The sequence below is a fragment of the Nocardia blacklockiae genome (assembly GCF_015477355.1).
Lineage (GTDB): Bacteria > Actinomycetota > Actinomycetes > Mycobacteriales > Mycobacteriaceae > Nocardia > Nocardia blacklockiae.
In genome coordinates this window covers 457,305-514,975 of sequence record NZ_JADLRJ010000003.1, presented here as the reverse complement: position 1 = coordinate 514,975, position 57,671 = coordinate 457,305, and the positions used below count along the sequence as shown (strand labels likewise).

General features: G+C 70.7%; 47 protein-coding genes and 1 pseudogene (2 of these 48 cut by a window edge). 24 read left to right on the top strand and 24 right to left on the bottom strand.

Annotation, left to right across the window (positions count from 1 at the left end):
- The 3 genes from IU476_RS11860 to IU476_RS11850 form a co-directional block, all read left to right on the top strand.
- Nucleotides 1-159, top strand: the end of a protein-coding gene (locus IU476_RS11860) for a hypothetical protein (RefSeq protein ID WP_195099489.1). It extends 216 nt beyond the left edge of the window; the window shows 159 of its 375 coding nt (coding positions 217-375); its start codon lies beyond the left edge, outside the window; the stop codon is at nt 157-159.
- Nucleotides 156-1,343, top strand: coding sequence for a hypothetical protein (locus IU476_RS11855; RefSeq protein ID WP_195099487.1), 1,188 nt, complete (start codon nt 156-158; stop codon nt 1,341-1,343). Before IU476_RS11860 ends, IU476_RS11855 begins: the two co-directional genes overlap by 4 nt.
- 70 nt (nt 1,344-1,413) lie before the next feature.
- The gene (locus IU476_RS11850) at nt 1,414-1,551 is read left to right on the top strand and encodes a hypothetical protein (RefSeq protein WP_195099485.1); all 138 of its coding nucleotides are present in this window, start codon (nt 1,414-1,416) and stop codon (nt 1,549-1,551) included.
- A 48-nt stretch (nt 1,552-1,599) separates the two neighbouring features.
- Here the strand turns inward: IU476_RS11850 and proB are convergent, their stop codons facing one another.
- The 9 genes from proB to IU476_RS11805 all read right to left on the bottom strand — a co-directional run bounded on the left by proB (nt 1,600) and on the right by IU476_RS11805 (nt 14,517).
- Nucleotides 1,600-2,727, bottom strand: coding sequence for a glutamate 5-kinase (proB, locus tag IU476_RS11845; protein WP_228823480.1), 1,128 nt, complete (start codon nt 2,725-2,727; stop codon nt 1,600-1,602).
- Nucleotides 2,728-2,784: 57 nt separating this feature from the next.
- A complete protein-coding gene (gene obgE / locus IU476_RS11840) occupies nt 2,785-4,245 on the bottom strand; it encodes a GTPase ObgE (RefSeq protein ID WP_195099483.1) in 1,461 nt (486 codons plus the stop codon).
- A 106-nt stretch (nt 4,246-4,351) separates the two neighbouring features.
- Nucleotides 4,352-4,618 (bottom strand): 50S ribosomal protein L27, encoded by a 267-nt coding sequence (gene rpmA / locus IU476_RS11835; protein WP_187684557.1) that lies wholly within the window; start codon nt 4,616-4,618, stop codon nt 4,352-4,354.
- A 42-nt stretch (nt 4,619-4,660) separates the two neighbouring features.
- Entirely contained in the window at nt 4,661-4,972 is a 312-nt protein-coding gene (gene rplU / locus IU476_RS11830; protein ID WP_040747090.1) for a 50S ribosomal protein L21, read from the bottom strand.
- Between the two features lie 307 nt (nt 4,973-5,279).
- Nucleotides 5,280-8,900 (bottom strand): translation initiation factor IF-2 N-terminal domain-containing protein, encoded by a 3,621-nt coding sequence (locus IU476_RS11825; protein WP_324194017.1) that lies wholly within the window; start codon nt 8,898-8,900, stop codon nt 5,280-5,282.
- Between the two features lie 461 nt (nt 8,901-9,361).
- A complete protein-coding gene (ndk, locus tag IU476_RS11820; protein ID WP_195099479.1) occupies nt 9,362-9,778 on the bottom strand; it encodes a nucleoside-diphosphate kinase in 417 nt (138 codons plus the stop codon).
- 183 nt (nt 9,779-9,961) lie between these two features.
- On the bottom strand, nt 9,962-10,351 hold the full coding sequence (locus IU476_RS11815; RefSeq protein WP_195099476.1) for a DUF4233 domain-containing protein: 390 nt from the start codon (nt 10,349-10,351) through the stop codon (nt 9,962-9,964).
- Nucleotides 10,352-10,364: 13 nt separating this feature from the next.
- Nucleotides 10,365-11,816: a bifunctional tetrahydrofolate synthase/dihydrofolate synthase gene (gene folC, locus IU476_RS11810; RefSeq protein ID WP_438944000.1), complete on the bottom strand. Its 1,452-nt coding sequence runs from the start codon at nt 11,814-11,816 to the stop codon at nt 10,365-10,367.
- Between the two features lie 16 nt (nt 11,817-11,832).
- Entirely contained in the window at nt 11,833-14,517 is a 2,685-nt protein-coding gene (locus IU476_RS11805; RefSeq protein ID WP_195099474.1) for a valine--tRNA ligase, read from the bottom strand.
- A 324-nt stretch (nt 14,518-14,841) separates the two neighbouring features.
- Between IU476_RS11805 and IU476_RS11800 the strand changes: the two genes are divergently transcribed.
- Both IU476_RS11800 and IU476_RS11795 read left to right on the top strand, forming a co-directional pair.
- Complete coding sequence (locus IU476_RS11800; RefSeq protein WP_324194016.1) at nt 14,842-15,426, top strand: helix-turn-helix domain-containing protein; 585 nt, start codon at nt 14,842-14,844, stop codon at nt 15,424-15,426.
- Between the two features lie 87 nt (nt 15,427-15,513).
- Entirely contained in the window at nt 15,514-16,179 is a 666-nt protein-coding gene (locus IU476_RS11795) for an AAA family ATPase (RefSeq protein ID WP_228823479.1), read from the top strand.
- A 31-nt stretch (nt 16,180-16,210) separates the two neighbouring features.
- On the opposite strand, the gene IU476_RS11790 is transcribed toward IU476_RS11795, so the two are convergent.
- Together IU476_RS11790 and IU476_RS11785 are read right to left on the bottom strand one after the other, a co-directional pair.
- Nucleotides 16,211-17,143, bottom strand: a complete 933-nt coding sequence (locus tag IU476_RS11790) for a YegS/Rv2252/BmrU family lipid kinase (RefSeq protein WP_195099468.1) — start codon at nt 17,141-17,143, stop codon at nt 16,211-16,213.
- Nucleotides 17,144-17,243: 100 nt separating this feature from the next.
- Complete coding sequence (locus IU476_RS11785; RefSeq protein WP_195099466.1) at nt 17,244-18,884, bottom strand: FAD-binding oxidoreductase; 1,641 nt, start codon at nt 18,882-18,884, stop codon at nt 17,244-17,246.
- A gap of 103 nt (nt 18,885-18,987) precedes the next feature.
- On the opposite strand from IU476_RS11785, the gene IU476_RS11780 reads away from it, so the two are divergent.
- Both IU476_RS11780 and IU476_RS11775 read left to right on the top strand, forming a co-directional pair.
- Nucleotides 18,988-19,596, top strand: a complete 609-nt coding sequence (locus IU476_RS11780) for a TetR/AcrR family transcriptional regulator (RefSeq protein WP_438943999.1) — start codon at nt 18,988-18,990, stop codon at nt 19,594-19,596.
- A 124-nt stretch (nt 19,597-19,720) separates the two neighbouring features.
- Nucleotides 19,721-21,271 (top strand): glycerol-3-phosphate dehydrogenase/oxidase, encoded by a 1,551-nt coding sequence (locus IU476_RS11775; RefSeq protein WP_195099461.1) that lies wholly within the window; start codon nt 19,721-19,723, stop codon nt 21,269-21,271.
- Between the two features lie 118 nt (nt 21,272-21,389).
- Here IU476_RS11775 and IU476_RS11770 read toward each other — a convergent pair whose 3' ends face one another.
- Nucleotides 21,390-22,187: a VOC family protein gene (locus IU476_RS11770; protein WP_195099459.1), complete on the bottom strand. Its 798-nt coding sequence runs from the start codon at nt 22,185-22,187 to the stop codon at nt 21,390-21,392.
- A 130-nt stretch (nt 22,188-22,317) separates the two neighbouring features.
- Between IU476_RS11770 and IU476_RS11765 the strand changes: the two genes are divergently transcribed.
- The 4 genes and pseudogenes from IU476_RS11765 to IU476_RS11750 all read left to right on the top strand — a co-directional run bounded on the left by IU476_RS11765 (nt 22,318) and on the right by IU476_RS11750 (nt 26,869).
- Nucleotides 22,318-23,007: an SDR family NAD(P)-dependent oxidoreductase gene (locus IU476_RS11765; RefSeq protein ID WP_195099457.1), complete on the top strand. Its 690-nt coding sequence runs from the start codon at nt 22,318-22,320 to the stop codon at nt 23,005-23,007.
- Between the two features lie 37 nt (nt 23,008-23,044).
- A pseudogene (locus IU476_RS11760) lies at nt 23,045-24,073 on the top strand (S-adenosylmethionine:tRNA ribosyltransferase-isomerase).
- A gap of 55 nt (nt 24,074-24,128) precedes the next feature.
- Nucleotides 24,129-26,375, top strand: a complete 2,247-nt coding sequence (locus tag IU476_RS11755; protein WP_195099455.1) for a molybdopterin-dependent oxidoreductase — start codon at nt 24,129-24,131, stop codon at nt 26,373-26,375.
- A complete protein-coding gene (locus IU476_RS11750) occupies nt 26,372-26,869 on the top strand; it encodes a winged helix-turn-helix transcriptional regulator (RefSeq protein ID WP_195099453.1) in 498 nt (165 codons plus the stop codon). Before IU476_RS11755 ends, IU476_RS11750 begins: the two co-directional genes overlap by 4 nt.
- Nucleotides 26,870-26,878: 9 nt before the next feature.
- Here the strand turns inward: IU476_RS11750 and IU476_RS11745 are convergent, their stop codons facing one another.
- Nucleotides 26,879-27,319 carry a MarR family winged helix-turn-helix transcriptional regulator gene (locus tag IU476_RS11745; RefSeq protein ID WP_195099451.1) on the bottom strand — a complete coding sequence of 147 codons (441 nt, stop codon included), beginning with the start codon at nt 27,317-27,319 and terminating at the stop codon, nt 26,879-26,881.
- Between the two features lie 98 nt (nt 27,320-27,417).
- On the opposite strand from IU476_RS11745, the gene IU476_RS11740 reads away from it, so the two are divergent.
- On the top strand, nt 27,418-28,932 hold the full coding sequence (locus IU476_RS11740) for an MFS transporter (protein ID WP_324194015.1): 1,515 nt from the start codon (nt 27,418-27,420) through the stop codon (nt 28,930-28,932).
- Between the two features lie 4 nt (nt 28,933-28,936).
- Here the strand turns inward: IU476_RS11740 and IU476_RS11735 are convergent, their stop codons facing one another.
- Both IU476_RS11735 and IU476_RS11730 read right to left on the bottom strand, forming a co-directional pair.
- Nucleotides 28,937-29,359 (bottom strand): tautomerase family protein, encoded by a 423-nt coding sequence (locus tag IU476_RS11735; RefSeq protein ID WP_195099448.1) that lies wholly within the window; start codon nt 29,357-29,359, stop codon nt 28,937-28,939.
- Nucleotides 29,360-29,395: 36 nt separating this feature from the next.
- Nucleotides 29,396-30,097 (bottom strand): SDR family oxidoreductase, encoded by a 702-nt coding sequence (locus tag IU476_RS11730; RefSeq protein WP_195099447.1) that lies wholly within the window; start codon nt 30,095-30,097, stop codon nt 29,396-29,398.
- A gap of 133 nt (nt 30,098-30,230) precedes the next feature.
- Between IU476_RS11730 and IU476_RS11725 the strand changes: the two genes are divergently transcribed.
- Entirely contained in the window at nt 30,231-30,806 is a 576-nt protein-coding gene (locus IU476_RS11725) for a TetR/AcrR family transcriptional regulator (RefSeq protein WP_195099446.1), read from the top strand.
- 87 nt (nt 30,807-30,893) lie between these two features.
- Here the strand turns inward: IU476_RS11725 and IU476_RS11720 are convergent, their stop codons facing one another.
- Nucleotides 30,894-31,325, bottom strand: coding sequence for a hypothetical protein (locus IU476_RS11720; protein ID WP_195099445.1), 432 nt, complete (start codon nt 31,323-31,325; stop codon nt 30,894-30,896).
- Between the two features lie 148 nt (nt 31,326-31,473).
- Here IU476_RS11720 and IU476_RS11715 point away from each other — a divergent pair, with 148 nt between their 5' ends.
- The 5 genes from IU476_RS11715 (at nt 31,474) to IU476_RS11695 (ending at nt 36,952) form a co-directional block, all read left to right on the top strand.
- Nucleotides 31,474-33,780, top strand: a complete 2,307-nt coding sequence (locus IU476_RS11715; protein ID WP_195099444.1) for an FdhF/YdeP family oxidoreductase — start codon at nt 31,474-31,476, stop codon at nt 33,778-33,780.
- Between the two features lie 13 nt (nt 33,781-33,793).
- A complete protein-coding gene (gene fdhD, locus IU476_RS11710; RefSeq protein ID WP_195099443.1) occupies nt 33,794-34,645 on the top strand; it encodes a formate dehydrogenase accessory sulfurtransferase FdhD in 852 nt (283 codons plus the stop codon).
- 28 nt (nt 34,646-34,673) lie between these two features.
- Nucleotides 34,674-35,054, top strand: a complete 381-nt coding sequence (locus IU476_RS11705; RefSeq protein ID WP_195099441.1) for a nuclear transport factor 2 family protein — start codon at nt 34,674-34,676, stop codon at nt 35,052-35,054.
- 127 nt (nt 35,055-35,181) lie between these two features.
- A complete protein-coding gene (locus IU476_RS11700; RefSeq protein WP_195099439.1) occupies nt 35,182-36,330 on the top strand; it encodes a class II histone deacetylase in 1,149 nt (382 codons plus the stop codon).
- 91 nt (nt 36,331-36,421) lie between these two features.
- A complete protein-coding gene (locus IU476_RS11695) occupies nt 36,422-36,952 on the top strand; it encodes a hypothetical protein (RefSeq protein WP_195099437.1) in 531 nt (176 codons plus the stop codon).
- A 200-nt stretch (nt 36,953-37,152) separates the two neighbouring features.
- Here the strand turns inward: IU476_RS11695 and IU476_RS11690 are convergent, their stop codons facing one another.
- Entirely contained in the window at nt 37,153-37,611 is a 459-nt protein-coding gene (locus IU476_RS11690) for a MarR family winged helix-turn-helix transcriptional regulator (protein ID WP_195099435.1), read from the bottom strand.
- A 69-nt stretch (nt 37,612-37,680) separates the two neighbouring features.
- Between IU476_RS11690 and IU476_RS11685 the strand changes: the two genes are divergently transcribed.
- A complete protein-coding gene (locus IU476_RS11685) occupies nt 37,681-38,274 on the top strand; it encodes a TIGR03086 family metal-binding protein (RefSeq protein WP_195099432.1) in 594 nt (197 codons plus the stop codon).
- Nucleotides 38,275-38,399: 125 nt separating this feature from the next.
- Nucleotides 38,400-38,972 (top strand): carboxymuconolactone decarboxylase family protein, encoded by a 573-nt coding sequence (locus IU476_RS11680; RefSeq protein WP_195099430.1) that lies wholly within the window; start codon nt 38,400-38,402, stop codon nt 38,970-38,972.
- 66 nt (nt 38,973-39,038) lie between these two features.
- Here IU476_RS11680 and clpX read toward each other — a convergent pair whose 3' ends face one another.
- The 7 genes from clpX to IU476_RS11645 all read right to left on the bottom strand — a co-directional run bounded on the left by clpX (nt 39,039) and on the right by IU476_RS11645 (nt 46,646).
- Nucleotides 39,039-40,319, bottom strand: a complete 1,281-nt coding sequence (clpX, locus tag IU476_RS11675) for an ATP-dependent Clp protease ATP-binding subunit ClpX (RefSeq protein ID WP_195099428.1) — start codon at nt 40,317-40,319, stop codon at nt 39,039-39,041.
- 319 nt (nt 40,320-40,638) lie between these two features.
- On the bottom strand, nt 40,639-41,307 hold the full coding sequence (locus IU476_RS11670) for an ATP-dependent Clp protease proteolytic subunit (protein ID WP_195099426.1): 669 nt from the start codon (nt 41,305-41,307) through the stop codon (nt 40,639-40,641).
- A 31-nt stretch (nt 41,308-41,338) separates the two neighbouring features.
- Nucleotides 41,339-41,926, bottom strand: coding sequence for an ATP-dependent Clp protease proteolytic subunit (locus tag IU476_RS11665; protein ID WP_195099424.1), 588 nt, complete (start codon nt 41,924-41,926; stop codon nt 41,339-41,341).
- A 214-nt stretch (nt 41,927-42,140) separates the two neighbouring features.
- Nucleotides 42,141-43,532, bottom strand: coding sequence for a trigger factor (gene tig, locus IU476_RS11660; protein WP_369123134.1), 1,392 nt, complete (start codon nt 43,530-43,532; stop codon nt 42,141-42,143).
- A gap of 392 nt (nt 43,533-43,924) precedes the next feature.
- Nucleotides 43,925-44,485, bottom strand: a complete 561-nt coding sequence (locus tag IU476_RS11655) for an FKBP-type peptidyl-prolyl cis-trans isomerase (RefSeq protein ID WP_438943998.1) — start codon at nt 44,483-44,485, stop codon at nt 43,925-43,927.
- A gap of 67 nt (nt 44,486-44,552) precedes the next feature.
- Nucleotides 44,553-46,040 carry a sensor histidine kinase gene (locus IU476_RS11650; RefSeq protein WP_438943997.1) on the bottom strand — a complete coding sequence of 496 codons (1,488 nt, stop codon included), beginning with the start codon at nt 46,038-46,040 and terminating at the stop codon, nt 44,553-44,555.
- 132 nt (nt 46,041-46,172) lie between these two features.
- On the bottom strand, nt 46,173-46,646 hold the full coding sequence (locus IU476_RS11645) for an NUDIX hydrolase (RefSeq protein ID WP_228823478.1): 474 nt from the start codon (nt 46,644-46,646) through the stop codon (nt 46,173-46,175).
- Between the two features lie 114 nt (nt 46,647-46,760).
- Between IU476_RS11645 and IU476_RS11640 the strand changes: the two genes are divergently transcribed.
- The 4 genes from IU476_RS11640 to IU476_RS11625 form a co-directional block, all read left to right on the top strand.
- The gene (locus IU476_RS11640; protein WP_195099419.1) at nt 46,761-48,143 is read left to right on the top strand and encodes a hypothetical protein; all 1,383 of its coding nucleotides are present in this window, start codon (nt 46,761-46,763) and stop codon (nt 48,141-48,143) included.
- Between the two features lie 28 nt (nt 48,144-48,171).
- Nucleotides 48,172-48,579 carry a YbaB/EbfC family nucleoid-associated protein gene (locus IU476_RS11635; protein ID WP_195099418.1) on the top strand — a complete coding sequence of 136 codons (408 nt, stop codon included), beginning with the start codon at nt 48,172-48,174 and terminating at the stop codon, nt 48,577-48,579.
- Nucleotides 48,580-48,726: 147 nt separating this feature from the next.
- Complete coding sequence (locus IU476_RS11630) at nt 48,727-50,400, top strand: hypothetical protein (RefSeq protein WP_195099417.1); 1,674 nt, start codon at nt 48,727-48,729, stop codon at nt 50,398-50,400.
- A protein-coding gene (locus IU476_RS11625; RefSeq protein WP_195099416.1) for an MFS transporter crosses the window boundary here: on the top strand, nt 50,397-57,671 show its 5' portion. It continues 14,142 nt past the right edge of the window; only the first 7,275 of its 21,417 coding nucleotides appear in the window; it begins with the start codon at nt 50,397-50,399; the stop codon falls past the right edge of the window. The genes IU476_RS11630 and IU476_RS11625 overlap by 4 nt, the downstream gene beginning before the upstream one ends.

The following is a 57,671-nucleotide window of genomic DNA, read 5'->3' as shown; positions in this document are numbered from 1 at the left end:
TCGCGCAAGGCCCGCGACACCTCCGCGCTGCTCGATCGGTACATCGCCGCCTCCTATCGGATCAAAGAGGGGTTCCTGGTCAGCGCCGGTCTGTACGAAGAGGCCGATGCCGCGCACGCCGCCGCGCTCCGGGCGGTCGCGCCGAGGCCGTCGCGATGACCGCCGAATTCCGGTACGGACCGCAGCCGCGCAGCACCGACCCGGAGTACATCAGCGCGATGGAACACTTCGAGTCGCTGCCGCACGAGCAGATCCACGAGGGCACCCAGCAGATCGATGCCGCGGAGATCCTGCAGGCCTCGGCGGTGTGGCTGGAGGCGGCGGCCACCCTGACCACCGCGATGCCGCTCACTCGCAACGACGTCGACCGCATGATGAGCGGCGCGGGCTGGGAGGGCGCTGCCGCCGAAGCCGCCGCCGACTGCACCCGCGGCCTCGCGCAGTCCGTCGAGGAGCTGGCCGCGATCCTGGGCGAGGTGGGCGCGCGCCTGGGCGCGCTGTCCGCGGCGGCCGAAGCGGTGAAACTGGCCGTCGTGCCGCCGGGAAACTCGGGGCCGATCGGCGCGATCGCCCGGGCACTGGAAGCCGCGCACGTCCTCGACGCCCGCCTGGCGCAGGAGGCGCTGCGCCAAGAAGCGCTGCTGGCTATGAACATGATCTACAAACCCGCCTACACCATGGCGGGCACCGGAGTCCCGGCCCTCCCCACACCTCCCGACCTACCCGGGGGCAGTTCCGAATCCCCGTATTCAACGAATCCCCCTGCACCCCAAACACTTCCGCCCAACAACCACACCCCGATCCCCGACCGGCCACAGCCCGATGCGCCCGCACCCGGCCGACCCGAGCCACAGCAACCCCAATCCTCCACCCCCACAACACCACCCACGTCTCCGGCGCAACCCGACACCCCGTCCCCGGGTCAGCCGAGCCCACAGCAACCTCAAACCACCACGCCCACAACACCACCCACCCAACCGGCACCCTCACCCGCCCCGTCACCACAACCTCCGACGGGCACCACGCCACCACCCACACCTGCCCCCGCGCCAGCATCCCCCGAATCACACACTCCCGCACCACCATCCACCCCCGCTGCACCCCCACCCGCGCCATCCACCCCCACACCCACTCCACACCCACACGAGCCATCCACCCCCACGCCGCCCCCTCCGCCGCCTGCCCCCGCACCCGCGCCACCACCCCACACCCCACCACCCCCACTGGAACCCGGCCCACCCCTCACCGACGAGGAAGGCCAGCCCGGCATCACCGGCCCCATCCCCGACACCTCCAGCCCCACCACCCCCGAACAGCCCGGAGTCAGCCCACCCAGCCGCTGACCGGGTTCGATACCCGAATCGGTCGCCAGCAGACCGAGCCCACGGCATATATCAGGCAGAGGAGTATGTGGTGACCGATGCGGCACGCCTGCGGGAAGAACTCGACAATCGGCAGGACGAGACCGCCCGGACGGCACAACTTCTGGAGTGGGCCCGCGAAACCACCGTCGACCACGCGGCCCTCCTCCGGCGGCTGAGCGACGCGTGAACCGTCAGTGAGAGAAGAGCCACACCCCGCGACAACCCGTCCTACCGGCTACACCTTCACCAAGTCGTCGGCGTGGATGACCGGGCGCTGCATGCCGTCCGGGAGTTCGGTGGTGGAGCGGCCGACCATGGTCTGTAGTTCGGTGCTGTCGTATTCGACGACGCCGCGGGCCACCACGCGGCCGTCGGGGGCGACCAGGTCGACGACGTCGCCGCCGTGGAAACGGCCGCGGACGCCGGTGATGCCGGCGGCCAGCAGGGAGCGGCGGCACTGCGCGACGGCCTGCACCGCGCCCTCGTCGAGCAGCACCGCGCCGTGGCTGTCGGCGGCGTGCCGGACCCAGAACTTGCGGGCGGACAACCGGACCGGGCGGGCGGCGAAGGCGGTGCCGACCGACGCGCCGGTGAGGGCGGCGTCGGCCTCGGCGGCGGCCGCGAGCAGAACCGGCACCCCGGCGTCGGCGGCGAGGCGGGCCGCCGACAGCTTGGACGCCATGCCGCCGGTGCCCAGCGCGCCGCCGCTGCCGGCGATCACGCCGTCCAGGTCGGCGCTGCTGCGCACCTCCGGGATGAAGTTCGCGTCCCCCTTGCGCGGGTCGCCGTCGTAGAGACCGTCCACATCCGACAGCAGCACCAGCGCGTCCGCGCCGACCAGATGCGCGACCAGGGCCGCCAGCCGATCGTTGTCGCCGAAGCGGATCTCCTCGGTGGCGATGGTGTCGTTCTCGTTGACCACCGCGATCGCGTGCAGCGAGCGCAGCCGGTCCAGGGTGCGCTGGGCGTTGCGGTGGTGCTCGCGGCGGGAGAAGTCCCCGGCGGTCAGCAGCACCTGGCCGACGGTCCGCCCGTACCGCGCGAACGACGTGCCCCAGGCGTGTGCCAAGGCCAGCTGACCGACGCTCGCCGCCGCCTGCTTGGTCGCCAGATCCCTTGGCCGCGAAGACAATTTGAGCGGTGCGATACCCGCGCCGATGGCACCGGAGGACACCACGACGACATCGGACCCGGCCCGCATCCGCGCCTCGACCGCGTCGGCCAGCTTGTCCAGCCGCGCGGTGTCCAGGCCGCCCTCCAGGCTGGTCAGCGCCGACGACCCGATCTTCACCACCACGCTGCGCGCCGTCGCGACCGCCTTGCGTGCCGCGCTGATCTCCCGACCCGAATCAACCTGCGTCATAACAGAACTCACTCCACAACACCGAACATCGTTGCGCCGCGGCACCGTTCGGCGACCTCACTGGCCGTCCTCGTCCTCCGAGACCAGCCCGCGGCGCACCCGGGAGGCGTGCTTGCGCTCGGCCGCCGAGATGCGATCGGTCTGATCGAGCCGGGGATCGGTGCCGCGGCCGGTCATCACCAGATCCACGCCGGCGGAGATCTGCGGTTCCCAGTCGAAGCTGATGTCGCCGATGGTGACCGGCGCGCCGGGCTGCGCGCCCAGCCGCTCCAGCTCCGCCTCCACGCCGAGGCGGGCCAGGCGGTCGGCCAGGTAGCCGACGGCCTCGTCGTTGTCGAACTGGGTCTGGCGCACCCAGCGCTCCGGACGCTCGCCGCGCACGATGAAACCGCCCTCGACCTCGGGGTCGACGGTCACCGAGAAGCCGCTCTCGCCGCGCACCACCGGCCGGATGACCGGGCGCTTGGGCGCCGCCTTCGGATGCGCCTCGCGGTACTCGCGAACCAGCTCGGCCAGCGCGAACGTCAACGGCCGCAAGCCTTCCCGGCTCACCGCGGAGATCCGGAAGACCGGCCAGCCGCGCGCGGCGAACTCGGGCGTGACCATTTCGGCCAATTCCTCGGCGTCGGGGATGTCGACCTTGTTGAGGATCACCACGCGCGGCCGGTCCGCGAGGTCGCCGAGACTCGCGTCGGCCTGCAGCGCGGGCTGATACGCGGCCAGCTCCGCCTCCAGGGCGTCCACGTCGGAGATCGGGTCGCGGCCGGGCTCGAGGGTCGCGCAGTCCACCACGTGGGCCAGCACCGCGCAGCGCTCGAGGTGCCGCAGAAAGTCCAGGCCCAGGCCGCGGCCCTCGCTCGCGCCGGGGATCAGGCCGGGCACGTCGGCGATGGTGAACGTGGTGTCACCGCTGGACACCACGCCCAGATTCGGCACCAGCGTGGTGAAGGGGTAGTCGGCGATCTTCGGCTTGGCGGCGGACAGCACCGACACCAGCGACGATTTCCCGGCCGACGGGAACCCGACCAGCCCGACATCGGCGACCGACTTCAGTTCGAGGACGAGATCGCGCTCCTCGCCCTCTTCGCCGAGCAGCGCGAAGCCGGGCGCCTTGCGCGCCCGCGACACCAGCGCCGCGTTGCCGAGCCCGCCACGGCCGCCACGGGCCGCCACGAACCGGGTGCCGGCGCCGACCAGGTCCGCCAGAACGTCGCCGTCGGGTCCGATGACGACCGTGCCGTCCGGAACCTTCAGCAGCAGCTCGCCGCCCTGCTTGCCGTTGCGGTTGCCGCCCTCGCCGGGCTTGCCGTTGCCCGCCTTGGCGTGCGGGTGGAAGTGGAAGTCCAGCAGGGTGTGCACGTTGGGATCGACCTCGAGGATCACGTCCCCGCCGTTGCCCCCGTCCCCGCCGTCGGGCCCGCCCAGCGGCTTGAACTTCTCCCGATGCACCGAAGCGCACCCGTGCCCGCCTTTACCGGCGCGCACATGCAGCACGACGCGATCGATGAACTTGGACATGCCTTGATCATCCTCCTTCTCGAATGGTCGGCTGCAAACAGAAAACGGGCCAGGGTGTTTGTCACCCTGACCCGCTTCGAAGTGTGGTGGAAAGGCTCCGCGCGGCTCAGGCCTGCGCCGGCTCCGGGACCACGATGTTGACGGTCTTGCGGCCACGCTTGGTGCCGAACTTCACCGCGCCCGCCTCGAGGGCGAACAGCGTGTCGTCGCCGCCACGGCCGACGTTCACGCCCGGGTGGAAGTGCGTGCCGCGCTGCCGGACCAGGATCTCGCCGGCCTTGACGGTCTGGCCGCCGAAGCGCTTCACGCCGAGCCGCTGGGCATTCGAGTCGCGACCGTTACGAGAGCTGGACGCACCCTTCTTATGTGCCATGGTTGTTGAACTCCTCGTACTTGGGGCGAACCCCGTAGTCGCTTACTTGATGCCGGTGACCTTCAGGACCGTCAGCTTCTGACGGTGGCCCTGACGCTTGTGGTAGCCGGTCTTGTTCTTGAACTTGTGGATGCGGATCTTCGGGCCCTTGGTCTGCTCGACGACCTCGGCGGACACCGACACCTTGGCCAGCTTGTCCGCATCGGTGGTCAGCTCGGAGCCGTTGACGACCAGCACCGGCGCCAGCGACACCGCGGCGCCCGGCTCACCCTCGATCTTCTCGACCTTCACCAGGTCACCGACCGCGACCTTGTACTGCTTTCCGCCGGTCTTGACGATCGCGTACGTTGCCATCGGTCGGCTACCCTCTTCCTCTACTAGTGCTCGGCACTTTGCTCATGCGGCGACTCCCGGTCGACAACCGGAGACCGCCGTACGTCTGGTCTGGTAATCACGCTGCGTCAGCGCCTGCACTCCGGGGAGCGCCACAGCGGTCGAGGTGACACAGCACGATTGCTGTCACCGAGCAGCGACTGGCCAAGATTACAGGACGGGAACCCGCCCGACCAAACCGGGGTGACGGGGGCCGCACGCCGACGGCCCGCCACGCGAACGCCGACGGCCCGCACCGGATCGGTGCGGGCCGTCGGCGGTCCTACTCTCAGCTCGGCTGTTCCGGCGCGCCCGCGGCCCGGCCGGCGGACCGTCGGCGCGGACGGCTGCGGGGTTCCACCGGCGCCGCTGGGATGTCGGTGAAATCGACGGCCGGGGCCTCCTGCTCCGCGCTGGACAGCACGAACACCGCACCCTGGCTGTCGGTCCCAGGTGCCGCGGTGGTGCGAGCCACCCGGCGACGTCGCCGCCCGGTCTCGGGGCTCGCCTGCGCGGCCGGTGCCGTACCCGCCGGTGCGGCACCGGTCTCCGCCGCGGTCTCGGAAGCGGCGGCTGCCGCGGTCCCGGTCTCGGCCTCGGAAGCCGCCTCCGGCTCGGTCTCGGATGTGACCGAGGAATCGGCAGCCTCGCCCGTAGCAAGCGCTTCGGCGGCCCCACCCGACACAACCTCGGGCGCGGCAGCGGCAACAGCCTCGGAGGTACCGGCTTCGGCACCCGACTCCGCCGCCGCCCCGGAACGCTCAGCACCGCGCGACTCCGTCACAGCCCCGGAACTTTCGGCACCGCGCGGCTCCGCGGCCACCTCGGGAGTCCCGGCCGCCGCACTACTCCGCGACTCGGAGGTACCGGCATCGCGCGAATCCGCACCCGCCTCAGACGTATCGGCCGCCTCGGACGTACCCGCGGCCTCCGCGTTCCGCGATTCGGCCAAGGCCTCGGCCCGGCTCGACCGGCTGCCGCGACGCGCCCGCCGACGCGTGCGACCCGGCGTGCCCTCGGATTCACGGTCCGACCCACTACGGGTGTCGGGCTCCGTAACCTGTTGTGCCGCAGCGGAACTCACGTCGGCGAGGTCCGCCTCGGCGGCTTGCTGCACGGCCTCCGCCGCCGCCACGGCCACCTCGGCCTCGGCGGTCGCCACCGAGGCGGCCTCCTCGGCCTGGTGCGCGGCCATCGCCAACGCCACCGGATGCGCCCGCTTGACGGCCGCGTCCTCCTCCGAGTGGTCCTCGACGGGCGCGGTGCCGTTCGTCGCCGGGGCCGGGGCAGGCGCGGGGGTCTTGTCCTTGCGACGGCGACGGCCCTCGCGACGGCCGGCGCCCTCCTCGACCGGCGGGGTCTCCACCGGGTAGTTGTGCACCAGGATGCCGCGTCCGTGGCAGTGCTCGCAGGTGGTGGAGAACGCCTCGACCAGCCCGGTGCCCAGCTTCTTGCGGGTCATCTGCACCAGCCCCAGCGACGTCACCTCCGACACCTGGTGGCGGGTGCGGTCGCGGCCCAGCGCCTCGGTCAGGCGGCGCAGCACCAGATCCCGGTTGGACTCGAGCACCATGTCGATGAAGTCGACGACGATCATGCCGCCGATGTCGCGCAGCCGCATCTGCCGCACGATCTCCTCGGCCGCCTCCAGGTTGTTGCGGGTGACCGTCTCTTCCAGGTTGCTGCCGCCGGCGCCGGTGAACTTGCCGGTGTTGACGTCGATGACCGTCATGGCCTCGGTGCGGTCGATCACCAGGGTGCCGCCCGAGGGCAGCCACACCTTGCGGTCGAGGGCCTTGGCCAGCTGCTCGTCGATGCGGAAGCTGCCGAAGACGTCGACGCCCGTGTTCTCGTGCCGCTCGACCCGGGCCAGCAGGTCCGGCGCCACCGTGCGGATGTAGTTCTCGACCGTGGTCCAGGACCGGTCGCCCTCGATGACCAGCTTGGAGAAGTCCTCGTTGAACAGGTCGCGAATCACCTTGACCAGCAGGTCCGGCTCCTCGTAGAGCGTCTTCGGCGCGCCGGAGCCGTTCTTCGACTGGTCCTCGATGGTCTTCCAGGTGGCCTGCAGCCGCTCCACGTCGCGGGCCAGTTCGGTCTCGCTGACGCCCTCGGAGGCGGTGCGGATGATGACCCCGGCGTCCTGCGGCACGATGTCGCGCAGGATCTCCTTGAGCCGCTTGCGCTCGGTGTCGGGCAGCTTGCGGCTGATGCCGGTGGACGAACCGCCCGGCACGTAGACCAGGAACCGTCCGGCCAGCGAGATCTGCGTGGTGAGCCGTGCGCCCTTGTGCCCCACCGGGTCCTTGGAGACCTGCACCAGTACGGTGTCGCCGGGCTTGAGCGCCTGCTCGATCTTGCGCTCCTTGCCGCCGAGCCCGGCGGCCTCCCAGTTCACCTCGCCGGCGTAGAGCACGCCGTTGCGGCCGCGGCCGATGTCGACGAACGCCGCCTCCATGCTCGGCAGCACGTTCTGCACCTTGCCCAGGTACACGTTGCCGACCATGGACGCCTGGCCGCTGCTGGTCACGAAGTGCTCGACGAGGATGTTGTCCTCGAGCACCGCGACCTGCACGGTGGCGGCCGGATGCTCGGCGAAGGTCTTCTCCCGCACGACCATCACCCGGTCCACCGCCTCGCGGCGGGCCAGGAACTCCGACTCGGTCAGGATCGGCGGGCGGCGGCGTCCGGCCTCGCGCCCGTCGCGGCGGCGCTGGCGCTTGGCCTCGAGCCGGGTGGAGCCGCTGATGCCCTGCACCTCGTCGCCGGAGCCGCGGCGCTTGTTGCGCGGCTCGCGCTCGTGCACGACGGTGTTCGGTGGATCGTCCTCGCTCGGCTCGGCCTCGGCGTCCTCGCCGGACTTGCGGCGCCGACGGCGACGGCGACGGCGGCTGGAACCCTCCGGCACGGCGTCGTTCTCGTCGGAGCCGTTCTCGGCCGATTCCTCGTCGTCGGTCTCGGCCTCGGCACCCTGCTCGGTGTCCTCGGCGTCGTCGGAGTCCTGGTCGCCGTGCTGTTCGCCGCGTCCGCGACCGCGACCGCGACGGCCCCGGCGACGGCGGCGCGAGCGGTTGCCGTCCTCACCGTCGTCGTGGGACTGGTCCTCGTCCCACGAGTTGTCGGTGTCGTCGGTGTCGGTGTCCGCGTCGGGCTCCTCGCCCCGCGGTGCGGCCGGTTCGCGCGGCGGTTCGTCGGCGGGCGGGGCGGGCGCGGGCTCCTCGATCGGAGCGGCCTTGTTTTCCTCCTCCGGCGGAGTGTGCCGCTCGGCGCGCAGCTTACGCCGCATCTCCTGGGCGGCGGTGGCGTCGGGCGGGAGGAACAGCGGGGCGGCCACCACGGCGGGCGGCTCGAACGCCACCGGCTCGGGGGCCGGCGGCGCGGGGGCATGGAAAGGGCTGGTGAACAAGGACTGCCGCACCGGGCGGTCCGGGGTCACCGGTCCGGAGCTTCCGGCGGCGGACACCGTGGCGGGCTCGGCCGACTTCGCGGCAGAACTCGCCGACGCGGTGTCGGTCGACGCGACCGCACCGGCGACGCCGTTGGTCTCCGTCGCGCCGACGGATGCCGCGGCCGGCGTGCCCTCGGGCTCGGCGGCGGGAGGCTCCGCGGTATCGGCAGGCGCGGCGGTCTCGGCCGGCTCGGCGGAACTCGGCTCCGACGCCTCGGGGGCGAGCGTGTCCCGCACCGACTCCGCCACCGTGCGGTCCAGGCTGGACTGCGCGCTGCGGGCCTCGGCGCCGAGTTCGGTCAGGTGGGCCAGAATGCGTTTGCTGGTGGTTCCCAGCAGCTTCGCCAGCGCATGGACCCGGATACGTTCGGGCAACTGCGCCGCCTCCCCTGCCCCGGCCGCCTCGTTCGAAGCGGGTTCACCTTTACCTTGCGACGTTTCCTGCGGCTCTTGATCGGCCACGAAATCTCCTCGGGCCCCCGGGCGCGTCCCTCCCATACGGGGAGTGACGCGGCCGACGCGGGGGCACTGTCCGTTCGCCTCACACCGCGGGGGCGCGAGGTCCTGTGGTCTCGCCCCGCGTGCCCGTTATCACCTTGTCGTTCGTCGGTCGGCTAACTGGTCACGCGGCGCCTGGCTGTTGGCTTCGACACCGGGATTCGAGCGCTCATCCAGCGTGCCGGCCGGACGGCCGAGTCTTGGTAACCGTCCGTGGGCAGCGATGATCGGCGTCGAACCGCAGTGCCATCGGGTGCTCTCGCCACCTACCGCAAACGGCGGGCGTCGATCACATCCATTGCCAGTATCCCACACCGTGCGCCGGACATTCGCCATCGATGTCCTTCCGCGGGGGCTCGCGGGCGTCGCGAACCCCGATCGATCGCGGCGGCGCGACGGCCCCGGACACGGTGTTCGGGGCGGACCTACTGGGGCAGTTCGGGGAACCAGAGCGCGATCTCGCGCTTGGCGGACTCGGGCGAGTCGGACCCGTGGACGAGGTTGAACTGGGTCTCGAGAGCGAAATCACCACGGATGCTGCCCGGCACGGCCTTCTCCACCGGATCGGTGCCGCCCGCGATCTGCCGGAAGGCGGCGATCGCCCGCGGACCCTCCAGGACCGCGGCCACCACGGGTCCGGAAGTGATGAACTCGATCAGCGAACCGTAGAACGACTTCTCGGCATGCTCGGCGTAATGGGCCCCCGCGAGCTCCTCGGAGACCTGCTTCAGCTCCAGCGCCGCGATCTTCAACCCCTTGCGCTCGATGCGGGTGATGACCTCACCGATCAGCCCCCGAGAAACACCGTCGGGCTTGATGAGTACCAACGTCTGCTCAGTCACGGCGACACTGTAGCTGAGTCCTTGGCGTCGCCTTCGGCGCCGCGGGTTCGCGGCCCTCATGGCTCGGTTTTCGGTGGACGAGACTCGCGCGTCGCGCATGCGCTTCGTCCACCGAAAACCGAGCCGGCCGCGAACCGGGGAGGTGAGCACAGCACACCGGCTCGCCGGTGAACATCCCGCTTCTCACGCTCGCTGGCTGGGCAGCAGGCCGTGTTCCATGCGGCGGCGGACGTCGGAGCGCAGGACCAGGATGAAGGCCCAGACGGCGGCGAAGACGACGCCGATCACGAAGATCGACACGTGGATGAAGCCGCCGAGCAGCAGCAGGACCTGCAGGCCGAGGTTGAACGGGAGCGCCCAGGGGCGGCGCTGCAGGCCCGCGCCGGCGAACATCAGGACCGCCAGCGTCACCAGGCAGGCCACCGACCACCAGTTCAGGCCGCCGCCGACGGCGCTCACCACGGGCAGCGCGAGCAGCACCGTGATCGCCTCCAGCACCAGCGCGCCCGCCATCACGCCGCGCAGGCCCTTCCACGGATCGGTGGCGGGCGGGGGGACTTGCTGGTCGCTCATGGCTGTGCCTGCCTCATGCGGGGTCCTTTCCGAACAGGGAGCGTGCCGCACCGGCGGTGACGACCGAACCGGTGACCACGATCCCCGCCCCCGACACCGGCTCACCGGACTCCGCGGCCTCCTCGGCGATCGCGATCGCGGTCTCCACGGCGTCGGTGAGGGTGGCGGCGGTGACGACGCGCTCGTCGCCGAAACGCTGCACCGCCAGATCGGCCAGATCGTCGACGGGCAGCGCGCGCGGAGAACCGTTGGTGGTCACCACGATCTGGTCGAGCACGGGCTCGAGCGCCGCGAGGATGCCCGCGGCATCCTTGTCCGACAGCACCGCGACCACACCGACCAGCTTGCGGAAGTCGAACTCGCCGGTGAGCGTCGCCGCCAGCGCCCGCGCCCCGGCCGGGTTGTGGGCGGCGTCGATGAAGATGGTCGGCGCGCTGCGCATCCGTTCCATCCGCCCCGGGCTGATCGCCGCGGCGAAACCGGCCCGCACCGCGTCGATGTCGAGTTGCTTCTGCGCGCCCGCGCCGAAGAACGCCTCCACCGCCGCGAGCGCGACCGCCGCGTTGTGCGCCTGGTGTTCCCCGTGCAGGGGCAGGAAGATCTCGTCGTACACCCCGCCCAGGCCCTGGATCTCGAGCACCTGGCCGCCGACGGCGATGCGGCGCGACAGCAGCCGGAACTCCGCGCCCTCGCGCGCCACCGCGGCGTCGGCCTCGACCGCGCGCCGCAGCAGCACGTCCATCGCCTCGGGTTCCTGCTCGGCGATGATCGCGACCGTCTCGCGCGGCACCAGCGGATCCTCGGGGGCCTTCTTGATGATGCCCGCCTTCTCCCCCGCGATCGAGGTGAGGTCCGGGCCGAGATAGTCGGTGTGGTCCAAGCCGATCGGGGTGATCACCGCGACCTGACCGTCCACCACATTGGTGGCGTCCCAGGTACCGCCCATGCCCGTCTCGATGACCGCGACGTCGACCGGCGCCTCGGCGAACGCGGCGTAGGCCATCCCGACGAGCACCTCGAACTTGCTCATCCGCGGCCCGCCCGCGGCCTCCGACTGCTGATCGATCATCTTGAGGTAGGGCTGCAACTCGCGATAGATCTCCACATACCGCCCCGGGCCGATCGGTTCGTTGTCGACGGCGATGCGCTCGGTGGCCAGCTGCAGATGCGGGCTGGTGAAGCGCCCGGTGCGCCGGTGCAGCGCGGTCAGCAGCGCGTCGATCATCCGGGTGACCGACGTCTTGCCGTTGGTCCCGGCGATCTGGATGGCCGGGTACCCGCGCTGCGGGGAGCCCAGCAGATCCATCAGCGTGGCGATGCGGCTCAGCGTGGGTTCGATCCGGGTCTCGCCCCAGCGCTCGTCGAGTTCCGCCTCGACCAGCGCCATCTCGGCGAGATCCACCGGTGACGGGCCCGAGTGCAGCCGCTCGGCGCCGCCGCGCTGCCGCTCCGGTTCCTCGTTCACTCCGCTCCCTCCGTGGTTACTTGCGCTTCGCGATCTCGTCCAGCCGGGCGCCGATGCGCGCGACCTCGGACTCGGCGACCTCTTTGCGGGTGCGGATCTTGTCGACCACCGCGTCGGGCGCCTTGGCCAGGAAGGCCTCGTTGCCGAGCTTCGCGGTGGTGCTCGCCAGTTCCTTCTGCGCGGCCGCCAGATCCTTCTCCAGCCGCCGCCGCTCGGCGTCGAGATCGACCGCGCCGGAGGTGTCGAGTTCCACCGTCACGGTACTGCCGGACAGCCGCACCTCCACGGAGGCGGTGGCCGCGAAGCCGTCGCCGGGCTCGGTGAGCCGGGCCAGCGCGGCGACCTCGGCCCGCAGCCCGGTGAGGTCGGCGTCCTCGAGGCCGACCAGGTGCGCGGCCACCTTCTGCTTGTCGGTGAGGCCCTGATCGCTGCGGAAGCGGCGGATCTCGGTGATCAGCTTCTGCGCGTCGGCGACCCGCCGGGCCGCGACCGCGTCGGCGGCGATGCCGGTGGCTTGCGGCCACGCCGCGATCACGACGGACTCGCCTCCGGTCAGGGCCTGCCACAGCGTCTCGGTGACGAACGGCATCACCGGGTGCAGCATGCGCAGCAGCGCGTCCAGCACGCCGCCCAGCACCGCGCGGGTGCTCGCGGCGCGCTCCTCGGACTCGGCGAACTGCACCTTCGCCAGCTCCAGGTACCAGTCGCACAGTTCGTCCCACGCGAAGTGGTACAGCGCCTCGCACGCCTTGCCGAACTCGTAGCGGTCCAGCGCCGAATCCGCTTCGGCGCGAACCTCATCCAGCCGGTCCAGGATCCAGCGGTCGGCGTCGGTGAGGGTGTCGCGGGCCGGGATCGCGCCGGACACCGCGCCGTTCATGAGCGCGAACTTCGTCGCGTTGAACAGCTTGGTGACGAAGTTGCGCGACGCCTGCACGTGCGCCGGGCCCACCGACAGGTCGCTGCCGGGCTGCGCGCCCCGCGCGAGGGTGAAACGCGTTGCGTCCGCGCCGTATTCGTCGATCCACTCCAGCGGATCGATGCCGATGCCCTTCGACTTGGAGTACTTGCGGCCCTGCTCGTCGCGAATCAGGCCGTGCAGGAACACATCTCGGAACGGCACCGGCGCGGACCCGGCCGGCTCGCCCGCGGTGAGGGCCGGGTCGCCGGAGACGAACATGCCGAACATCATCATCCGCGCGACCCAGAAGAACAGGATGTCGTAGCCGGTGACGAGGACGCTGGTCGGATAGAACTTCGCCAGCTCGGGGGTGGCGTCGGGCCAGCCCATCGTCGAGAACGGCCACAGCCCGGAGGAGAACCAGGTGTCGAGCACGTCCGGGTCCTGCACGTAGCCCTCGGGCGCCTGCTCGTCGGGTCCGACACAGACGATCTCGCCCTCGGGGCCGTACCAGATCGGGATGCGGTGGCCCCACCACAGCTGCCGGGAGATGCACCAGTCGTGCATGTCGTCGACCCAGGCGAACCACCGCGGCTCCTGGCTGGGCGGGTGAATCACGGTGTCGCCGTGGCGAACCGCGTCACCGGCGGCCTTGGCCAGCGACTCCACCTTCACCCACCACTGCATCGACAGGCGCGGCTCGATCGGCTCGCCGCTGCGCTCGGAGTGACCGACACTGTGGACGTAGGGCCGCTTCTCGGCGACGACGCGGCCCTCCGCGGCCAGGCGCTCGCGGATCTTCAGCCGCGCCTCGAACCGGTTCATGCCGTCGAATTCCGTTCCGGTGCCGGCGATCCGGCCGGTCTCGTCCATGATCGTCGGCATCGGCAGCCGGTGCCGCAGGCCGATCTCGAAGTCGTTCGGATCGTGCGCGGGCGTGATCTTGACCGCGCCGGAACCGAACTCGGGGTCGACGTAGTCGTCGGCGACGATCGGAATCTGGCGGCCGGTGATCGGGTGGTAGAGCGTGGTGCCGATCAGCGACCGGTACCGCTCGTCGTCGGGGTGCACGGCCACGGCGGTGTCGCCGAGCATCGTCTCCACGCGGGTGGTGGCCACGATCACGTGCGGCTCGTCGTCGTTCAGCGAGCCGTAGCGCAGCGACACCAGCTCGCCCTCGACGTCCTTGTAGTTGACCTCGATGTCGGAGATGGCGGTGCGCAGCTCGGGCGACCAGTTCACCAGCCGTTCGGCGCGATAGATCAGCCCCGCGTCGAACAGCCGCTTGAAGATGGTCTGCACGGCGCGGGAGAGGCCCTCGTCCATGGTGAACCGGTCGCGGCTCCAGTCGACGCCGTCGCCGAGGCGGCGCATCTGGCCCTGGATGGTGCCGCCGGATTCGCGCTTCCAGTCCCAGACCTTGTCGATGAACAGCTCGCGGCCGAAGTCCTCTTTGGTCTTGCCGTCGACGGCCAGCTGCTTCTCCACGATGGTCTGGGTGGCGATGCCGGCGTGGTCCATGCCGGGCAGCCACAGCACCTCGTAGCCCTGCATGCGCTTGCGGCGGGTGAGCAGGTCCATGAGCGTGTGGTCGAAGGCGTGCCCCATGTGCAGGTTGCCGGTGACGTTCGGCGGCGGCAGCACGATCGAGTAGGGCGGCTTCGTGCTGGTGGCGTCGGCGGTGAAGTAACCAGCGGCTACCCAGCGCTCGTACAGCTCGGCCTCCACCTCGCCGGGATTCCAGCTCTTGGGGAGGGCATCGGCACGATTACGTGAGTTCTCAGAGGCTGTGCTGGTCACCGTGCGATTCTAAGGAGGGGGGCCGAATACCCGAAGGGCGGGGTTTTCGGCGGATGAGGGACACCGAAAACCCCGCCCACAAGATTCAGACTACCGCCGATTCCGGCCCGGTCGCCCGATCCATATGCAATTCTCAGGTTTTGCCCGAATCCATTGTGTTGGTGCGGGTTTGCCTCTTGGTCGCGACTCAGGAAGCGGGCGCCGACAGTACCGCCGCGCACGACCACCACGCCGTATCTCGTCTCGCTCATGGCCACGACGCGCCGCAGTGTTGCGGAATCGGCAAAGAAACTTGCCGATTCCGGGAAAGCGCGGAGGATCGTCGTGGTGACCAGCAATCCGGCCCTGACCGCCGCGCTCGCCGATATCGGACCCCGACTGCGGCAGCTGCGCACCCGGCGCGGGGTGACCCTCGCCCAGCTCGCGGCCGCCACGGGCATCTCCCAGAGCACGCTGTCGCGCCTGAAGTCCGGGCAGCGCCGCCCCAGCCTGGAGCTGCTGCTGCCGATCGCGCACGCGCACGAGGTCACCGTCGACGACCTCGTCGCGCTCCCCCGTTTCACCGATCCGCGCGTACAGGGCACCATGCGGCGGGTCGCCGGTCGCACCATTCTGCCGCTCACCCGCCGGCCGGGTCCGGTGCAGGCCTACAAGATCACGATCCCGGCCGACGAGCCGCCGCCGGACCCGAAGATGCACGACGGGCACGAGTGGCTGTACGTGCTGTCGGGCCGCCTGCGCTTGATCCTGGGCACGCACGAGCTGGAACTCGACCCCGGCGAGGCCGCGGAATTCGATACCCGCCAACCACATTGGTTCGGCAGTGCGGGTCCGGGGCCGGTCGAGATCCTGAGCATCTTCGGCGGGCAGGGTGAGCGCATCCACCTGCGGGCGCGGACCAAGACGTGAAAGCGGTCGGGCGCCGCGGCAGATCTCGGGGTCTTCTCAGGGACTTCCCTGTTGCCGAACGTTTTTCGACACGGGACCCTGGAGAGAATGACTCCTCCCCTGGACGCCGGGCGCACCCCGACACCCGATCCGCGCGTCGTGACACCGGCGGCGGTGCTGGATCTACGCGGGCGCGCCGTCGACGAATTGCGTTATCCCGCAACGGCCGCGCTGTTGTTCACGGGCGTGCCGGGGGCGGGGAAGAGCACCGCGCTGCGGCAGTTGTTCGGCGGCATCGACGACACCGTGGAGGCGGTCGTCCGCCGCGGCGCGACGCTGGTCGATTCTCAGCAGTCCCGCAATTGGTGGCGAGTCCGCTTGGGCCGGTGGCCGTATGCCTTGTGGTTGCCGCTCGTGCACCTCACCCACTACCGCCGCATCCGCCGCGCGCTGTACGAATCCCCCACTCCGGTGGTCGTCCACGACTGCGGCACCCGCCGCTGGGTGCACCGCATGATCTCGGCGTGGACCGCGCGCGGCGGCCGCGAGTTGCACATCGTCATGATCGACGTGCCGCCCGGCGCGGCCCGCGACGGCCAGCGGGTGCGCGGCCGCCGGGTGAGCCGAATCAGCTTCGCCCTGCACAACTCCCGCTGGCAGCGCCTGCTCACCCGGGTCACCGCCGGTGCCGCCCCGCGCCCCGCCCCCGCGTCGGTGGTGATCGTCGACCGCGAGACGGTTTCCGGCCTGCGATCCGTCTCGTTCGACGCGTGAGGGACTGCTCCCGGCATTGCCCCAGGCCGACTCAGGGCACCAGGACGGCCTGCGCGGCAGGGAGTGCGCGGAAGACCGCGGGCAGTACCCCGGCAGGTTCGCCGTCGGCCGTGGCGGGAGCGGACGGTGCCGTCAAAGTGATTGTGGCTGCGCGGTATTGGTGTACCGCGGGGTGGTCGATGCGTTTGCCCGCGGACAAGGCGGGGAGCATGCGCAGCATGTCGAGGCGGGACATGGCGCCGACCACGGTGAGGTCGAGCAGTCCGTCGTCGAGGCGGGCGTCCGGGCAGATCAGCATGCCGCCGCCGTAGGTGCGGCCGTTGCCGACGGCCACCATCACCGCGTCGGTCTCGACCACCGAGTCCGCGGCGTCCCCGCCGGACAGTTCGATGCGGTACGGCACGGCCAGGCCGCCGGTGAGTTCCGCGAGCGCGGCGACGGTGTAGCGCAGCGAGCCCTTCGGGCGTCGCATGCGGTTGGCGCGCAAGGTCACTCGCGCGTCGAACCCGGTGCCGGTGATCGTGGCGAAACGCAGCGGGCCACCGTATTCGGCTCTCACCGTGGGCGAGTCGATCTCGCCCAGGTCGATCGGGCGGACATTGCCGCCGAGAACGATGTCCACGGCGGCCGCCGCGTCGTCGTCGGGGATGCCGAGTTCGCGGGCCAGGTCGTTGCCGGTGCCGCCGGGCACGAGCCCCAGCGGCACACCGGAATCCGCGAGGGCTTGCAGCGCCAGGCACACCAGGCCGTCGCCGCCCGCGCACACCACCGCGTCCGGCGCGGAGGTCCCCTCGGTCAGCGCGGCGCGGACCGACCGCACGGAATCCGCGGCCGTCTCACCGTGCACCGGCGTGACCTGGACGCCGCGCGCGGTGAAATGCGCGGTGGCCGCGGCGGCGGCCGTCAGGCCCCGCCCCTGCCCCGACAGCGGATTGGTCACCAACAGGACCGACCGGACACTCACCGCACCATCCTCCCGACCAACGGACGGATGATTACGGTCCGCGCCGCTCGCGCACCGGTTCGTGCCAGCGGGGAAAGCGCGGCGGCACAGCACAACTGGTTCACGGGATCAGCTTTCCGGGATTGAGGATGCCCACGGGATCCACCGCGGCCTTGACCGCGCGCAGCACCCGCACACCGAGGTCCCCGATCTCGTCGGGAAGCCACGGCCGGTGATCCGCGCCGACGGCGTGATGGTGGGTGATGGTGCCGCCGGCCGCCGCGATGGCATCGCCCGCGGCGCGCTTGGCTCGCAACCACTGCGCGATCGGGTCGTCGAGCTGCTTGGCCACCACGGTGAAGTAGAGCGACGCGCCGGTCGGATAGGTGTGCGAGATGTGGCACATCACGAGCGCCGGAGTGCCCTGAGCGGTGAGCGAGTCGGTCAGCGCCGTGGTGACATCCCCCTTCAGCCGCGCCAAGTTCGACCAGCTGGTCGCGGTTTCCAATGTCTCACAGAGGATTCCGACGTCGAGCAGGGCGTCGCGCAGGTACGGCGCGGCGAACCGGCCGTGCTCCCACTCGCGCGCGGGCTGCTCGCCGAGGGCGGTGCCGCCCGCCGTGGCGAGCAGCGCCGTCGCCTCGGCGCTGCGGGCCGCCACGTGTGCCGCGCTGCCCTCGAAGGTGGTGACGGCCAGGCAGCCGGTCACCGGCGCGCCCCCGATATCGCCGGAGCGCGCCAGATTGAGTCCGGTCTCGGCCTCGTCGGACAGCCGCAGCACGGTAGGCGCCGCGCCCTCCTGCACCACGGTGCGCAGCGCCGCCGCGCCGGTGGCGAAATCGGGGAACGACCACGCTTGGTACGCAACGGCTTCCGGTGCCGGATGCACCCGCAGGGTGACCGAGGTGATCACGCCCAGCACGCCTTCCGAACCGGCGAACAGCTCGCGCAGATCCGGGCCCGCGGCCGAGGCGGGGGCGCGGCCGAGATCCAATGTGCCGCTGGGCGTAGCGATCAGCAGCCGCTGAATCATGTCGTCGAAACGGCCGTAGCCCGCCGACGCCTGCCCCGACGAGCGCGTGGCGGCGAATCCGCCGATGCTGGCGAACTCGAAGCTCTGCGGGAAATGTCCGAGCGAAAGCCCGTGTCCGGCAAGCAGTTTCTCCGCCTGCGGCCCGGTCAGCCCCGCGCCCAGGGTGGCGGTGGCGGCGATCGGGTCGACCTCCGTGAGCGAGTCGAGACGCCGCAGATCCAGCGCGACGACGGCATCGAACCGGCCGCGCGCCGGGTCCACCCCGCCCACCACGCTGGTGCCGCCGCCGAAGGGCACCACGGCGATGCCCTGCTCGGCACAGTGCGCCAGCACCGCCAGCACCTCGTCGTGATCGGCCGGGAAGACGACGGCGTCGGGAGCGTCCTGCGGGCCCTCGGCCCGGCGGCGCAGCAGGTCGGGAGTGCTCTTGCCGCCGGCGTGCAACAGCCGGTCCCGGTGGTCGACCGAGACGAACTCGGCGCCGACCACCGCGGACAACCCCGCGAACTGCGCGGCCGTCAGCGCCGGGTCGCGGAGCGGCACATCGCCCTCGTCGCGACGGGGCACCGGCTCACCGGACACTCCGAACACCTGCGCCAGCAGCGTGCGGATCCGCTCGGGAAGCGGCGCGTGACCGGCCGGAATGCCCCAGGCGTCCCACACCATACTCGGGCGCTCCGCCGACTCGACCGGCATTCGCGGCGAAGTCTCGTGCTGTGTGTCGACCATGCGTTACAGTCTGACATATAACGTCAAGCAGTAACGAATAGCCCGGCGCGGCCCCGGACACGGGACCCGCCCGCGATTTGGTGGTGAAACGGAAATGCACACGATGGACGACACGGCCGACGCCGACGAACTGTCCGCCATCGACGTGGCGATACTCGACGCGGGCCGCGCCTGCGTCGAGGAGTTCGGGGTGCGGCGCACCACGCTCACGGAAGTGGCCCGGCGCGCCGGGGTCAGCCGCCCCACGGTCTACCGGCGCTGGCCCGACACCGGCTCCCTCATCGCGGAGCTACTGGTCCGGGAGATGCGCGGCATCGTCGGGCGGACCATCCCGGCGAGCGGACCGGCGCGGGCCCGGCTGGTGCAGGGCGTGGTGGCGGGGGCGGCGATGCTGCGCTCGAACCGGTTGTTCGGCAAGATCTTCCGCACCGACACCGACCTGATGCTGACCTACGTGTTCGGCCGCCTCGGCCGCAACCAGCGCGAACTGATCCTGCTGTTCGCCGCCGTGATCCGCGAGGGCCACCGCGACGGCTCGATCCGCGCCGGCGACCCCGACCACCTGGCCACCATGCTCCTGCTGATCGGCCAGTCCGTCGTCCAATCCGCCGGCACCGTCGGCCACCTCCTCGACGACGACCAACTCGACGCCGAACTGGCCCGCGCCATCGACGGCTACCTACTCCCCGAAGACGGCGAGCGCTACGCATGACCCACCCGGGGCGCTGGCTATGCGAAACGGTCGGCACGACAGCAAGTTTCGGGGATGTATGGCGGCAGCGGCGGAACGGTCGGCACGAGGGCGGGTTTGCGGGATGAAGGACAGGAGTGGCGGGATGGTTGATGGGAGTGCGGGTCTCGGGGATTCGAGGCTGAATGCGGGGCGGCGGGAGCGGGAGTTGCTGGCGCTCGGGGATGGTGGCGTGATCGATGTGCTCGTGATCGGGGGTGGGGTCACGGGTGCGGGCGTGGCGCTGGATGCCGCTACCCGCGGGCTGCGGACCGTGCTGGTGGAACAGCACGACCTGGCGTTCGGGACCAGCCGGTGGAGTTCCAAACTCGTGCACGGCGGGCTGCGCTACCTGGCGAGCGGCGGCGTGGGGATCGCCCACGAGAGCGCCGTGGAACGCGACATCCTGCTCACCACCACGGCACCGCATCTGACCCGCGCCCTCCCCCAGGTGGTCCCGCTGCTCCCCGGCGTCGGCACCGCACAGCGTGCCCTGGTGCGGGCGGGCTTCGCGGCCGGAGACGTGCTGCGCCGCACCGCCGGAACCTCGCCCGCGGTCCTGCCCCGCTCGCGGCGGATCGCGGCCGCCGAGGCCTTGCGCCTGGCACCCACGCTGCGCCGCAACGGTTTACGCGGTGGCCTGCTCGCCTGGGACGGTCAGCTGGTGGACGATGCCCGCCTGGTGGTCGCCATCGCGCGCACCGCGGCGGCCCACGGCGCGTCGGTACTGACCCGGGTACGCGCGCAGGACGTCACCGGCGACTCGGCCCGCCTGCACGACACGCTCACCGGCGAAACCCTGTCCGTGCGAGCCCGTTCGGTGATCAACGCCACCGGCGTCTGGGCCGACCACGTGGATCCGAGCATCGAACTGCGGCCCAGCCGCGGCACCCACCTGGTGTTCGACGCGGCGGCGTTCGGCGGCCTGACCGCCTCGCTGACGGTGCCGATTCCGGGCAGCACCAGCCGCTTCGTCTTCGCCTTCCCCGCCGCGCACGGCCGGGTGTATCTCGGCCTCACCGACGAGGACGCCCCCGGACCGATCCCCGACGAGCCGGTGCCCTCCGACGCCGAGATCGAATTCCTGCTCGACACCGTCAACACGGTGCTGCGGGAACCCTTGCGGCGCAGTGATATCCGTGGCAGCTTCGCCGGCCTGCGCCCCCTGCTGCGCAGCGCCGACGACAGCACCGCCGACATCTCCCGCGAACACGCGGTGCTGCACTCCCCCGGCGGACCGATCACCGTCGTCGGCGGCAAACTCACCACCTACCGCAAGATGGCCCAGGACGCCGTGGACGCCGCCGTCGCGCACGCCGGACCGCCCGCGTCGCCGTGTGTCACCCAGCGAATCCCTTTGGTGGGCGCGGTCTCCGGCGCGGAACGCGATCGGATCCCCGCGCCGCCGGTGCTGATCGAACGCTACGGCATCGAGGCCACGGAAATCCTGCGCCTCGTCCGCACGGACCCGGCCCTGGCCGAGCCCGTGGCCCCCGGAATCGACGTAACGCGAGCGGAATTCGCCTACGCCGTCACCCACGAGGGCGCACTGACCGAGGACGACCTCCTCGACCGCCGCACCCGCATCGGCCTGGTCGAATCCGACCGCTCAGCCGCCCTCCCGGCCGCCCGAGCGGCATTCGCCCACCACCCCTGACCACACCCGCGCCCAACCCAGCCGCCTCGCGCACAATCACCCCTGACCACACCCCCAACCCAGCCGCCCAAGCCGCCTCGCGGACAACAGCCCTGACAACGCCCGCCCAACCCGGCGCTCAGGACTTGTTGCCACCCAGGCGGAAACCCACGCCGGTGGGGTCGGCGACCGCCGCCATCCGCCCGTACGGCGTGTCCTCGGGCTCCTGCCGCACCGAGCCGCCCAGCTCCCGCACGGCTTTCACGGCGGCGTCGACGTCGGCCACACCGAAGTAGACCTGCCATCCGCCCGGCACCTCGACCGGCGCGAACACCGAGGTGTCCATGATGCCGCCGAGCATCGGCGTGGTGGAATGGATTGTGGTGTAACGGAATTCCGCCGCGTCGGAGATCGTGAACGGGTCCTGCCAGCCGAATGCGGTGCGGTAGAAGTCCAGCGCCGCCGGATAGGCGGAGGTGTGCAGCTCGAACCACGACGGCACGCCGACGTGCTCACTCCACTCGCCCCCGCTGACGGTCCCGAGCGCACCGAATCCCGGGTGGGCACCCGGCTGCCAGACGCCGACCTCGGCCCCGCCGGGATCGGTGACGACGGCCATGCGGCCTTGGTCGGCGACGTCCATCGGGGGCATTGTCACCTGCCCGCCGTTCGCGGTGACCGCGTCGGCGGTGGCCTGGGCGTCCGGGGAGTTGAGGTAGACGGTCCACCGGTCCGGGCCGTCGGCGCCGCCCTCGTTGCGCATCCCGCCCGCGACGGGCTTGCCGTCCTTGCTGAAGATGATGTACCCGCCCATTTCCGGCCCGCTGCGCTCGGCGGTCCAGCCGAGCAGTTCGCCGTAGAACGCGATGGCGCGGTCCGGGTCGGCGGTGAACAGATCCACCCAGATGGGATCGCCGGGCTTGAAGGTGTAGGACATGGTCGCTCCTCGTCGGTGGTTGCCGGTCACCACTTGGGACGACGCGGCGGCCGGAAACTCATCGCCGGATCCGGCGCGAAATCACGCCCGCCCTTGACCCGAAGTATGGTTCAGGTTCGACGATGGGGGCATGAACAACCCGAGAACCGCTCTCGTCACGGGAGCCTCCGCCGGCCTGGGCCGCGCCACGGCCCTGGCACTGGCGGCACGCGGGTGGGATCTGGTCCTCACCGCCCGCCACCTCGACCCGCTCGTCCGCGTCCGCGACGCGACCGGAGCCATCGCGCTCACCGGCGACGTCGCCGATCCCGCCCATCGCGCCCGGCTCGCCACCGTCATCGCCGAACTGGCGCGACTGGACCTGGTCGTGAACAACGCGAGCGCGCTGGGACCGAGCCCGATGCCGCGCCTGGCGGACTACCCGCCCGCCGACTTCGCCGCCGTACTGTCCACCAATGTCGTTGCGCCGCTGAGCATCCTGCAAATGACGCTGCCGAGACTGCGCGCCACCGGCGGCACGGTCGTCGACATCAGCTCCGACGCGGCGGTCAACGCCTACCCGGGCTGGGGCGGCTACGGCGCGTCGAAGGCGGCGCTGGACCACCTCACCGCCACCTTCGCCGCCGAGCACCCCGACCTGCACGTCTACAGCTTCGATCCCGGCGATATGCGCACCGCCATGCACCAGGCCGCGTGCCCCGGCGAGGACATCTCCGACCGGCCGGAACCGGAGACGGTCGTCCCGGCGCTGCTGCACCTGATCGACACCCGGCCGCCCAGCGGCCGCTACCTCGCCGCCGAACTGCCGGTGGCGCACTGACTCCGCGCCGCGGAACAACGAAAAGAGGTACAGCGCGATGACTGTGGCGCTGGAGGAATTCACCGTACCCGCCGAGCGGGCGGCCACCGCACCGCCGGAGGCCCGCGGCCTCGCCCGCGACCTGGTCCGGATGCTGGTCGCCGACCGCGGGACCGTCACCCACGCGAGATTCCGCGAGCTGCCGCGCTTCCTGCGCGCGGGCGACCTGGTGGTGGTGAACAATTCGGCGACCCTGGCCGCCGCCGTCGACGCCCGCTATCGCGGGCATCCCACCGTCGTGCACGTCGCGGCGGCGCTCGACGACGGCGGCTGGGCCGTCGAACTGCGGTCACCGCAGGGCATTCCGTTCACCGCCGCCGATCCCGAGCCGGGCGCGCACGTCGAGCTGCCGGGCGCGACGGCCGTGCTGCGGGCGCCCTGGCTGCCGCCGGGCCGCCGACTGTGGATCGCCGACATCGACGCCGACGTCCGTCGGCTGCTCGCCGCCCACGGCCGCCCGATCACGTATTCGTATGTGACACAACGCTGGTCGCTGGACTACTACCGCACGGTGTTCGGCCGCGAACCCGGCAGCGCCGAAATGCCCAGCGCGGCCCGCCCGTTCACCGATCGCCTGGTGACCGACCTGATCGCCGCTGGAGTGCAGCTCGCCCCCATCACCCTGCACACCGGCGTCTCCTCTCCCGAGTCGGGGGAGCCGCCGAGCCCGGAGCGCTACGTCGTGCCGGAATAGACCGCGCGACTGGCGAATTCGACACACGACAACGGCGGCCGGGTCATCGCCGTGGGCACCACGGTGACCCGCGCCCTGGAGTCCGCCACCGGCCCCGACGGCCGGGTACGCCCCGCCGCGGGCTGGACCGACCTGATACTCGGCGCCACCCGACCGGCCCGCGCGGTGGACGGCCTGATCACCGGCTGGCACGAACCGGGCGCCTCCCACCTGCACCTGCTCGAAGCCGTCGCCGGAGCGGCCACAGTCACCGAGGCCTACCGCGCGGCTCTGGACACCGGCTACCTCTGGCACGAGTTCGGCGACAGCGCCTTGCTGTTCCGAGAGCCCTGATCTTCGTCCCACCATATGGGTAGCGTTTGTGAACCCACTGTCGTAGGCTCCCTCCATGACCGAGTGGCAGCCCACCGCGTGCATCCTCTGCGAGTGCAATTGCGGCATTCAGGTCCTCGTCGGGGCCGACGGCCGTTCCTTCGAGAAGATCCGCGGCGACAAGCTGCACCCCGCCTCCGCGGGCTACACCTGCAACAAGGCGTTGCAGCTGAACCACTATCAGAACGGGCGCACCGGCCGCCTGACCGCGCCGCTGCGCCGCCGCGCGGACGGCAGCTTCGAGGAAATCGACTGGTACACCGCGATTTCCGACATCGCCGAGCGCCTGGGCGGCATTCGCGACGAGCACGGCGGGGAATCGATCTTCTACTACGGTGGCGGCGGCCAGGGCAATCACCTGGGCGGCGCGTACGCCCCGGCCACCATGGCCGCCTACGGCATGCGCTACCGGTCCAGCGCGCTGGCCCAGGAGAAGACCGGCGACTTCTGGGTGGGCGCGCGGATGGCCGGGCATCCGGTGCGCGCCGACGTCGAGCATGCCGAGGTCGCGCTGTTCGTCGGGAAGAATCCGTATCAGTCGCACGGCTTTCCGCGCGCCCGCACGGTCCTCAAGGAGATCGCCCGCGACCCGGGCCGCTGCCTCGTCGTGCTCGATCCGGTGCGCACCGAGACCGCCGAACTCGCCGAGTTCCACCTGCAACTGCGCCCCGGCACCGACGTGTACCTGCTCACCGCGATGGCCGCGATCCTGCTGCGCGACAACCTGATCGCGCACGACTGGCTGGCCGAGCACGCCGAGGGCGTCGACGAAGTGCTCGCGGTGCTGAAGACGGTCCCGATCGAGAAGTACTGCGCCATCGCCGATGTCGACCTCGACCTGGTCACCGCGGCGACCCACCGCATCGCGCGGGCGTCGTCGGTCGCCGCGCTGGAGGACCTCGGCGTACAGATGAACCGGTACTCGACGGTGGTGAGCTATGTCGAGAAACTGGTGTGGCTGCTCACCGGCAATCTCGGCAAACCCGGTACTCAGTACGCCTTCTCGGGTCTGGCCGCGCTCGGCCACGACCGCGGCCACCCCGCCGACGCCGGACCGCGCAGTCCGGTCGCGGGCGCGCGGATCGTCAGCGGCCTGGTGCCGTGCAACGTGATCAGCGAGGAGATTCTCACCGACCACCCGGCCCGCTACCGCGCCATGGTGGTGGAGAGCGCGAATCCCGCGCATTCCCTGGCAGATTCGGCGCGCATGCGGGAGGCGCTGGCCGCGCTGGACCTGGTGGTCGTGATCGATGTGGCGATGACCGAGACCGCGCGGCTGGCCGACTACGTGCTCCCCGCGCCGACGCAGTTCGAGAAGTACGAGGCGACGTTCTTCAATTTCGAGTTCCCGCGCAACGTTTTCCAGCTGCGCCACCCCGTACTGCCCGCGCCCGCGAACGTGCTGCCGGAACCGGAGATCCACGCCCGCCTCGTCGAGGCTTCGGGCGCGCTGACCGACGACGACTACGCCCCGCTGCGCGGCGCGCTGGCCCAGGGCCGCGAGGCCTTCGCGATGGCGTTCCTGGGCATCCTCGCCGATCGGCGCAAGGCGAAACTCGCACCGGTGCTGCTGTATCGGACGCTGGGCCCCACCCTGCCCGACGGCGCCGCCGCGGCCGCGATGCTGTGGGCCGCCGCCTACAACTGCGCCCGCAAGAATCCGAAGGGCGTCGAACGGGCCGGCTACGGCACCGGCCCGGCAGCCGGGGAGCGGCTGTTCGAGGCCATCCTCACCGGCAAGCACGGCGTGGTCATCACCGACGACGACGTCGAGGAGACGTGGAACCGACTGCGCGACGGCAAGGTTCGCCTCGACATCCCCGAACTGCTGGCCGTCGTCGCCGATCTCCCGGAGCCGGAACCGGATCGGGAGTGGCCGTTCGTGCTGGCCGCCGGCGAACGCCGGGCCTTCACCGCCAACACGATCATGCGAGACCCGCAGTGGCGCAAGCGCGACGGCGGCGGCGCGCTGCGCATCAGCACCGCCGACGCGCAACGGCTCGGCCTGTCCGCCGGCGACCGCGTCCGCGTCACCACCCGCCGCGGCAGCACCGAGGTGCCCGTCGAACCCACCGACCGGATGCGCTCCGGACACCTGGCGCTGCCGAACGGCCTGGGGCTCATCGTCTTCGACGCCGACGGCACGATCCTCACCAGCGGCGCCGCGCCGAACGAGCTGACCGCCTACGATTCCCGCGACGAATGGGTCGGCACCCCGTGGCACAAGTACGTGCCCGCCCGGATCGATACGGTGGTCGCATGAAGCGCACCACCTTCGCCCACTGGCCGTGCTCGGTCGCCCGCACCGTCGACCTGATCGGCGACTGGTGGACGCCGCTGGTGCTGCGCGAGGCCTACTACGGCACCACCCGATTCGACGACTTCGAACGGGTACTGGGCTTGAGCCGCAACATCCTGACCCAGCGCCTGACCCGCCTGGTCGAGGAGGACATGCTCGAGCGGGTCCGCTACCAGGAGCGGCCCGCCCGCTACGAGTACCGGCTCACCGACAAGGGCCGCGACTTCTTCCCGGTGCTGCTCGCCATCATGCGCTGGGGCGACCGCTGGGTGGCCCCCGAGGCGGGCCCGCCGGTCGTCCTGCGGCATGATGCCTGCGACCACGACACGCACGCCGAGGTGGTCTGCTCCCACTGCCGCGAGCCACTGCGCTACGGCACACTCACCCCGCGGCTGGGCCCGGGATTCCCCGACCACTACCGCGAAACAGCCTTGGCCACAGGACGTTTCACCGACTGAGCGCGGCCCCTACTCCTCCGCCGCCTCCAATTTCGGCACCAGCCGCTCCAGCATGCCCTCGAGCTGCCGCTCCTCCGCCGGCGACAGCTCGGCGAGCGCCTTGTAGGCCCGCACCTGCGAGCCGCGAATTCGCTCAGCCAGCTCCCGCCCCGCGTCGGTGGCGGCGAGGTACTTCACCCGCCGATCCGCCGGATTGACCGTGCGCCGGACCAGGCCGCGCGACTCCATCCGATCCGCGACGCCGGTCAGATTCGACGGATCGCAGGCCAGCCGGCCCGCGAGCACGCGCATGGGCAGTTCGGCCGGCGGCTCGTTCAGGGCCAGCAGCAGCTTCGCCTGCGTCAGCGTCAGACCGTGGTCCTCGGCCGCGGTCAGGAAATCGTGCAGGTAGGCGGACACGAATCGCGAGATCAGCACCGCGAGCGTGCTCTGCGTCGTGGCCGGTGTCATACCCCGGATTCTACCGCCACGTTTGACAACCACGATCTTTGAACCTTTAGATGCTTGAAGACCTCAAACATATCTGTCTTCAAGCACTGGAGGTGCCCGTGACGGAGCGCAAGGGCTCGCTGCTGACCGGCGTCCTGGCCTTCGCGGCGATGATCGTGACGGTGATGCAGACCCAGGCCGTGCCGATCCTGGGCCTGATCGCCGCCGACCTGCGCGTCTCGACGACCTCGGTGAGCTGGGTGACCACCGCGACGCTGCTGTCCGCGGCGGTGTGCACGCCGCTGCTGGGCCGCATCGGCGACCTGTACGGCAAGAAGCCGACGCTGCTGTTCGTGCTGGTCGTCGCCGCGATCGGGTCGGCCGTCTCCGCGCTGGCCGGTTCCCTGGGCGTGCTGCTCGCCGGGCGGACGCTCCAGGGCGTGGCGACGGCGATCTTCCCGCTCGCGCTGGCGATGCTGCGCGAGGAGGTCCCGGCCGCGCGGCTGCATCACGCGATGGCGATCGTGAGCGGCACCCTCGGCTTCGGCGGCGGGCTGGGCCTGGTGGCCACCGGACTGCTGACCAAGGGCAGCGATCCGGACTATCACGTCGTCTTCTGGTTCACCGCCGCGCTGTCGGTGCTGGCGCTGCTCGCGGCCGTGGTGGCCGTGCCGTCCACGGGCAAGCGGCATCCGGGCAGCGTGGATCTGCCCGGCGCGCTCACGCTGGGCGGGTTCCTCGTGCTGTTGCTGCTGCCGATCTCGCAGGGACACGAGTGGGGCTGGACGTCGGTCACGACGCTGGGCTGCCTGGCGGCGTCGGTGGTGTGCGCCGTCGCGTGGGTGGCCGTCGAGCGCCGGGTACCCGCGCCGCTGGTGGATCTGCGGATGTTCACCCACCGCCCCGTGCTGTTCACCAACCTGTCCGGGATGTTCGTCGGATTCGCGATGTTCCTGCTGTTCATGGGCATTTCGTATCTGGCCCAGATGCCGCGGCACGTCGCCGGATACGGATTCGAGGCGTCGATCCTGCGGGCCTCGGTGGAGTACCTGCTCCCCACCGCGCTGGCGTCGATGGCCGCCGCGCCGGTCGGCGGCCTGCTGGTGGGGCGGCTCGGCGGCCGCCGGGTGCTGGTGCTCGCGGGCCTGGTCGGCGTCGCCGGGTTCGCGTGGCTGGCCCTCGCCCACGACGCGACCGCGACGGTGATCTGGGCGGGCGTCGTGGTCGGTGTGTCGATCAGCCTCGCCTACGCGGCCATGCCGGCGCTCATCGCGGGCGCGGTGCCGCATCATCAGAGCGGCATCGCCAACGGCATCAACTCCATCTCCCGCACGGTCGGCAGCTCGCTCGGCAGCGCCATCATCACCACGCTGCTGACCGCCAAACTGCTACCCCGATTGCCGCTGCCCGAGGAAGGACAGTTCACCATCGCGTTCTGGGTGGGCGCGGGCGCTTGTGCCGCAACGGTTCTCGCGGCACTGTTCGGACTGCGGCCGGAGCAGGTCGGCGAGAGCGCCAGCGGGACGAGTAATTCCGAAGCCGACTCGAACGCCCCCGCGGAACACCCGGCCCATTCGCAGGCTGTCGCAAGCGCGGCCGCATCGAACACCGCTGCCGCGCCGGGCACGAGGTAGCGGCTCAGTAGGGAGCGGGCTTATTCGTTCGGGCCCAGACCTTCTCGGCTTCGGTGCCGGGCCCGGGCGGGAACAACCCGGCGATCATCCACAGGTCGCGCGGCGACTCGTAGGTGTGAAATTCCCAGTGCAGCCCGCGCTCTCGCGTGTAAGGCTCCATGATCGAGTTCAGTCGCTCGGTCGAGCGTTTGCGCAGGGCCGGGTCGTCCAGATGGCGGGCCAAGTGCTCCACCACGATCCGCACGGTATCGGCGGACGGGCGGCCGCCGACGTAGAACGCGGACTCCGCGACCTCCTCGAACAGGACGACCACGTAGAACTCCGGTAGCCCGAAACTCGTGTAGAACTGCGTGATGTCGGCGGCGAAGGCCTGTTTGTCGCTGTCGGAGTAGGTGTTCGCGGGATGGTAGATGCGCCACAGCGGCATCGGCGTGCCTTTCGTGAGAGACGGTGCGGGACAGGGTCAGCGGGCGATCGGCAGGGCCAGGCTTTCCACGGGCCCGGCCAGCGCCGCCTTCACCCGCCGGGACACGTCGTCCACCAGCACCTCGGCGTCGCCGGCCGCTACACCGTCGAAAACCGCGGCGGCGACCTGGCGCGGCTCCGTCTTCTCGACGGCGAGCCGCCGGACCATGTCGGTGTCGGCGAACCCGAGATGCACGCCCACCACCTGCGTTCCCTGCGCCGCCAGCTCCAGCCGCAGCGAATTGGTGAGCGACCAGAACGCGGCCTTGGAAGCGCCGTACGCCGCCGCGCCCGCACCCCACGACAGCACCGAGTGGATGTCGACCAGCGCACCGCCGCCGTTGGCCGCCAGCACCGGCGCGAAGGCCTGCGCGACCCGCAGCGGGCCGAAGACGTTGGTCTCGAAAGTGGCTACGACATCGGCCATTTCGGCGGTCAGCAGCGGGGCGGGACGCAGCACGCCCGCGTTGTTGACGACGATCTCGGCGTCCCCGGCTCGCGCGGCCGCGGCCGCCACGGACTCGGGATCGGTGACGTCGAGCGCGAACGATTCGACCCGCGAGTCCTCGGCGGGCCGCGGCGACCGCGCGGTCGCGTAGACCTTGGCCGCGCCGCGCCGCAGCAACTCCTCGACGAACGCCTGCCCGAGCCCGCGCTGCCCGCCGGTCACCAAAGCCACCGCGCCTTCGATTCTCGCCATATCCCAGCCTCTTTCGCGTTGTCGGTCCGCAAGACTTTTAGATTATGCTCATCATCTAAACGGATGCGCAAGACTGGGAACCGCCGATCGCTCGCCGCGCAGGGCGGGTGACGGCCCGACGGAAGGAGGGTCCGTGCCGCGAACGTCCAAGGCACAGGCGCAGGCGCACCGCAGGGAAGTGCTCGACGCGGCCGCGGCGCAGGTCCGCGAACGCGGTGCCGGCGCGGTGACCGTGCCCGAGGTGATGGCCGCCGCGGGCCTGACACACGGCGGCTTCTACCGGCACTTCGAGTCGAAGGACGACCTGATCGCCCAGGCCTGCGCGGTCGCGTACGCCGAGAAGATCGAGGAGATGGACCGCATCCGCGCCGACAGCGCGGACGCCGCCGAGGCCCGCCGCACCTTCGTCGACCGGTACCTGTCGGCCCGCCACCGCGACGCCGCCGGGCGCGGCTGCGGGATCGCCGCGCTGGCCGGGGATGTCGCCCGCGCCCAGCCCGACGGGCCGCTGCGGCAGGCCTACCTCGACGGCATTCGCACGATGCTCGGCAAGCTCGCCGAATTCGGCGAACACGAAGCGGCCGACCACGAGGTCCTGGTCGAACTCTCGGTCATGGCGGGCGCCCTCATGCTGTCCCGCGCCACCGCCGACGACGCGCTGTCGCAGGAATTCCTCGACGCCGCCAAGGAATTCCTGCTCGGCGAGTAAGTTTGCCCTCGTGCGGACTCGGATGCCCGCGAACGAACCCGCTCGCAGGCTCAGCTTCCCTAGGCGAACGGCGTGTGGGTCGGGGTGCTAGCCGCCGAAGACGCCGCACCCGAAGCCGAGTGGGACGCCCTGGCCGACGCTCAGCGTCAAGGGGGCGGGCGGGAGTTCGGCGGGCTGGCCGTCCTGGACCGCGGTGAGGGTGTGCGGGCCCTGGGTGGCGGGGATCCAGCCGGTGAGTGCGTACGCGCCGGCGGGGCGGACGCGGCCGATCGGGACGCCGTTGTCGAAGAAGGTGACCGGCGCGGCGGCGTCGTCGACGAAGGCCTGCACGGTGTAGCGGCAACCGGTGCCGTAGTTCGTCGCGCGGCCGACGCTGAGGTCGGCGGTGGCGCCGAGCCGGGTCACCGACGCGTCGGCGGGCTGGGCCGCGAGCAGCGCGAACGCCGCGGCGGCGACCGCGCCCGCGGCCACCGTGCCCGCGCGCCCGGCAACTCGGCGGGTCGAAGTCTTGGAGTTCATGGGCATCTGTACCTCGTCGTACTCGGTGCGCGGTCCCCGGCACCATACCGCGTAAGCTTCAGCATTCGGGACGGTTTGTGCCGCCACTGCTCCCGCCGGTCACAGCCGGTTCGATCGACGGATCCGTCGAGGCAGGAGGACGAGACGCATGCATCGCAAGGCGCCGACACAGGACATCGACGAGGCCGACCTCACCGTCACCCCGCCCAAGGACGAGGCGGCCGGTCTGACCGCGGTAGCGGTCGCGCTGGATCGCGGCGTGGAGGAGATGGGCCTGATCCGCACGGGCCGCACCCTCGCCCGCCTCAACCAGCGCAACGGTTTCGACTGCCCGAGTTGCGCGTGGCCCGACCCGACCGGCCCGCGCCGAGTCGCCGAATTCTGTGAGAACGGCGCGAAGGCGGTCGCCGAAGAGGCCACCCTGCGCACGGTCACCCCGGAGTTCTTCGCCGCGCACTCGATCGCCGACCTGGAGACCAAGTCCGGGTACTGGCTCGGCCAGCAGGGCCGCATCACCGAGCCCATGGTGCTGCGCCCGGGCGACACCCACTACTCCCCCATCTCCTGGGACGACGCCTACCGCCTGATCGCCGACGCGCTGCGCGAGCTGGACACCCCGGACCAGGCCGTCTTCTACACCTCCGGCCGCACCGCCAACGAGACGGCGTTCCTGTACCAGCTGCTGGCCCGCTCGTTCGGCACCAACAACCTGCCCGACTGCTCGAACATGTGCCACGAATCCTCGGGCGCGGCACTGACCAGCTCGATCGGCATCGGCAAGGGCTCGGTCTCGATCGACGACTTCCCCAAGGCCGACCTGATCCTCATCGCCGGGCAGAATCCGGGCACCAACCACCCGCGCATGCTCAGCTCCTTGCAGCACGCGAAGAAGCACGGCGCGCGGATCATCGCGGTCAACCCGCTGCCCGAGGCGGGGCTGCTCGGCTTCCGCGACCCGCAGACGGTGAAGGGCTACACCACCGGCGTCCGCATCGCCGACGACTTCCTGCAGATCCGGCTCGGCGGCGACATGGCGCTGTTCCAGGGCCTGGGCAGACTACTGCTCGAGGCCGAGGACCGCGCACCCGGCACCGTCGTCGACCGCGCGTTCGTCGACGCGCACACCGCGGGCTTCGCCGAGTACGAAAAGCACCTGCGCGCAGTGGATCTCGATGTCGTCGCGGAGGCGACCGGACTGAGCCGCGCCGAGCTGGAGCACACCGCGGAGCTGCTGGCTCGATCGAAGGCCACCATCATGTGCTGGGCGATGGGCCTGACCCAGCAGCGCTACGGCGTGCCCACCATCGAGGAGGCCACCAACCTGTTGCTGCTGCGCGGCATGATCGGCAAGCCCGGCGCCGGCGTGTGCCCGGTGCGCGGCCACTCCAACGTGCAGGGCGACCGCACCATGGGCATCTGGGAACAGATGCCCGAAACCTTCCTGGCCGCACTGGATTCCGAGTTCGGCATCACCGCGCCGCGCGAACACGGCTGGGACACCGTCGATGCCATCCGCGCCATGCGCGACGGCCGGGCGAAGGTGTTCTTCGCCATGGGCGGCAACTTCGTCTCCGCCACCCCCGACACCGAGGTCACCGAGGCGGCGTTGCGCGGCTGCGCGCTGACCGTGCACGTCTCGACCAAACTCAACCGCAGCCACGTCGTGCACGGCCGCACCGCGCTGATCCTGCCGACCCTCGGCCGCACCGACGAGGACCTCTCCCCCACCGGCGCCAAACAGCGCGTCTCGGTGGAGGATTCGATGTCGATGGTGCACCTGTCGACCGGCCGGCTGCGGCCGGTGAGCGAGCACCTGCGCAGCGAGGTCGCCATCGTCTGCGAACTCGCCCTGGAGCTGTTCGGCCCCGATCACCCGGTGCCGTGGACGGAGTTCCGGCGCGACTACGACCGCATCCGCGACGCGATCTCGCACGTGGTCCCGGGCTGCGCCGACTACAACGCGAAGGTCCGGCAGCGCAACGGTTTCCAGCTCCCGCACCCGCCGCGCGACGCCCGCGAGTTCCGGACCGCCACCGGCAAGGCCAATTTCGCGGTCAACGAGATGCGCTGGCTGCCGGTGCCCGAGGGCCGGCTGATCCTGCAGACGCTGCGTAGCCACGACCAGTACAACACCACCATCTACGGCCTCGACGACCGCTACCGCGGCATCCACCACGGCCGCAAGGTGGTGCTGGTCAACCCCGAGGACATCACCGCGCTCGGCTTCGCCGACGGCGACCTGGTGGACCTGATCTCGGAATGGACCGACGGCATCGAACGCCGCGTCGACGGGTTCCGGCTGGTCGGCTACTCCACCCCGCGCGGGAACGCCGCCGCCTACTACCCCGAAACCAACCCGCTCGTGCCGCTGGACCATGTGGCGGAACGATCGAACACCCCGGTCTCCAAGGCCGTGACGATCCGCCTGGAGCCCCATACCCACGCCGCACCATGAGCGAGGCCGACCGGTGAGCAGAGTCACGGCACGACGGAAGACGCTTCGAGTCACCCCCGGCGGGCAGATCCGGCGGCCGGACACCCTGGCCGTCGAGGAGCCCCTGGAGCTGCGCGTCGACGGGCAGTCGCTCACCGTCACCATGCGCACGCCCGGCAGCGACATCGATCTCGCGCACGGATTCCTGTTGAGCGAGAACATCATCGGCGCGCCCGAGGACATCGTCTCGGCCCGCTACTGCGCGGGCACCGACGCGAACGGGCAGAACACCTACAACGTGCTCGACATCCAATTGCGCACGCCCACACCGGTGCTCGCGCGCAACTTCCTCACCACCAGCGCCTGCGGACTGTGCGGCAAGACCGCGCTGGACGAGGTCCGCACCCGGACGCGCTTCCCGCTGCCCGCCGGGTCGCCGCTCGTGGACACCGACGTCCTGGCCGCCCTGCCCGCCGAACTGCGCTCGCGCCAAACGGTTTTCGACGCCACCGGTGGACTGCACGCGGCGGGGCTGTTCACCGCCGACGGCACCGCGCTCGCCGTGCGCGAGGACGTCGGACGGCACAACGCGGTGGACAAGGTGATCGGCTGGGCCCTGCGCGAGAACCGGGTCCCCGCGCACGATCTCGTCCTGGTGGTCAGCGGCCGCGCGTCCTTCGAGCTGGTGCAGAAGGCCGTCATGGCGGGCATCCCCGTACTGGGCGCGGTGTCGGCCCCCAGTTCGCTGGCCGTCGATCTGGCCGACGAGTCCGGGCTCACCCTGGCCGGTTTCCTGCGCGGGGACACCATGAACATCTACACCGGAGCCGATCGGTTGCGCTTTCCGGACACCACCGCCGCGAACGGTGCTACGCTGCGCAACTAGAACACGTTTCAATTCAGTGGGAGTGTCCATGGCAGCGCAGCAGATTCGCGAGTCGGTCGAACGGTACGTGCAACTGGTGGGCACCGGCCCGACCGCGGAGATCCTGGCGCTCTACGCCCCCGACGCCGTCATCGAGGATCCCATCGGCAGCGAGCCGCGCCGCGGGCACGCCGCCATCGGCGAACTCTACGACGCCCTCGCGCAGCTCCAGCGGAAGACCGAACTGCACGCCGTCCGCGCCACCGACCGCCACGCCGCGGTCTCCTTCACGCTGGTGACCGAGGCGGGCGGCACCCGCATGACGCTGTCCCCCATCGACGTGATGGAGTTCGACGACGAGGGCCGCATCACCAGCATGCGCGCGTACTGGGGACCCGACGACGCGAAGATCGACCCGATCGAGGGCTGAGACCGACTCCCGGCGTTCCGGTTGCGGAGCGGTCGCCGGTGTGTCTCCATTGAGGAGCTTCGTCGCTCGATGAAGTGCGATTCACCGCCGGCGACCTGCCGAGTCGCCGGCTCCTAGGAGCTCCACCATGACAACTGGCTACGTCTGGAACACCGTCTACGGGTGGGCCGACACCGGCTCGGGCAGCCTGTTCCCCGCCGACGCCACCGCCGGCCTGCAACCGATCGGCCACCACCTCGCGCACCCCGACACCAAGCGGCGCTTCCACGAACTCGTCGCGGTCTCCGGCGTGCTGGACCGGCTCCGGTCGATCCGGGCGGTCCCGGCCACCGAGGCCGACATCCTGCGCGTGCACACCGCGGCCCACCTGGAACGCATCAAGGCCGAGAGCCTGCAACCCAAGGGCGGCGACGCCGGGGACGGCTGCTCGGCGTTCGGCCGCGGCGGCTACGAGATCGCGGCCCTGTCGGCCGGCGGGGCGATCGAACTGGTCAAACAGGTCGTCGACCGCACCGTGGACAACGGCTACGCGCTGGTGAACCCGCCCGGCCACCACGCGACGCGCGCCACCGGCATGGGCTTCTGCCTGTTCAACAACATCTCGATCGCCGCCGCGTACGCGAAAGAGGTGCTGGGCGTGCGGCGGATCGCGATCGTGGACTGGGATGTCCACCACGGCAACGGAACTCAGGACATCTGGTACGACGACCCGTCGGTGCTGACCGTCTCGATCCACCAGCACCTGTGCTTCCCGCCGAATTCCGGATTCCGCCAGGAGCACGGCACCGGCGACGGGCACGGGTACGCGCTCAACGTCCCGCTCCCGCCCGGCAGCGGCGACGCCGCCCACCTGCACGCCGTGGACCGGATCGTGGCGCCCGCGCTGCACGCGTTCCGGCCCGAACTGATCCTCGTCGCTTCGGGTTTCGACGCGAGCATCCTCGATCCGCTGGCCCGGCAGATGGTCACCAGCGCCGGATTCCGGCAGCTCACCGGCAAACTGCTGGACCTGGCCGCGCGGCTGTGCGACGGACGGATCGCCTTCGTCCAGGAGGGCGGGTACAGCCCGCACTACGTGCCGTTCTGCGGGCTGGCGGTGCTGCGGGAACTGCTCGGTGAGGAATACGTCGACGATCCCTACACGCCGATCGTCAGCACGCAGGGCGGCGACGTACTGCTCGACCACGAGGCGGCGGCCGTCGAGGCGGCGGTGCCGCTGCTGGCGGTCCTGGAACGCGACGCCCAGCAATCCGGCGAGCTGACCGCCACGTCCTGAGCGCTTCCCGTCCGCCGCCCCCTTGTCCACACCGAATGTCCGGTTTACCGTGGGCAGCATCCGATGTGGGGGCGGCGAACGGGAGGGTCCGATGCGGATCTCGGTGCAGCGTGCGGGCGACAATCTGCGGGTGCGGATGCGATTGGACGTGAACCGCCGGCGCTGGCTGGTCACGACGATCGGGCTGTGGATCCTGGCGGTGGTGGGCGCGGTCACCGGCCTGTGGGCGGTCCTCGCCCCGGCCGCGTGGTTTCGCGCCTACCCCGGTCTCGGACTGAACTGGGTCGCAGCCGACGGGCCCTTCAACCACCACCTCTCCGCGGATGTCGGCGCGTTTTTCCTGGCGCTGGCGGCCGTCTCCGGGGCGGCGCTGTACTACGGCGACAGCCTGCTCGCCCGGGTCGCCGGCCTGGGCTGGCTGGTCTTCGGCGTACCGCACCTGATCTACCACGCCGTCCACCAGCCGGACGGAATGTCCACGGGCAACTACGTTTTCAGCCTCGTCGCGGCCCTGCTGCTCCCCGCCGTGGGCGCCGCCGTGCTGTTCGCCGCCCCGCGCGAACGCATCCAACTCCGCGACCCCGCCCCCTTCACCATCCGCCTCCCAGGCCGCAAACGCTGACCACTGCCCAAAAATACTTCTCGCTGGGCGATGAACTTTCCTGCCCCGCTCCGTCGTAACAAGTGAAGCCGCCCAGGCGATTTCCGGGACATACGGGATAAAGGTTCAACGGCGAACCACGGGGGATCAACGGCGATCCCCGGCAACGGGCGCGGCCGGCATGCCGGCCGTCACCGCTTCCGCACCGGACACCGGCAGCGTCACGCCGAGGTGACGTCCCCGCCGATGATGTCGTCGCGCGAGAGGGCGGCGAGGGTGGCGAGGGAGTTGAGGAAGCCGCGGCGGTCGGCGGCCGGTAGCCGACGGAGCAAGCGCTCCTCCATGGCCTGGATGTCGGCCTGCGCGGCCTCGGCCAGCGCCCGCCCGCGCGAAGTCACCGCGAGCAGCCGGGCGCGCCGGTCCGCGGGATCCGGGCGGCGCTCGATCAGACCGCGCTCCTGCAGATCGTCGAGGATCGGGATGATGCGCGTCTTGTCCGCGCCGATCTCCTCCGCCAGCACACCCTGACCGCGCGCGGGACCGCGCCCCAGCGCCAGCAGCACCGAGTACGCCCACATGCTCAGCCCGTGCGAGTCCAGAATCGGCCGCTCGGCCGCCATGAGGGCGCGGCCGAGCGGCGCGATCATCGCCGCCAGATCGGGTCGCTCCGTCTTCCCCATGCCGACAAACCTACGTGGTTTCAAATAGTAAGCATGGACATATGATATGTGTGCGCTTACTATCTACACATGCCTGATATTCGAGATCTGAACCGGCGCGCCGTCGACTACAGCGTCGAGATCGTCGCCGCCATGAAGCCCACCGACCTGGATCGGCCCACCCCCTGCTCCGCCTGGACCTTCGGAGAACTGCTGGCGCACATGACCGTTCAGCATCGCGGCTTCGCCGCCGCCGCTCGCGGCCACGGGGCCGACGAGGCCGTGTGGGAGGCCGGGCCGCTCGCCGACGACCCGGCCGCCGCCTACGCCGCAGCCGCCGCTGACGTGGTCGCCGCCTACGCCGAGCCGGGCGTGCTCGAGCGCGACTTCGCCCTCCCGGAGTTCGGCCCCGGGGTCACCGTCCCCGGTAGCCAGGCCATCGGCTTCCACTTCATCGACTACGTCGTGCACGGCTGGGACGCGGCCCGCGCCCTCGGCATCCCGTACCACCTCGACGACGACCTCGCCGGCCCCGCACTGGAAATCGCCCTCGCCGTCCCCGACACCGAACAGCGCGAACAACCCGGCTCCCCCTTCGCCCGCGCCCTCCCCACCCCGGACTCCTCCCCCGCCCTCGACCGCATCCTCCGCGCCCTGGGCCGCTCCCCTTCCTGGCCGAACTGATCCCGGCGGAAAGCACGCCGGGAATCGACGGGACGCTGGGCAGTGATCGCCTTCACACCTCCGTACCCGTCACGCCGCACCCCCATCTCTCGTCCAAGGGTTAGACCCCCTCGGAAGGAGAGATCATGAGCAGCACCCGAATTCCCGCCGTCGCCCCGGAGCAGGCGGGGTTGTTCACGCGGCTGATGTACTGGTACAGCAAGCGACGGTTCGGGGAGGTGCCGGAACCGTTCGCGGTGGCGGCCAACCATCCCAAGCTGCTGGCCGCGACCGCGGTGCACGAGGGCATGGTCGAAAAAGCTTGCGGCGCATTGCCATTCAATATCCGGGAGATCGCGGTCTACCGGGTGGCGTGGACGGTGGGCTGTTCCTGGTGCGTCGACTTCGGCGCCATGCTCATGCGCCTGAGCCATCTCGACGTCGACAAGCTCGAGCACATCGCCGACTTCGAGACCTCGCCCTCGTACACCGACGACGAACGCGCCGCCATCGCCTACGCCGACGCCATGACCGCCACCCCCACCACGGTCACCGACGAGCAGGTCACCGACCTGCGCAAGCGATTCGGCACCGCGGGCCTCATGGAACTGACCTACCAGATCGCCCTGGAGAACTCCCGCGCCCGTAGCTACTCGGCCCTCGGCATCACCGCCCAGGGCTTCAGCACGGATTCCTGCCGAGTCCCCTGGGCACGGTAGGGGCTCGAAAACGCCGTCAGCCCACCGCAATAGAGCGGTGGGCTGACGATCGGGCGGGAAAAGCTCTTACGCCGACTTCTCGCGGCGCTCCTGCGGCTGGCGCTTGCGGGGCACGATGGTGGGGAGCACGTTGTCGTTCACGGTGTCGGCGTTGACGACCACCTTGGCGACATCGTCGCGGCTCGGGATGTCGTACATCACCGGCAGCAGCACTTCCTCCATGATGGCCCGCAGGCCGCGGGCGCCGGTGCCGCGCAGGATCGCCTGGTCCGCGACGGCCTCGAGCGCGTCGGTGGTGAACTCCAGGTCCACCCCGTCCATCTCGAACAGCCGCACGTACTGCTTCACGAGCGCGTTCTTCGGCTCGGACAGGATCCGCACCAGCGAGTCCTTGTCCAGGTTGGTCACCGAGGCGACGATCGGCAAGCGGCCGATGAACTCGGGGATCAGCCCGAACTTGATCAGATCCTCGGGCATGACGTCGGCGAAGTGGTCGGCGGTGTCGATCTCGGTCTTGGAGCGCACCTCCGCGCCGAAACCGATGCCGCGCTTGCCGACCCGGTCCTGCACGATCTTCTCCAGCCCGGCGAACGCACCCGCCACGATGAACAGCACGTTCGTGGTGTCGATCTGGATGAACTCCTGGTGCGGGTGCTTGCGGCCGCCCTGCGGCGGCACGCTGGCCTGGGTGCCCTCCAGGATCTTCAGCAGCGCCTGCTGCACGCCCTCGCCCGACACGTCGCGGGTGATCGAGGGGTTCTCGCTCTTGCGGGCGATCTTGTCGACCTCGTCGATGTAGATGATGCCCGTCTCGGCGCGCTTCACGTCGTAGTCGGCGGCCTGGATCAGCTTCAGCAGGATGTTCTCGACATCCTCACCCACGTAGCCGGCTTCCGTCAGCGCCGTCGCGTCGGCGATCGCGAAGGGGACGTTCAGCATCTTGGCCAGCGTCTGCGCCAGATAGGTCTTGCCGCAGCCGGTCGGACCCAGCATGAGGATGTTGGACTTGGTCAGCTCGACGGGCTCGTTGCGGGAGTCGCGGCCCTTGTCCCCCGCCTGAATTCGCTTGTAGTGGTTGTACACCGCCACGGCGAGCGTGCGCTTGGCGGTGTCCTGCCCGATCACGTACTGCTCGAGGAAGTCCCGGATCTCCGCCGGTTTGGGCAGCTCGTCGAGCTTGACCTCGCTGGACTCGGCCAGCTCCTCCTCGATGATCTCGTTGCACAGATCGATGCACTCGTCGCAGATGTACACCCCTGGTCCCGCAATGAGCTTCTTGACCTGCTTCTGGCTCTTTCCGCAGAACGAGCACTTGAGCAGATCGCCGCCATCACCGATGCGCGCCATCTCGTGGGTCCCTACTTCCTTGTCCGCGTGCAACCGTCTGTCCAGCTGCCGACAAGCCGCCTTCCGAACAACGCTACCCGCCGCACATCGATCAGTGTCCGACCCGATCCGATTTCCAACGCTTTTCGGCAGTGTCGCTCGGGTCTCCGGCGGTGCCGACAACCTCTGAGCAAAGGTCCCTAGAGTGACCGTACCCGGTAGATCCGACGGAGGTCGACAACTCGAGCATGTTTCTCATGTGAGCCTCCCGCCGCCGCAGCCCATATTGCCATCGCGACGGGTACTCGCGCGGCGATACCGGACGACGGGAGGCGGGTAATCACTTCTTCTGCGCGCTGAGCTTGCGGTACTCGAACACCTGGTCGATGATGCCGTACTCGCGGGCTTCCTCGGCCGTCAGGATCTTGTCCCGGTCGGTGTCCTTGCGGATGGTGTCGGAGTCCTTGCCCGTGTGGCGAGCCAGGGTCACCTCCATCTGCCGGCGCATGCGCTCGATCTCGGCGGCCTGGATCTCCAGATCCGAGACCTGGCCCTGGATGCCACCCTCCAGCGACGGCTGGTGGATCAGCACGCGGGCATTGGGCAGGCAGGCGCGCTTGCCGGGCGTGCCGGCGGCCAGCAGCACCGCGGCGGCCGAGGCGGCCTGGCCCAGGCAGACGGTCGCGACATCGGCGCGGACGTACTGCATGGTGTCGTAGATGGCCATCAGCGCGGTGAACGAGCCACCGGGCGAGTTGATGTACATGGTGATGTCGCGGTCGGGATCCAGCGACTCCAGCACCAGCAGCTGCGCCATGATGTCGTTGGCCGAGGTGTCGTCCACCGTGGCGCCGAGGAAGATGATGCGCTCCTCGAACAGCTTGTTGTAGGGGTTGGACTCCTTGACACCGAAGCTCGAGTGCTCGATGAACGAGGGCAGGATGTAGCGCGCCTGCGCACCTGCCGGGGCGGTGCCGGTCAGGCCGGCGCGGGGGTCGATGAGAGTCATCTCTGTCTCCAAAGGTTCTCGAGGCGGTGAGCTAGTTGGCGGTGCCGTTGGCCTGGCGGGCGTGGGTGATCACGCTGTCGATGAAGCCGTACTCCAGGGCCTCCGCGGCGGTGAACCAGCGGTCGCGGTCGGCATCGGCCGTCACCTGCTCGATCGATTTGCCGGTGTGGTGCGCCTGCAGCTCGTTCAGTTCCCGCTTGGTGTGGGCGAACTGCTCGGCCTGAATGGCGATGTCCGCGGCCGAGCCACCGATACCGGCCGACGGCTGGTGCATCATGATCCGCGCGTGCGGCAGCGCGTAGCGCTTGCCGGGTGCGCCGGCGGTCAGCAGGAACTGGCCCATCGAGGCGGCCAGGCCCAGACCGAAGGTGGAGATGTCGCACTCGACCAGCTGCATGGTGTCGTAGATGGCCATGCCGGCGGTCACGGAACCACCCGGGGAGTTGATGTAGAGCGAGATGTCGCGCGTCGGGTCCTCGGCCGACAGCAGCAGGATCTGGGCGCACAGCTTGTTGGCGATGTCGTCGTCGACCTGGGTGCCCAGGAAGATGATGCGCTCGCGCAACAGACGCTCGTACACCGAGTCACTGAGGTTGAGCCCAGCGGTCGGCGATGTCATGACCGGCTTGGCCCCATCAAAAGCGACAGCCTCATTGATTGTCACGGATACCTGCCCTCTCTCACCGGCTCGGTGCTCGCAAGCACGGCCATTAACGATTCGCTTGCACAAACCCTAACGAAGCAGGGCGGCACCGAACTCCCGGTACCGCCCGCACTTCGCTCACAGCGCAACACCGGCAACCGCACCGGGCGCCGGCGCCGCGCGCATCCGACTACTCCGCGTTGGCGCCGGCCTTCTCCGCCGACTCCTGCTCGGCCGTCTCCGGCTCGGCGTCGGAATCGTCGGGGCTGCCGAACATTTCGGCGGTGTCGACGGTGTTGCCGTCGGTGTCGGTGACCTTGGCCTGGCCGACCACGGCCGCCAGCGCCTTGCCCCGGCGCACGTCGGCGAAGATGGCGCCCAGCTGGCCGGCCTGCTGCACCTGCTGGATGAACTGCTCCGGCGACATGCCGTAGCGCTGCGCCTGGAACAGGATGCGCTCGGTCAACTCCTGCTGACCGACCTCGGTGTTCTCGGCCTCGGCGATGGCGTCCAGCAGCAGCTGGGTCTTCACCGACTTCTCGGCGGCCTCCTTGGAGTCCTTGTCGAACTCCTCGCGCGAGGAGCCCTGCGCCTCGAGGGCCTCGGCGAACTTGGCCTCGTCGTGGTCGAAGCCGTGCACGGCGTCGTGCAGCACGGCGTCGATCTCGCCCTGCACCGCGCCCTCGGGCAGCGGCACCTCGGTCTTCTCCAGCAGCGCCTCGAGCACCTTGTCGCGGATCTCGCCGGCCTGCTGCACCTTCTTGCCCTGCTCGACGCGCTTGCGCAGGTCGGCCTTCAACTCGTCGATGGTGTCGAATTCGCTGGCCATCTGGGCGAATTCGTCGTCGGCCTCGGGCAGCTCGCGCTCCTTGACCGAGTTCACCTTGACGGTGATGACCGCCTCCTTGCCGGCGTACTCGCCGGCGACCAGCGTGGAGGTGAAGTCCTTGGACTCCTCGGCCGACATGCCGGTCAGGGTCTCGTCCAGGCCCTCGATGAGCTGGCCCGAGCCGACCTCGTGCGACAGGCCGGTGGTCGAGGCCTCCTCGACCGGCTCGCCGTCGACGGTGGCGGCCAGGTCGATGGAGACGAAATCGCCCTCCTGGACCGGGCGCTCGACGCCCTTGAGGGTGCCGAAGCGCTGCCGCAGCGACTGCAGCTGCTGCTCGATGTCCTCGTCCTCGACCGAGATCGGGTCGACGGTCACCTCGATGGTGGAGTACTCGGGCAGGGTGATCTCGGGGCGGACGTCGACCTCGGCGGTGAAGGCCAGCTCCTGGCCGTCCTCGATCTTGGTGATCTCGATCTCCGGGCGGCCGATGACCTGCACCTCGGAGGCGTCGACGGCCTCGCCGTACTTGGTCGGCAGCGCGTCGTTGACGACCTGCTCGAGGATCGCGCCGCGGCCCAGGCGGGCCTCCAGCAGCTTGGCCGGAGCCTTACCCGGGCGGAAGCCGGGAATGCGCACCTGCTGGGCCAGCGCCTTGTAGGCCTTGTCGAAGTCCGGCTTCAGCTCCTCGAAGGGCACCTCGACATTGATGCGGACCCGGGTCGGGCTCAGCTGCTCGACGGTGCTCTTCACGGACATGCTCCTTGTTCGTTGTTCTCTGGGTTGACGTCGTCGGTTCCCCCCGATCGCATCCCGCCCAGCCTAGTCGACCTGCGTGAGCGCCCTGCAATCCACCTCGCCATCCACCACTGTCCACCCCACATTCGGCCCCGCCGAGTCATCCCCCGGCGTGGCCGACCGCACTCCCAGCAGGGCGTGATCCTCACTCCCCAGCAGGCGATCCACGCTCCCGGCAGGCGTCCTCGCTCCGACAGGGAATCCTCACTCCCAGCGGGCGTGCTCGCTCCCCGGCAGGAAGTCCTCACTCTCCGGCAGGCGTCCTCGCTCCCGCAAGAAGTCCTCACTCCCCGGCAAGCGACACTTCCGACAGGGAATCCTCACCCCCGGCGCGCTTTTCGCCGGGGTCAGCCGCCGACCTTCACCGCGTCGGTCACGAAGACCAGGGTCTCGTTGGGCTTGACGCCGTTGCCGCCGCGGCCGTAGCCGAGGTTCGGCGGGATGATCAGCAGGCGGCGGCTGCCCTCGGTGATCCCGGCCAGGCCCTGGTCCCAGCCGGGGATGACCTCGCCCGCGCCGAGGGTGAGCGGGAAGGGCTGGCCGCGGTCGAACGAGCTGTCCAGCTTCTGGTGGTCCGACCAGGTGACCAGCGTGTAGTTCATGGTCAGCTGCTGACCGGCCTGCGCGGCCGGGCCGGTGCCCACCACCAGGTCCTTGGTGATCAGCTGCTGCGGCGGGTCGCAGTCGTCGGGGATGGTGATGGTCGGGGCCTCGCCGAAGCCGCCGGTGGTCTTCACATCGTCCGCGGTGCATTCGCGCCCGTGCTGCTGCGGCGCGGCCTGCGGCTGCGAAGACGCCGCCGACGCGGTCGTGGACGACGCCGTCTCGGACTTGTCGTCACTCCCGCACGCGGCCACCGCGAGTACCGCGGCCGCGACCATTCCGGTCGACACGATCCTGCCCACCATGCCCATCCGCGCTCCTCCTCGAATTCCGACCGCGCCACCACGACGGCAGCGGGTTGCCGCGCCGAACCTACACGCCGCCTCGCGGCAGCACCACGGTGAAGGTCGCGCCGTGCCCCGGCTCGCTGGCCACGCTCACGCGGCCGCCGTGTGCTGTCACCAGGGCTTGCACGATGGAGAGGCCCAGGCCGGTGCCGCCGCTGGCGCGGGTGCGGGAGGAGTCGGTGCGGTAGAAGCGCTCGAAGACCTTCGACGCCGCCTCGGGTGTGAGGCCGGGGCCCTGATCGGACACGTCGATGCGCACCTCGTCGGCGCCCGGGGTGAGCCGGACGGTGACCGGGGTGCCGGGCGGGGTGTGCGCGAGGGCGTTGCCGAGGAGGTTGCCCAGCACCTGCCGCAGCCGGTCCGCGTCACCGTCCACCTCCAATGTGCCGGTGCCAGAAGCGATGTCGAGCGAGATCGGGCGCGACCCGCCGGGCTCGCGGGCCGCCATGGCCTGCGCGCTGTGCACGGCGTCCCCGGCCAGCGACAGCAGATCCACGGGCTGGCGTTGCAGCGGGCGCTGCGCGTCCAGGCGGGCCAGCATCAGCAGGTCCTCCACCAGCAGGCCCATCCGCTCCGCTTCGGCCTCGACCCGCTCCAGCACCAGGTGCGGATCCTGGCTGGCGCCTTGGCGATACAGTTCGGCGAAGCCGCGGATCGTGGTCAAGGGCGTGCGCAGCTCGTGGCTGGCGTCGGCGACGAACTGCCGCATCTTGGCCTCCGAGCGCCGCGCCGACTCCTCCGACGCCTCGGTCGCGGCGACGCCGTGCTGGATCTGCGCCAGCATCGAATTCAGCGACTGCGCAAGGTGATCCACCTCGGTGTCGACGCCGCGCACGGGCACCCGGCGGCTCAGGTCACCGGCGGCGATGGCGGCGGCCGTCTCCTCCACCTGCCGCAGCGGGCGCAGGCTGTGGCGCACCACCACGTAACCGCCCACGGCGAGCACCAGCAGCGCGGCCGCGCCGGTGCCGCCTTCGAACACCAGCAGTCGCGACACGGTCTCGCGGTTGTCGTCCAGCGACAGCGCGATGGTGGTGGAGCCGTACTGGTTGCCGGTGGTGAGCACCCGCCATTTCGTCGACGAACCGTCCGCCGAGCCGACCGTCACGGGCGTGCCGACCGGCACATCCGAGAGGTCGGGTCCGTTCGCGGGCGCCGGGCGGCCGATGTCGTAGACCTGCCCGTCGGGGGATTTGCGGAGTTCGTAGAAGTTGCGCGGCTGGTCCGTGGGACCGGGTTCGCGTGTCGGGGGCGCGGGCAGATCGGCCGGAACCCAGATCGTGCCCTGCGCGGACGTGATCTGCCGCATGGGATGGGGCTTCGCCCAGGTGTGGGAGGAATCGTAGAGCTGTTCGTCGGTCCGCGCGGTCAGCGACCGCGACAGCGCCGAGGTGACCGCGAACCCGGAGGCGACCAGCACCACGCCCGCCAGCAGCACCATCGCGACGACCAGACCGATCCGCAGCGGAATCGCCGAGACGCGCCGGGCGAGCGCCTGCCGTACGCCCGTCACGCCGGTCGTCCGCTGCGGGCCGCGGGCCGGGCCGAGTCTGCTTCGTTCACGCACCCCATCTCTACCGGGCCACGCTGAGAGATCGCTGGAAGCGGACTGGGCGTTTTCTGCGCGCGACTCAGGAGTCTCGGGTCAGGCGTCGCTCAGCTGCTCGGCGAGGCGCGCGAGGAACGGCCGCTGCCCAGTCACCAGCTTCTCGGACGCGGTGGCGAGATCGAACCAGGCCGCACGGTCGATCTCGGGGAACTGCCGAATCTTGCCCGAGCGCGGCGGCCACTCCAGTTCGAAGGTGCCCGGCACGATCCGCTCGGGATCCAGGTCGCCCTCGACCGCCCAGGCCCGCACCTGCTTCTTGCCGCGGCCGCTGCCGTATCCCGCCTCGCCCAGGGCGACCCACTCGCCGTCGGGCACGGGCAGGCCCAGTTCCTCGGTGAACTCCCGGCGCGCGGCGAGTCGCGCGTCCTCCGTCTCCGGGTCGTACTCGCCCTTCGGGATCGACCAGGCGCCGGCGTCTTTGCGCGCCCACAGCGGCCCGCCCATGTGACCCAGCAACACCCGCACCTCGGGCTCGCGGTGGAACACCAGGACTCCGGCGCTGTATTTCATGCGCACAGTGTGCCGGACGGGGGTGACACCGCCGCACGATCGGCCGAGCGGCACCCATCGGTGGGAACCGTCGACAATGAGGCCGGTGTCGACTTTCGTGCCGAGGAGGTGGACGTGCCGGCCGCATTCGGTGACACGCGCGATCCGATCGCCGAGGCCCTGACCGCGCTCGGCCCGGCGGGCTGGCAGCGGGTCGAGGCGGTGTTCGCGATGACGATCGCCGCCGAAGTCGGGAACATCGTCTATGTCACCGTCGACCGGACGATCTCGGTGCCGCCGCCCGAGTCGGTGCTGCGGGTCGTGCGCGAGCAGCGCGCGGCGGCGGCCCGCTCCGAGCGCGGGCCGTGGTGGCGAATATCGCTGGTGCTCAACGACTCCGGCGCGACGGAAGTACACCACGACTACGGCGAGGAACCGTTCCCGCCCGGGCAGCTGTTCGAGCCGCAGGCCTACCGCGCCGATCTCTCGGCCTATCCGCGTGCACGGCTCCCGGTGTGGCTGGCCGCCTACCTCGGCCACGGCGAACGACAGCGGCGCACACCCCGGCAGGCCGCCGAGCAGGAGCGCGCCGACCGGTCCGCGAAAGTGTGGGCGAGGTTGGCGGAGAACGAGTTTCCGCCGTTTCCCGCGATGTGGGCGCGCTGGGCGACGATCGCCGCGGCCTTCGTCGCCACCGGCTCGCGCTGGGGTCCGCGCATGCTGCCCTGGACCGGTGTGTTCGAAGGCGCGGGCCACCACGGCTCGTCGCTGCACGCGCTGCCCGGAGGCCGGGCGGTGCTCTCGGGCGGCGTGTGGGACGCCCCCGCGCTGGACGCCGCCTACAACGAGGGCGGCCCGATCCCGAATCTCTATGCGGGAGCACCGCATTGGGTCTGCGAACCGGTGCTGAACGCGCGGCTCGAGACCGGGCTGCTGTCGTTCTGCTACTGGTGGGAGTCCGGTCACTGGTATCGCGGGGAGTCGCCGGGCGCGGCCGACTGCGCCACCGCCGTTCCCGGAATGTGGTCCGCCGACACCGTGAGCGCCGTCGTCACGAGCCTGATTCCCGCCGACCGGGGTGACCGCTCCGAGGCGGTCGCGGCACTCGTCGCCGCCGCCGAGGCCGGGGCCGTCACCCGCGCCGGGCTGGCCGACGTGTTCGGCGACGGCGAACGCGTCGACCTCGACGGCGCGCTGCACCAATTCGAGCTCGCCGGCCTGGCGCTGCCGGAAACACCGCCGATGCCGGCGGCGGAAGCGGTCTCCCGGGTGCGCGACTACATCACCGGCATGGGACTGGACACCACCGGATATCCGTTGGCGCAGTTGACCTCTCGGCGGTTCAGCGTCGGCTGGATGGTGTACGTCCCGCCGCCGGAGGGCACGGTCGCGATCGGCCGGGCCGTCTTCTACGTCGGCGACGACGGCGTGCTCGAGCTGTCCTCATCAGTGGAACCGGAGACCTACGTCGCGGACTTCGAACGCAGATTCGCCGAGCGACACGGCGCGGTGGCCTGACCCGGTCGCCGACGGAAGGTGGAACCCGATGGAAATCTGGGAACAGGACGCGCTGCGCTCGGCCAACTACGGCATGCGCAACCAGGTCGACCGGATGCTCGACCTGCTCGCCGAGCAGCAGAGCCGGGTTGCCGAGGTGCGGCAGCAGATCGAGGCCGCCCGGCACTCCGCGAAGTCGGCGGACGGTTCGGTCGAAGTGACCGTCGATTCGTCCGGTGTGCTCGTCGAGGTGCAGATCGCCGATGCCGCCCTGCGCGGGACCGCGGAACAGCTGGGCAGGTCCGTCGCCGAGGCGGGGCGGGCGGCGGCTCGGCAGGCGCAGGAGCAGACGCGGCAACTGCTCGCGCCGTTCGCCGAGGAGATGCCCGATCTGCCCGATCTGGTGCCCGGCGCACCGAGCCTCCGGGAATCCGAAGGCGAGGCAGCGCACGATTGACGAGGTGCGGGCGCTCCGGCCACCGCGTCGCACCGTTTGCGCACGAGGGCGATTCCCACCTATGGGGAGCGCTGCCCCGAATATTGAGGGCAGAGTGACAGAGAATGTCTCTTCGGCCACGCGGGTGCAGCTGAAGGGTTTGTCGGCATGAGTCGATCGCTTGACGTCGATCAGGACTTACTGCGCGCCGTGCTCGCCGAACTGTCCGCGACCGCCGATCTGGCGCGGCAGGATCTCCACGAGTTGCAGAGCGTACTCACCCGTCAGGGCGAACCGTGGGGCCACGACGAGCCCGGCCGGGCGATCGGCGAGGCGTACACGCCGCAGGCCGAGCAGAGCCTGACGGGGTACCGGAATCTGGTCGACAACCTGCATGCGCTCAGTCAGGGAATCGCTGATGCCGCAGACGATTTCGCCCAGCAGGACACCGACGCGGGCGATCTGATTCGCGGTAGTGGCGCCGACCCGGGCTTGTCCCCGCTGCTCACGCCTAGCACCTACCCGAGCCTGTCCACGCCGAATCCGGTCGCCACGGATCCGCGGCAACCCGCCGCCGTGAATCCTGCCGACTACCCGGCGAACGACACCGGACCTTCGGCTGGTACCGGGCCGGTGACACCCTCCGGCGGGACCACGGGACCGACGCAGCAACCGATTCCGGGGTACACCCCCCAGAGCGCGCCCTCGTCCGGGCAATCGCCGTCTGCCACGGAAACCCCTGCCGCACAGTCTGTTCCGAATCAGGCCGCAAGCGGGTCACCGGCCGCGCCCGCCGGTCCGACCCCACCGCCGACCGCGGGGCCCCAGCAATCGCCCACCGCGCGGCCGTCGGCGAACGCCTCGCCACAGCGCGACAGCGGCTCGGGCCGCGCCGGGAAGAACGCCGACACGCCGTGGTCGCGGGGTGGCGGACCCGCGCTCGGCGGCTCGCGGTCCCGGCGCGTCGTGGCGCGGCCGAACTCCGCCGGTTCGCCGTGGTCGCGGCCCGGATTCGGGGGTGGCCGACCGCAGCGCATCTCCGGGCCGGAACCCGGTATGCCGAGCCCCACGCCGGCGGAACGCGCGCGAGCGGAGCGAAAGAGCAAGGCGGCCAAGGAGAAGAAGGCCGCGGCGAAGAAGTCCGGTACGCCACCGACCGATCCCCGTGCGCTGGATGCACTGCGGGCCTTGGCCGAACGCCACGATCTGCGCCTCGCGGGGTTCGACACCTCAGGAGTGGGCCTACAGACCGTCGGCGAAATCGCGGCGGCGCTCGACGAGTTGCTGGGCAAGTACCCGTTCGCGGAACTGGAAGGGCTCGAGATCGCGGAGCTGGGTGGTCGCGTTGCGGAGATCCGGTGGGGGCGTGCGCGTTCCGAGCCGTCACCGGACAGCAAGCCGCGGCTCCTGCTCGATCGCGCGCTGGTGGCGAATCCGGCGCGACTGGCGGTTGCCGCGCGGTCGGACGTCCGGGCCGGGCGGGCGCTGCCCGAAACCGTTGAGCGTCCGATATATTCGGCTGTGGCGACGGCGTTCGGCCGCATTCTGGTGGGCCGGGCGGGGCCGCGACCGCGCCGGTCCGCGCAGCGGGTGCTGATCACCGAGTATCACCGGATCAGCGGACCGTGGTCCGGGCGGGACACCCTCGCGCACGTGGTCGGCGGCTATCGCGACTGGCGAAACCAATTGCTGGACAGTGACTTCGGTGGGCACGACGCCACCGGGCCCTTGGTCGGCGCCTTCACCGAGGTCGAGTTGCGTGGCGCAGAGGCCTGCGGACCGGCGAAGGTCCTGCACCTGCTGCTGGTCGAGAGCGCCCGCGGGTGGTCGGATTCGCGGTGACCACGCTCGCCCCCGGGCTGCCCGACTGGGCCACCCGCTGGATATTGGGCCACTGCCCCGTCGGAAACCCCAGCGATATGCGCGAAGTAGCGGACGCGCTGGTGCGGTCGGGAAAGCGGGTTACCGAGGTCACCGCCCGGCTGGAACACCTGGCCGAACGCGCGACGACCGCGGCGATCAGCGGCGAGACCGGCAGCGCGATCCGGGAGGCGCTGCGGCAGCAGACCGAACACGGCCGCGCCCAGGCCGAGGCCTTCGACGCCTTGGCCCGGTTCCAGTACGACGCCGCCAACACCTTGGAACTCGAGCAGTACACGCTGCGAGCGATCGGCATCGCACTGGTGGCGACAGTCGCCGCCAGCATCGGCACCCAGTCGGTGACCGCCCGGATCAACGCCGATATCGCCGCGGGCCAGGCACGCCGCCGCAGTCTGACCTGGCTCATCCAGCGCGGCACGGCATTTCGGGAAGCCTTCCCCCACTTGGCTCCGGCGCTCAGCGGTTTCGTACTGGGGTCGGTGTCCATGGGAGGGGCGACCGCCGCGGCCGAGTACGCCCAAATTCTCAACGGGCCGGGCGAGCCGGGCGGGGTCACCGAAATGGATTGGGGCAAGGTCGGTATCGCGGCCGCCGCGGGCGGCGTCGGCGGTGCGACCGCCGGGCTGCTCGCGCGGTCGCTGGCACCGGGGTTACAACAACTGGCCGCTTCGCTGGACCTGCCGATGCCGACGCTGCTGGCCGTGATCGGGACGACCGGGTTGAGCGGAGCCGGGGCCGGGCTGACCGGCGGGCTCACCGCCTACGGCCTGTCCGGAGGCGAGATCACCGGCCGCAGCCTGGCCGAGATGATGCTGATCGGCGCGGCCGGGGGTGTCGCCGCGGGACTGGTCCCCGCGGTCGTCGCCGCCCGTGCCGCCTCGGCGGCGCACGTCCCGGCGACCGGCGACGCGGCCCCGCGCAACTCCGCCGAGGCCCTTGCGCGCTCGAGCGAATTCGACTCGGCGAGCGGCGTTCCGGAGTTTCCGGCCGGTGACGGCGTGTCCGGGAGTCATGCCGAACGGTCGAGCACCGGGCCTGCCGCCCATCCGGAATCGGCGGGCGACGGTCATACCGCGCGGCCCGAGCTGTCGCCGGAAATGCTCCGGACCGGCAGGGAAATCGCCGCGGAGTTCTCTCGCAACGTACGGCCCGACGACTTTGCACCGGAAGCACGCGCGGGCGCAATGGAATTCGCCGCCCAAAACGCGACGGACACTCCCGCGGGCCTCGGCAGGTTCCGCCCCCTCGAACTGTCCCAGTGGCAGCGCATGGCCGACGCCGAGGCGCACCAGATGCTGGCCGGGCTCGGCGGCACAGACGCGCCGCCCGGGGGCACCTCCGCGCCACCCGCGTCGCCGTCCGCGGACGGCACCGGAACGCCCTCTACCGCCGGTAGCGGAGCACCGTCGGCGGGCGACAGCGGATCGCCGTCCACCGGCGGTAGCGGAACACCGTCGGCGGGCGGCAGCGGCTCCCCGTCCTCGGGCGCGGGTTCGTCGTCCGGGCGAGATGCCGTCTGGACCAAAATTTTCGACCACATGAAGGCCGGCGCGGTCGGCTCGGACTCGAGCGCCCCGGCCACAGGCATGCCGAACCGCACCATCATCGGGCAACCACCCTCCGCCTCCACGGGCGCCGGCGACGCCGGAACAGCCCAAATGGTGCTGGCAGGCAACGTCATTCACGTCGGCGCGGCCGGAGCGGACGCGGGCCCGCCACCGGGACAACTCCCCCTCGGGCCGATGATGAACGCCGACGGCCCCGCCCCGAGCACAGGTTCACCCCAAACACACGTCGCCACCGCGACGACACTCGGCGGCGGCACCGGAACCGGCCTCGCGGAACAAGCACCTGTCGCACAAGGAGGTTCGTCACCACCGACAGGCACCGGCCCGAGCGGCCCAGGCCGCGGCAGCGGCCTCACCGACCAACCCCCCGGCGACGCCAACTCCCCATTCGACCTGAGCTTCCTGGACGGTCCAGCCCCCGAAAACCCGGGCGCGAAAACAACTCCCGGCCGCGACGCTCCGACCACCTCGACCCAGAACCCGGGAACCGCCCCCGGCCGCGACGCCTCGCCCACACCGGGTCAGAACACCGGCAACCCCACCGGTCCCGACACCCCGACCGCAACGGGCCAGAACCCTGGCACAACGCCCGCCCGCAACACCGTGACGGCTCCGGACGCCGCGGCCTCGACGCCCCAGCCGGGCACCGGAACCACTCCCGCCCAAGGCGTTTCGGCACCTGTCAACGGCACGCCACCTCTGACGGGCGCACCGGCCGCAGGAGAACCCAAGGCCGCCACACCACCCAGCTACACGACCGGCACCCAGCCGCCCACCACTTCAGCACAAGCCGGGGCAACTCCACCGCCCGTCACACCCCCGGCGTCCAGCACACTGCCCCACCCTTCTCCGGCAGCTACGGCCCCTGCCTCCGGCCCCTCACCAGCCACCCCACCGGGGCCGACACCACCCTCCAGCCCATTCCCTGCTCCTGCCGGGACGAATACCACGCCCGGGAACACCCTCTACCCGGCAGCGGCCGCCGCAGGGGCGGGAGCCGTGGCCCTGCCGACAACGGATCCCACGTCCCAGGACCAGCAGCCCGACACCGAGCCCACGGCCGCCGCGCAGACTCCCGCGCTCGGCAACACCCCCGCATCACCCGGTCGGACGGACAGTGCGCCCGTAGGCGCGGAGGCGAATTCCTCTGGACCACAGGCAGACGCACAGGCCACACCACCACCCGGCGGCACTCCACTGACGACGCCGCCCGGCCCGCCACCCGTGGGCGCGTGGCCTTTCGCCCAAGCCCCGGCCGCCCCGTCGCCCGAACCGGCCGCAACCGCCACACCACCGGACCAAGCAGCGACATCGCCCGCGGCATCACCGAATACCGCCGCGACGTCAACCGCCCCCGCCGCTGCCTCACATCAGAGCGGACCTGATCCCGTCGGCCGATCCCCGGCGGCACCCGCGCCGGTTCCCACCGCAGCGCACGTACCGGTAACGCCCGGAACCACAGCCGCGGTGGCGGCAGCACTCGGCATGGCGGTCGCCTCGCAGGCCCCCGGCCCCACTGCCGCAGCCATGGGATCCACCCCGCCCGGGGACCAGGAGCGCAGCGACGACGGCCTGCACAAGACCCCCGACATGTACCCCGGCCCGGTCCCGGCCGACGCGACACCCCACGTCCCGATCACCCACCCCGATCCGCACCGCGCGCCGGAATTCGGCAGCAACAAGGACCGTCCCGACGAATGGAAGCAGCCGTCGGGCACCGAGTACGTCATCCCCGGCGGCCCGGAGACGACCGCGGAACCGCCGGAAGACGCCATCCCGATCATCGCCCACCCCGAACAGCCCGCGGTACCGGCGAAGTCGAATGCCCTGCCCAACACGTACCGACCGCCGATCGGCGCGGACCCCCTGGATTCCCGCGACGAAGACCGAGAAGGGGCACGCCGGCAGCCGATTCCCGACGTCTCCCCCCTGCCCCGCGACAACGCCTCCCCCGACACCGGCCTGTTCGGCCCGGAGGAACTTCCACAGGAAAGCCCCGCCCGCTCCCGCTACGCCACCGCCCCCGACCCCTCGGCCCCCGGCGCACCCCAAAACCCCTCCCACCCACCACAACTCAACCCGCACAGCCTGGAGTACCTGTTCGACCAGAGCGGCGTCCCGGCCGTCGGCGGCGTCCCGCGCACGGAACCCGCACCGCCCCTGCGGAAACGCCGCGGCCCCGCCCTGCCGCGCCCGACCATGCAGGCGCCGACGGGAGGCGGCGACCCGAAGCGCCGCCGCCGCAAGGACCAGCCCGAGCCGACCCCGCCGCAACCACCCGACCGGCCGATCACAGCGCCGGACGATCCCGAATCCGGCCGGGCCGCAGCGCAACCGGCTGCCCGGCCGTCCACTGCCCGCCTCCGCGACACCTTCGTGGTCCGCCGAGCGGGCGAAGACACCGGCACCGTCGGTGACGAAGGCCCTCGCGTGCAAGCCGTCGGCCGGGCCCGCGAATGGGTCCGTACCCTCCCCGAGACACTGCCGTGGCTCACCGAGGACCAAATCGGCACGGCCGAGCTACTGATCTCGGAACTCGTGGCCAATTCCCTCCGGCACACCACCGGCCGCGTCGAAATAATCATCACCACAACAGATTCCGACGCCACTCGGGAAACCCGCTTCGCGGTGACCGACGACAGCGAGGTCGTCCCGCAGCACACCGGCATGCCCGATGTCGACGCGGAGCGAGGCCGCGGCGGCGCCTTCGTAGACATGCTCGCCGACGCCAACGGCACCGACCCCCTCCCCACCGGCAAGTCCACCTGGTTCGAACTCCACCAGCCCTTCGGCGACACCCCGGGCGGCGCGGTCACCGCCACCCCGGACGATGGCAATCCCGGATCGGATTCCGCCGCTCCGGCAACCGAGCCTGCGCGTCCGGTATCCGCCCCTCGCCCTCCCGAGCCGCCGCGCCCGGCCGCAGACCGCCCCGACACCGCCCGCGAGTCGGACCGGACCGAACCCGAGATCCCCCCGGAGATGCAGGATCGCTACGGCCGCAGCACCTTCCACTACGTGCGACAGGTGCTCGGTGCCGCGTCGAACGATGCGGCGAGGGCGCGGTTGGTGCAGTTGGCGCAGCAGATCAATCACACGGTGTTCGCAGTCGCGACGCGGCAGGGCTGGGAGGCTCCGGAAGGGACCGCGATCGAGACCTGGTTGCGGCGCCTCGCGGACGACGTGGTGAAGCACACGTTCTTCCGAGAGATCCGTTCGGGTGTCCTCGACACGTTGCGAACCGGCGCGGTCCGCGGGTCCGGCGAGGACGACCGCCTCCTTTCCGCGATGTCGAGGGAAGTGTTCGAGGCCGGTTGGGAAGAGGACCTGAGCCAGACCGAGCGGTTGTGGTTGCAGCGCAGATTCTGGCTGGGCCTCGACCCGACCGCGGCCGCCATGTCTCGCACCACGGGAACCAGCTGGTCGGCCGGTCTCATCGACATGGACGCGGTCGCCATCGAACGCTTGCTGGACTCGGTGCGGCGGCGAACGGGCGTGCCGCCCGCCGCGGAGGTTGCCGCCGAAACCCGCAGCGCGAGTGGGCAAGGCGAGCCGGAGGCGCCGACCGAGACGCCCGCGCCGACGACGGAACCGGATCGCCATGGTCTGACCGCACACGATCTCGAACTGGTTCGGATGGTCGCCGCCGGGTTGTCGAACGACGACATCGCAGGCCGACTGGACCGATCCGCGAGCCGGGTCAAGTTCTATCTCAAGCAGATCGGCGACACGCTGGGCAAGAACGGCCGGTCCGGAATCGTCTCGGCGGCACGGGAACTGGGGCTGCTCGACGAAGCCGAGATCGCGCCGTCGCTGCGGACACGGCCCAACCTCGTCCTGACCGAGCAGGAGAAGACGGTCCTCGATCTGGTCTCCCAGGGCAGGTCCAACAAGGACGTCGCCGCGGAACTCGGCCTGTCGCCACTGACCGTCAAGGCCCACCTCGCGCGCATCGGCGGCAAGCTCGGAATCACCGACCGGGCCGGGATGGTGGCGCGAGCGCTGCACTCGCGCCTGCTGCCGACAACCGACGAAGGGTCGGCCTTCGAGCTGTCCGATCCCGAGCGCGAGATACTCGGCCTGGTCGCGGAAGGCATGAGCAACAAGGAGATCGCGGTCTCCACGGGCCTGTCATTCGAACAGGTGAAAGGCCACCTGAACCGAATCGGAGGCAAGGCCGGCACCCGCGACCGCGCGGGCATGGTGGGCCGGGCGCTGCGCAGCGAGGCCCTGCTACTCACCACACCGGCATCCGACAACGAGCCGGTCGGCGTCGCCTTGTCGGCGGCCGAGATCGCGGTACTCGGTTTGGTCGAGAAAGGCTGGACGAACAAGCAGATCGGCAGCGCCAGAGGCATTTCCCCGGCAACGGTCAGCGCCTACCTGATCCGAATCGGGCTCAAACTCCGCGCGAGTGGCCGCGCGGCCAGCGTGCAAGCAGCGGTGGACCGAGGCATCGACTTGGAGCCAGAGCCCGCGCCGAAACAGCCCGGCGGAGGAACCGCCACGCCGCCGGGCCCCGCAACGGGTTTCGTCCCCGACATCGATCCCGCCGAAGTCCTCGACGCCGGCCGGCCCCGCCGCCGACGCCCGGCCACCTACATCCCCGCCGGCCTCCCGATGGAGGCGCTGGCGTTCAACGTCAACCCACAGGACGGCCGTCCGTGGGACGGTGGTCAACAGCCGGAACTGCCACGCGTTACGGCGCCGAGCCCGCTGGGAAACACGAAGGCCGCCAACGTTTCCGATCCGAGTAACGACGGCGCGAGCACCCCGTGGAGCGAACCCGCCGGCCCGCCGCCTGCGTCGACGCAGCCTGCCCCGGCGACCACGACACCGTGGAGCGACGTGGACGTCACGCCGACAGACCAGGCTGCGGCACCGGAACAGGTTGCGGCACAACATGTCCGCGATCGCGCGGCCGCTCCTGCCACGACACCGCCCACCCCGGCCCCTGCGTCGATCGTCGTGCACACGCCGCCGGAGATCGAGCAGTTGAGCGGCGACAATGTGACCTCCGTAGGCGGTTTGATCACCGCTGTCGAAGTGTCGAGCGAGACGGACACCCTGGTGCTCCACGCGGTGGAGTCGCGCGGCCCGAGTCACAACGAGCTGCGGAGCAGGCTGGGGATCTCGTGGGCGACCACTTTCGAGATCGACGACCTCACGGTGACTTGCAATATCCGGTATCGCAATCACGACGACGGCCGGGTCGACACCTGGATCGTCTTCCAGAATCCGAGCATCGACCACCCGCGCTGGGACACGCTGCGGCACAGTATCGATATCGCGCTGGCCGCCCATTTCCCCGGCCGGACGGTCCGGGTCGACGAGTGGCATTACTACGGCGACAACTGGGAAAACCCCCACCGCATCGACCGGGCCTCCCGGAAGCTAACGCCCGATACGGAACCGGGAGTGCCGGCGGCGCCGCTTCCCGAGGCGCAAGGCCAAACCCGCATCAATTACCGCTTGGGCGCCGAGAAGCCCGGCCCGCACGACGCCGGTCTGTTCACAGGTGGCGAAACAGCCGGCGGCCGCCCGGTGACGAGCCGGACCGAGTACGACGGCATGAAGTCGCCCCACCGCTTCGGTCCCTACGCGGGGCACAAGAATGTCGACGTCGTCGTGCTGGGACAAGCCCAGGACGGCACGTTCCTCGGA

Excerpts from the sequence above, each read along its gene's own strand:
- IU476_RS11855 (WP_195099487.1), top strand. The coding sequence starts at position 156 with ATGACCGCCGAATTCCGGTACGGACCGCAGCCGCGCAGCACCGACCCG.
- proB (WP_228823480.1), bottom strand. The coding sequence starts at position 2,727 with ATGACGCAGGTTGATTCGGGTCGGGAGATCAGCGCGGCACGCAAGGCG.
- obgE (WP_195099483.1), bottom strand. The coding sequence starts at position 4,245 with ATGTCCAAGTTCATCGATCGCGTCGTGCTGCATGTGCGCGCCGGTAAA.
- rpmA (WP_187684557.1), bottom strand. The coding sequence starts at position 4,618 with ATGGCACATAAGAAGGGTGCGTCCAGCTCTCGTAACGGTCGCGACTCG.
- rplU (WP_040747090.1), bottom strand. The coding sequence starts at position 4,972 with ATGGCAACGTACGCGATCGTCAAGACCGGCGGAAAGCAGTACAAGGTC.
- IU476_RS11815 (WP_195099476.1), bottom strand. The coding sequence starts at position 10,351 with ATGAGCGACCAGCAAGTCCCCCCGCCCGCCACCGATCCGTGGAAGGGC.
- IU476_RS11795 (WP_228823479.1), top strand. The coding sequence starts at position 15,514 with ATGACTCCTCCCCTGGACGCCGGGCGCACCCCGACACCCGATCCGCGC.
- IU476_RS11785 (WP_195099466.1), bottom strand. The coding sequence starts at position 18,884 with ATGGTCGACACACAGCACGAGACTTCGCCGCGAATGCCGGTCGAGTCG.
- IU476_RS11780 (WP_438943999.1), top strand. The coding sequence starts at position 18,988 with ATGGACGACACGGCCGACGCCGACGAACTGTCCGCCATCGACGTGGCG.
- IU476_RS11775 (WP_195099461.1), top strand. The coding sequence starts at position 19,721 with ATGGTTGATGGGAGTGCGGGTCTCGGGGATTCGAGGCTGAATGCGGGG.
- IU476_RS11770 (WP_195099459.1), bottom strand. The coding sequence starts at position 22,187 with ATGTCCTACACCTTCAAGCCCGGCGATCCCATCTGGGTGGATCTGTTC.
- IU476_RS11765 (WP_195099457.1), top strand. The coding sequence starts at position 22,318 with ATGAACAACCCGAGAACCGCTCTCGTCACGGGAGCCTCCGCCGGCCTG.
- IU476_RS11755 (WP_195099455.1), top strand. The coding sequence starts at position 24,129 with ATGACCGAGTGGCAGCCCACCGCGTGCATCCTCTGCGAGTGCAATTGC.
- IU476_RS11750 (WP_195099453.1), top strand. The coding sequence starts at position 26,372 with ATGAAGCGCACCACCTTCGCCCACTGGCCGTGCTCGGTCGCCCGCACC.
- IU476_RS11745 (WP_195099451.1), bottom strand. The coding sequence starts at position 27,319 with ATGACACCGGCCACGACGCAGAGCACGCTCGCGGTGCTGATCTCGCGA.
- IU476_RS11735 (WP_195099448.1), bottom strand. The coding sequence starts at position 29,359 with ATGCCGCTGTGGCGCATCTACCATCCCGCGAACACCTACTCCGACAGC.
- IU476_RS11730 (WP_195099447.1), bottom strand. The coding sequence starts at position 30,097 with ATGGCGAGAATCGAAGGCGCGGTGGCTTTGGTGACCGGCGGGCAGCGC.
- IU476_RS11720 (WP_195099445.1), bottom strand. The coding sequence starts at position 31,325 with ATGAACTCCAAGACTTCGACCCGCCGAGTTGCCGGGCGCGCGGGCACG.
- IU476_RS11715 (WP_195099444.1), top strand. The coding sequence starts at position 31,474 with ATGCATCGCAAGGCGCCGACACAGGACATCGACGAGGCCGACCTCACC.
- IU476_RS11705 (WP_195099441.1), top strand. The coding sequence starts at position 34,674 with ATGGCAGCGCAGCAGATTCGCGAGTCGGTCGAACGGTACGTGCAACTG.
- IU476_RS11700 (WP_195099439.1), top strand. The coding sequence starts at position 35,182 with ATGACAACTGGCTACGTCTGGAACACCGTCTACGGGTGGGCCGACACC.
- IU476_RS11695 (WP_195099437.1), top strand. The coding sequence starts at position 36,422 with ATGCGGATCTCGGTGCAGCGTGCGGGCGACAATCTGCGGGTGCGGATG.
- IU476_RS11690 (WP_195099435.1), bottom strand. The coding sequence starts at position 37,611 with ATGGGGAAGACGGAGCGACCCGATCTGGCGGCGATGATCGCGCCGCTC.
- IU476_RS11685 (WP_195099432.1), top strand. The coding sequence starts at position 37,681 with ATGCCTGATATTCGAGATCTGAACCGGCGCGCCGTCGACTACAGCGTC.
- IU476_RS11680 (WP_195099430.1), top strand. The coding sequence starts at position 38,400 with ATGAGCAGCACCCGAATTCCCGCCGTCGCCCCGGAGCAGGCGGGGTTG.
- clpX (WP_195099428.1), bottom strand. The coding sequence starts at position 40,319 with ATGGCGCGCATCGGTGATGGCGGCGATCTGCTCAAGTGCTCGTTCTGC.
- IU476_RS11670 (WP_195099426.1), bottom strand. The coding sequence starts at position 41,307 with ATGACTCTCATCGACCCCCGCGCCGGCCTGACCGGCACCGCCCCGGCA.
- IU476_RS11665 (WP_195099424.1), bottom strand. The coding sequence starts at position 41,926 with ATGACATCGCCGACCGCTGGGCTCAACCTCAGTGACTCGGTGTACGAG.
- IU476_RS11655 (WP_438943998.1), bottom strand. The coding sequence starts at position 44,485 with ATGGTGGGCAGGATCGTGTCGACCGGAATGGTCGCGGCCGCGGTACTC.
- IU476_RS11645 (WP_228823478.1), bottom strand. The coding sequence starts at position 46,646 with ATGAAATACAGCGCCGGAGTCCTGGTGTTCCACCGCGAGCCCGAGGTG.
- IU476_RS11635 (WP_195099418.1), top strand. The coding sequence starts at position 48,172 with ATGGAAATCTGGGAACAGGACGCGCTGCGCTCGGCCAACTACGGCATG.
- IU476_RS11630 (WP_195099417.1), top strand. The coding sequence starts at position 48,727 with ATGAGTCGATCGCTTGACGTCGATCAGGACTTACTGCGCGCCGTGCTC.